Annotated in this window: 52 protein-coding genes (2 of these 52 cut by a window edge); 51 read left to right on the top strand and 1 reads right to left on the bottom strand. The window is 62.0% G+C overall.

What is annotated here, in order from left to right:
- The 29 genes in view from ACFPN2_RS30300 to ACFPN2_RS30160 are tightly spaced (at most 56 nt apart) and all read left to right on the top strand, a layout consistent with a single transcriptional unit that may run on beyond the window.
- Positions 1-756, top strand: partial view of a Wzz/FepE/Etk N-terminal domain-containing protein gene (locus ACFPN2_RS30300; protein WP_380603696.1) — the 3' portion only. 72 nt of this gene lie to the left of the window's left edge; only the last 756 of its 828 coding nucleotides appear in the window; its start codon lies beyond the left edge, outside the window; the stop codon is at positions 754-756.
- Between the two features lie 34 nt (positions 757-790).
- A complete protein-coding gene (locus ACFPN2_RS30295; RefSeq protein WP_380603694.1) occupies positions 791-2,569 on the top strand; it encodes an ABC transporter ATP-binding protein in 1,779 nt (592 codons plus the stop codon).
- Between the two features lie 18 nt (positions 2,570-2,587).
- Complete coding sequence (gene pseB / locus ACFPN2_RS30290) at positions 2,588-3,592, top strand: UDP-N-acetylglucosamine 4,6-dehydratase (inverting) (RefSeq protein WP_380603692.1); 1,005 nt, start codon at positions 2,588-2,590, stop codon at positions 3,590-3,592.
- Positions 3,593-3,608: 16 nt separating this feature from the next.
- Positions 3,609-4,523, top strand: a complete 915-nt coding sequence (locus ACFPN2_RS30285; protein WP_380603690.1) for an SDR family oxidoreductase — start codon at positions 3,609-3,611, stop codon at positions 4,521-4,523.
- On the top strand, positions 4,520-5,692 hold the full coding sequence (gene pseC, locus ACFPN2_RS30280) for a UDP-4-amino-4,6-dideoxy-N-acetyl-beta-L-altrosamine transaminase (RefSeq protein WP_380603688.1): 1,173 nt from the start codon (positions 4,520-4,522) through the stop codon (positions 5,690-5,692). Before ACFPN2_RS30285 ends, pseC begins: the two co-directional genes overlap by 4 nt.
- The gene (locus tag ACFPN2_RS30275) at positions 5,689-6,555 is read left to right on the top strand and encodes an aldo/keto reductase (protein WP_380603686.1); all 867 of its coding nucleotides are present in this window, start codon (positions 5,689-5,691) and stop codon (positions 6,553-6,555) included. Before pseC ends, ACFPN2_RS30275 begins: the two co-directional genes overlap by 4 nt.
- Positions 6,552-8,582, top strand: coding sequence for an aminotransferase class III-fold pyridoxal phosphate-dependent enzyme (locus tag ACFPN2_RS30270; protein ID WP_380603684.1), 2,031 nt, complete (start codon positions 6,552-6,554; stop codon positions 8,580-8,582). Before ACFPN2_RS30275 ends, ACFPN2_RS30270 begins: the two co-directional genes overlap by 4 nt.
- A 7-nt stretch (positions 8,583-8,589) precedes the next feature.
- A complete protein-coding gene (gene pseG / locus ACFPN2_RS30265; RefSeq protein WP_380603682.1) occupies positions 8,590-10,119 on the top strand; it encodes a UDP-2,4-diacetamido-2,4,6-trideoxy-beta-L-altropyranose hydrolase in 1,530 nt (509 codons plus the stop codon).
- Positions 10,116-11,051, top strand: a complete 936-nt coding sequence (locus tag ACFPN2_RS30260) for an ATP-grasp domain-containing protein (RefSeq protein WP_380603680.1) — start codon at positions 10,116-10,118, stop codon at positions 11,049-11,051. The genes pseG and ACFPN2_RS30260 overlap by 4 nt, the downstream gene beginning before the upstream one ends.
- Before the next feature lie 6 nt (positions 11,052-11,057).
- On the top strand, positions 11,058-12,095 hold the full coding sequence (locus tag ACFPN2_RS30255; protein ID WP_380603678.1) for an N-acetylneuraminate synthase family protein: 1,038 nt from the start codon (positions 11,058-11,060) through the stop codon (positions 12,093-12,095).
- On the top strand, positions 12,092-12,970 hold the full coding sequence (locus tag ACFPN2_RS30250) for an NAD-dependent epimerase/dehydratase family protein (protein ID WP_380603677.1): 879 nt from the start codon (positions 12,092-12,094) through the stop codon (positions 12,968-12,970). The genes ACFPN2_RS30255 and ACFPN2_RS30250 overlap by 4 nt, the downstream gene beginning before the upstream one ends.
- On the top strand, positions 12,960-13,742 hold the full coding sequence (locus ACFPN2_RS30245; protein ID WP_380603675.1) for an inositol monophosphatase family protein: 783 nt from the start codon (positions 12,960-12,962) through the stop codon (positions 13,740-13,742). Before ACFPN2_RS30250 ends, ACFPN2_RS30245 begins: the two co-directional genes overlap by 11 nt.
- Positions 13,739-14,458: a PIG-L deacetylase family protein gene (locus ACFPN2_RS30240; RefSeq protein ID WP_380603673.1), complete on the top strand. Its 720-nt coding sequence runs from the start codon at positions 13,739-13,741 to the stop codon at positions 14,456-14,458. The genes ACFPN2_RS30245 and ACFPN2_RS30240 overlap by 4 nt, the downstream gene beginning before the upstream one ends.
- Before the next feature lie 29 nt (positions 14,459-14,487).
- Positions 14,488-15,399 carry a class I SAM-dependent methyltransferase gene (locus ACFPN2_RS30235; RefSeq protein ID WP_380603671.1) on the top strand — a complete coding sequence of 304 codons (912 nt, stop codon included), beginning with the start codon at positions 14,488-14,490 and terminating at the stop codon, positions 15,397-15,399.
- 56 nt (positions 15,400-15,455) lie between these two features.
- Positions 15,456-17,216 carry an HAD-IIIC family phosphatase gene (locus ACFPN2_RS30230; RefSeq protein WP_380603670.1) on the top strand — a complete coding sequence of 587 codons (1,761 nt, stop codon included), beginning with the start codon at positions 15,456-15,458 and terminating at the stop codon, positions 17,214-17,216.
- Positions 17,217-17,226: 10 nt separating this feature from the next.
- On the top strand, positions 17,227-17,457 hold the full coding sequence (locus ACFPN2_RS30225; RefSeq protein ID WP_380603669.1) for an acyl carrier protein: 231 nt from the start codon (positions 17,227-17,229) through the stop codon (positions 17,455-17,457).
- A gap of 13 nt (positions 17,458-17,470) precedes the next feature.
- Complete coding sequence (locus ACFPN2_RS30220; RefSeq protein ID WP_380603668.1) at positions 17,471-18,034, top strand: GNAT family N-acetyltransferase; 564 nt, start codon at positions 17,471-17,473, stop codon at positions 18,032-18,034.
- A 50-nt stretch (positions 18,035-18,084) separates the two neighbouring features.
- Positions 18,085-19,674, top strand: coding sequence for a polysaccharide biosynthesis PFTS motif protein (locus ACFPN2_RS30215; RefSeq protein ID WP_380603666.1), 1,590 nt, complete (start codon positions 18,085-18,087; stop codon positions 19,672-19,674).
- A gap of 7 nt (positions 19,675-19,681) precedes the next feature.
- Positions 19,682-20,665 carry a phosphoglycerate dehydrogenase gene (locus tag ACFPN2_RS30210; protein ID WP_380603664.1) on the top strand — a complete coding sequence of 328 codons (984 nt, stop codon included), beginning with the start codon at positions 19,682-19,684 and terminating at the stop codon, positions 20,663-20,665.
- A gap of 12 nt (positions 20,666-20,677) precedes the next feature.
- Positions 20,678-21,571 (top strand): NAD-dependent epimerase/dehydratase family protein, encoded by an 894-nt coding sequence (locus tag ACFPN2_RS30205; protein ID WP_380603662.1) that lies wholly within the window; start codon positions 20,678-20,680, stop codon positions 21,569-21,571.
- The gene (locus ACFPN2_RS30200) at positions 21,568-22,404 is read left to right on the top strand and encodes an FkbM family methyltransferase (RefSeq protein ID WP_380603660.1); all 837 of its coding nucleotides are present in this window, start codon (positions 21,568-21,570) and stop codon (positions 22,402-22,404) included. Before ACFPN2_RS30205 ends, ACFPN2_RS30200 begins: the two co-directional genes overlap by 4 nt.
- The gene (locus ACFPN2_RS30195; RefSeq protein ID WP_380603658.1) at positions 22,404-23,066 is read left to right on the top strand and encodes an HAD family hydrolase; all 663 of its coding nucleotides are present in this window, start codon (positions 22,404-22,406) and stop codon (positions 23,064-23,066) included. Before ACFPN2_RS30200 ends, ACFPN2_RS30195 begins: the two co-directional genes overlap by 1 nt.
- Complete coding sequence (locus ACFPN2_RS30190) at positions 23,063-23,833, top strand: HpcH/HpaI aldolase family protein (RefSeq protein WP_380603656.1); 771 nt, start codon at positions 23,063-23,065, stop codon at positions 23,831-23,833. The genes ACFPN2_RS30195 and ACFPN2_RS30190 overlap by 4 nt, the downstream gene beginning before the upstream one ends.
- A 2-nt stretch (positions 23,834-23,835) precedes the next feature.
- The gene (locus ACFPN2_RS30185) at positions 23,836-24,753 is read left to right on the top strand and encodes a class I SAM-dependent methyltransferase (RefSeq protein WP_380603654.1); all 918 of its coding nucleotides are present in this window, start codon (positions 23,836-23,838) and stop codon (positions 24,751-24,753) included.
- A 10-nt stretch (positions 24,754-24,763) separates the two neighbouring features.
- The gene (locus ACFPN2_RS30180; protein WP_380603652.1) at positions 24,764-25,696 is read left to right on the top strand and encodes an NAD-dependent epimerase/dehydratase family protein; all 933 of its coding nucleotides are present in this window, start codon (positions 24,764-24,766) and stop codon (positions 25,694-25,696) included.
- A gap of 22 nt (positions 25,697-25,718) precedes the next feature.
- Positions 25,719-26,462, top strand: a complete 744-nt coding sequence (locus tag ACFPN2_RS30175) for a 3-deoxy-manno-octulosonate cytidylyltransferase (RefSeq protein WP_380603650.1) — start codon at positions 25,719-25,721, stop codon at positions 26,460-26,462.
- Positions 26,459-28,363: a TIGR04326 family surface carbohydrate biosynthesis protein gene (locus tag ACFPN2_RS30170; RefSeq protein ID WP_380603648.1), complete on the top strand. Its 1,905-nt coding sequence runs from the start codon at positions 26,459-26,461 to the stop codon at positions 28,361-28,363. Before ACFPN2_RS30175 ends, ACFPN2_RS30170 begins: the two co-directional genes overlap by 4 nt.
- Positions 28,356-29,207, top strand: a complete 852-nt coding sequence (locus tag ACFPN2_RS30165; RefSeq protein WP_380603646.1) for a formyl transferase — start codon at positions 28,356-28,358, stop codon at positions 29,205-29,207. The genes ACFPN2_RS30170 and ACFPN2_RS30165 overlap by 8 nt, the downstream gene beginning before the upstream one ends.
- A gap of 5 nt (positions 29,208-29,212) precedes the next feature.
- A complete protein-coding gene (locus tag ACFPN2_RS30160; protein ID WP_380603644.1) occupies positions 29,213-30,172 on the top strand; it encodes a polysaccharide deacetylase family protein in 960 nt (319 codons plus the stop codon).
- A gap of 3 nt (positions 30,173-30,175) precedes the next feature.
- On the opposite strand, the gene ACFPN2_RS30155 is transcribed toward ACFPN2_RS30160, so the two are convergent.
- Positions 30,176-31,369, bottom strand: coding sequence for an acyltransferase family protein (locus tag ACFPN2_RS30155; protein WP_380603642.1), 1,194 nt, complete (start codon positions 31,367-31,369; stop codon positions 30,176-30,178).
- Positions 31,370-31,438: 69 nt separating this feature from the next.
- On the opposite strand from ACFPN2_RS30155, the gene ACFPN2_RS30150 reads away from it, so the two are divergent.
- The 22 genes from ACFPN2_RS30150 to ACFPN2_RS30045 all read left to right on the top strand — a co-directional run.
- Complete coding sequence (locus ACFPN2_RS30150) at positions 31,439-32,341, top strand: glycosyltransferase (protein ID WP_380603640.1); 903 nt, start codon at positions 31,439-31,441, stop codon at positions 32,339-32,341.
- A 3-nt stretch (positions 32,342-32,344) separates the two neighbouring features.
- Complete coding sequence (locus ACFPN2_RS30145) at positions 32,345-33,754, top strand: hypothetical protein (RefSeq protein ID WP_380603638.1); 1,410 nt, start codon at positions 32,345-32,347, stop codon at positions 33,752-33,754.
- Positions 33,754-34,887, top strand: a complete 1,134-nt coding sequence (locus ACFPN2_RS30140; RefSeq protein WP_380603636.1) for a glycosyltransferase family 4 protein — start codon at positions 33,754-33,756, stop codon at positions 34,885-34,887. Before ACFPN2_RS30145 ends, ACFPN2_RS30140 begins: the two co-directional genes overlap by 1 nt.
- Before the next feature lie 27 nt (positions 34,888-34,914).
- The gene (locus ACFPN2_RS30135) at positions 34,915-36,111 is read left to right on the top strand and encodes a Gfo/Idh/MocA family protein (RefSeq protein ID WP_380603634.1); all 1,197 of its coding nucleotides are present in this window, start codon (positions 34,915-34,917) and stop codon (positions 36,109-36,111) included.
- Positions 36,083-38,218 carry a bi-domain-containing oxidoreductase gene (locus ACFPN2_RS30130; protein WP_380603632.1) on the top strand — a complete coding sequence of 712 codons (2,136 nt, stop codon included), beginning with the start codon at positions 36,083-36,085 and terminating at the stop codon, positions 38,216-38,218. Before ACFPN2_RS30135 ends, ACFPN2_RS30130 begins: the two co-directional genes overlap by 29 nt.
- On the top strand, positions 38,215-39,837 hold the full coding sequence (locus tag ACFPN2_RS30125) for a heparinase II/III family protein (RefSeq protein WP_380603630.1): 1,623 nt from the start codon (positions 38,215-38,217) through the stop codon (positions 39,835-39,837). Before ACFPN2_RS30130 ends, ACFPN2_RS30125 begins: the two co-directional genes overlap by 4 nt.
- 7 nt (positions 39,838-39,844) lie before the next feature.
- Positions 39,845-41,020: a glycosyltransferase family 4 protein gene (locus tag ACFPN2_RS30120; RefSeq protein WP_380603628.1), complete on the top strand. Its 1,176-nt coding sequence runs from the start codon at positions 39,845-39,847 to the stop codon at positions 41,018-41,020.
- Complete coding sequence (locus ACFPN2_RS30115) at positions 41,020-41,778, top strand: YdcF family protein (protein ID WP_380603627.1); 759 nt, start codon at positions 41,020-41,022, stop codon at positions 41,776-41,778. Before ACFPN2_RS30120 ends, ACFPN2_RS30115 begins: the two co-directional genes overlap by 1 nt.
- On the top strand, positions 41,775-42,743 hold the full coding sequence (locus tag ACFPN2_RS30110) for an NAD-dependent epimerase/dehydratase family protein (protein WP_380603625.1): 969 nt from the start codon (positions 41,775-41,777) through the stop codon (positions 42,741-42,743). Before ACFPN2_RS30115 ends, ACFPN2_RS30110 begins: the two co-directional genes overlap by 4 nt.
- Positions 42,733-43,767 carry an MraY family glycosyltransferase gene (locus ACFPN2_RS30105; protein ID WP_380603623.1) on the top strand — a complete coding sequence of 345 codons (1,035 nt, stop codon included), beginning with the start codon at positions 42,733-42,735 and terminating at the stop codon, positions 43,765-43,767. The genes ACFPN2_RS30110 and ACFPN2_RS30105 overlap by 11 nt, the downstream gene beginning before the upstream one ends.
- Before the next feature lie 205 nt (positions 43,768-43,972).
- Positions 43,973-45,982, top strand: a complete 2,010-nt coding sequence (locus tag ACFPN2_RS30100) for a polysaccharide biosynthesis protein (protein ID WP_380603621.1) — start codon at positions 43,973-43,975, stop codon at positions 45,980-45,982.
- Between the two features lie 51 nt (positions 45,983-46,033).
- Positions 46,034-46,915 (top strand): glucose-1-phosphate thymidylyltransferase RfbA, encoded by an 882-nt coding sequence (gene rfbA / locus ACFPN2_RS30095; protein ID WP_380603619.1) that lies wholly within the window; start codon positions 46,034-46,036, stop codon positions 46,913-46,915.
- Entirely contained in the window at positions 46,912-47,460 is a 549-nt protein-coding gene (rfbC, locus tag ACFPN2_RS30090; RefSeq protein ID WP_380603617.1) for a dTDP-4-dehydrorhamnose 3,5-epimerase, read from the top strand. The genes rfbA and rfbC overlap by 4 nt, the downstream gene beginning before the upstream one ends.
- Positions 47,457-48,323 (top strand): dTDP-4-dehydrorhamnose reductase, encoded by an 867-nt coding sequence (gene rfbD / locus ACFPN2_RS30085; protein ID WP_380603615.1) that lies wholly within the window; start codon positions 47,457-47,459, stop codon positions 48,321-48,323. The genes rfbC and rfbD overlap by 4 nt, the downstream gene beginning before the upstream one ends.
- Positions 48,320-49,399 carry a dTDP-glucose 4,6-dehydratase gene (gene rfbB, locus ACFPN2_RS30080; protein WP_380603613.1) on the top strand — a complete coding sequence of 360 codons (1,080 nt, stop codon included), beginning with the start codon at positions 48,320-48,322 and terminating at the stop codon, positions 49,397-49,399. The genes rfbD and rfbB overlap by 4 nt, the downstream gene beginning before the upstream one ends.
- A 270-nt stretch (positions 49,400-49,669) precedes the next feature.
- The gene (locus ACFPN2_RS30075) at positions 49,670-49,915 is read left to right on the top strand and encodes an antitoxin (RefSeq protein WP_380603611.1); all 246 of its coding nucleotides are present in this window, start codon (positions 49,670-49,672) and stop codon (positions 49,913-49,915) included.
- Positions 49,890-50,309 (top strand): TA system VapC family ribonuclease toxin, encoded by a 420-nt coding sequence (locus ACFPN2_RS30070; RefSeq protein ID WP_380603609.1) that lies wholly within the window; start codon positions 49,890-49,892, stop codon positions 50,307-50,309. Before ACFPN2_RS30075 ends, ACFPN2_RS30070 begins: the two co-directional genes overlap by 26 nt.
- 507 nt (positions 50,310-50,816) lie before the next feature.
- A complete protein-coding gene (locus tag ACFPN2_RS30065) occupies positions 50,817-52,151 on the top strand; it encodes a UDP-glucose dehydrogenase family protein (RefSeq protein ID WP_380603607.1) in 1,335 nt (444 codons plus the stop codon).
- A complete protein-coding gene (locus ACFPN2_RS30060) occupies positions 52,145-53,587 on the top strand; it encodes a mannose-1-phosphate guanylyltransferase/mannose-6-phosphate isomerase (RefSeq protein WP_380603605.1) in 1,443 nt (480 codons plus the stop codon). The genes ACFPN2_RS30065 and ACFPN2_RS30060 overlap by 7 nt, the downstream gene beginning before the upstream one ends.
- 51 nt (positions 53,588-53,638) lie before the next feature.
- Positions 53,639-55,006, top strand: a complete 1,368-nt coding sequence (locus tag ACFPN2_RS30055; RefSeq protein ID WP_380603603.1) for a phosphohexomutase domain-containing protein — start codon at positions 53,639-53,641, stop codon at positions 55,004-55,006.
- Between the two features lie 153 nt (positions 55,007-55,159).
- Positions 55,160-57,586, top strand: coding sequence for a PAS domain S-box protein (locus tag ACFPN2_RS30050; RefSeq protein WP_380603601.1), 2,427 nt, complete (start codon positions 55,160-55,162; stop codon positions 57,584-57,586).
- A protein-coding gene (locus tag ACFPN2_RS30045; protein WP_380603599.1) for a response regulator crosses the window boundary here: on the top strand, positions 57,583-57,671 show its 5' portion. The gene runs 358 nt beyond the window's last position; 89 of the gene's 447 nt are visible here — the first part of the coding sequence; its start codon is at positions 57,583-57,585; the stop codon falls past the right edge of the window. Before ACFPN2_RS30050 ends, ACFPN2_RS30045 begins: the two co-directional genes overlap by 4 nt.

The raw sequence follows: 57,671 nt of genomic DNA, 5'->3' as shown, positions 1-57,671 counted from the left end.
ATCGGCGTGGTGGCGGCGGTGTGCACCGGACTGGCGATCTACCTGGCCTTGACCGCCAAGGAAATCTATCGGGCCGAGGTGACGCTGGCGCCGGTCGCCGAATCGGGCAGCCCGGGCGGCGGCGGTCTGATGTCGCAGCTTGGCGGCCTGGCCAATCTGGCCGGCTTGAGTCTGGGCGGCGGACGAGGCAAGGAGGCGACGGCGCTGCTCAAGTCCTATCGTCTCGCCGAGGAATTCATTCAGCGCAAGGATTTGATCCCGGTGCTGTTCGAAGGCTCCAGCAAGGAGCCGCCGACGATGTGGCGCGCCGTGCGTCAGTTCCGCTCGGCCGTGCTGGATATCAAGGAAGAGGAGCTCGACGGTCTGATCACGCTGACGGTCGACTGGACCGACCCGAAGGTGGCGGCACAGTGGGCCAACGAGCTGGCGGCGCTGGCGAATGAGCTGCTGCGTAAACGCGCGATGGATGAGTCGACGCGTAACATCAACTATCTGAACGATCAGCTGAGCAAGACCAACGTGGTCGAGATCCGGCTGTCGCTCTACAAATTGATCGAAAGCGAGACCAAGCAGCTGATGCTGGCCAACGGCAAGATCGAATATGCCTTCACGGTGATCGATCCGGCGGTGGCGCCGGAGATTCGCATCAGCCCCAAGCGCACGCTCATGACGCTGGTCGGCTTCATGGTCGGCTGCGTGCTCGGTTGCGTGATCGCCTTCATTCATCGAGGGCTCAAGGCGCAGAAGCGCGCCTGAGTCGACCGATGTTCCACCCTTTGGATAGTTCACATTGAGCGCCGCGGCCGCCGATAAATTGTGGGGGCTGCTGAACCGGTCGCAGCGCCGTCGCGTCTGGCTGCTGCTCGGGCCGATGTTCGTCGGCATGGCGATGGAGGCGCTCAGCGTCGGCTTGATCGTGCCGCTCATCGCGCTGTTCACGCAGCCCGACTATGCGCATCGCTATCCGGCGTTGCAGCCGGTGCTGGCGGCGCTCGGCAATCCCGATCACGTCACGTTGGTGGTGGGATCGATGCTGGCGCTGATCGTCGTGTATGCGATCAAGGCTGCGTTCCTGGCTTTCTTGGCCTGGCAGCAGACCAGCTTCGCCTACGGCGTCCAGGCACAGCTGTCGCAGCGCTTGTTCACTGCCTACCTGCGGCGGCCCTATCCATTTCACCTGCAGCGCAATTCCGCCCAGTTACTGCGAAATCTGACCGCCGAGGTCAGTGCGCTGGTCAACAGCGCACTGATTCCCGGCATGTTGCTGATGGCCGAAGCGCTGGTACTGATCGGCTTGCTGACGCTGTTGCTGTTCGTCGAGCCGTTGGGGGCGACGCTGGTCATTCTGGCACTCGGCGCGGCGGCGGGCGGCTTTCACTGGTTGACGCGGCGACGAATCGCTCGCTGGGGCACGGCCCGGCAGCACCACGAAGGCCTGCGCATTCAACATTTGCAGCAAGGGCTGGGCGGCGTGAAGGATGTGAAGCTGCTGGGCTGCGAGCAGGAATTCTCCGAGCGTTATCGACCGCATAACTTCAAGAGCGCGCATGTCGCTCATTTGCAGGCGACGTTGCAGCAACTGCCGCGCCTTTGGCTCGAGCTGCTGGCGGTAAGCGGTCTGGCGTTGTTGGTGATCACCATGGTGGCCCGCGGTCGAGAGCTGGCTTCGGTATTGCCGACGTTGGCGCTGTTCGCGGCGGCGGCATTTCGTTTGATGCCTTCGGCGAATCGCGTCATCTCCGGCATTCAAGCGCTGCGCTACGGATTGCCGGCCATCGAAGTGCTACATACGGAACTGAGCGCCGTGACTCAGCCTGACGATGCGTCGGCGGCTGCCATCACCGGCGTCGAGCTGCCATTCCGACGCGACATACAACTCGAGGGCGTGACCTACACGTATCCGGGCGCTGCTCAGCCGGCGTTGCGCGAGCTTTCGGTCACGATCCACAGCGGCCAGATCGTCGGTTTCATCGGGGCGAGCGGCGCGGGCAAGAGCACCCTCGTGGATTTGATTCTCGGCCTGTTGTCGCCCGATGCGGGCAGCGTGCGCATCGACGGGCACGACATGCGAGGCAACCCGAGGAGCTGGCAGAACCAGATCGGCTATGTGCCTCAGACCATTTATCTCACTGACGATTCATTGTTACACAACGTTGCATTCGGTGTGCCTCGCACCGAGATCGACGAAGCAGCGGTGTGGCGTGCCTTGCGAGCGGCGCAAATGGAAGAGTTCGTGCGCAGCCTCCCGGAAGGGTTGCAGACATCGATGGGAGAGCGGGGCGTGCGGTTGTCCGGCGGACAGCGTCAGCGTATCGGCATCGCGCGTGCGTTGTATCGCGATCCCAAAGTTTTGTTCCTGGACGAGGCGACCAGCGCGCTCGATACCGCCACCGAGCGCGGCGTCATGCAAGCTGTGCTGGCGCTACGCGGCTCGAAAACAATCATCATCGTCGCGCACCGGATGTCCACCGTCGAAAGCTGTGACCGTCTGTATCGACTGGATCACGGGCGGGTCGTGGAGCAGGGCAGCCCGCAGGCGATGTTACAACTGACCACCAGCGCTCACTGAGCAATACTCGGGTAAGACATGCTAGCCAATTCTTCCATTCTGATTACCGGCGGCACCGGCTCGTTCGGCAACACGTTCGTGCCGATGACGCTCGAAAAATACAATCCGAAGCGCCTGGTGATCTATTCGCGCGACGAGATGAAACAATGGGAGATGGCGCAGCGCTATCAGAACGATCCGCGCGTTCGTTTCTTCATCGGTGACGTGCGCGACAAAGATCGTCTGGCCCGCGCGTTGGATGGCATCGACTACGTCGTGCACGCGGCGGCGACCAAGATCGTTCCGACCGCGGAGTACAACCCGTTCGAGTGCGTGAAGACCAACATCAACGGCGCGATGAACCTGATCGATGCCTGTATCGATCGCGGCATCAAGCGGGTGGTCGCGCTGTCGACCGACAAGGCCAGCAACCCCATCAATCTGTACGGCGCGACCAAGCTTGCGTCCGACAAATTGTTCGTGGCCGGCAACCCGTATGCAGGCGCGCACAACACGCGTTTCGCCGTGGTCCGCTATGGCAACGTCATGGGCTCGCGCGGCTCGGTGATTCCGTTCTTCATGTCGCTCGCGAACACGGGCACGCTGCCCATTACCGATCCGCGTATGACTCGCTTCATGATCACGCTCGAGCAGGGCGTCGAGCTGGTGTGGCATGCCTTCGAGGACATGCATGGCGGCGAGATCTATGTGAAGAAGATTCCTTCCATGACCATCCTCGACATCGCGCGTGCGGTGGCGCCGGAAGCCAAACATCAGATCATCGGCATCCGCCCCGGCGAGAAGATTCATGAGCAGATGATCGGCGCCGAAGATGCGCCGCATACCTTCCAGTACGAAGGGCATTACAAGATTCTGCCTGCGATTCACAACTGGTCTTCCGATCCTTCGCGTAATCGCGGCGGCGTGCGCGTGCCGGACAACTTCTCGTATTCCTCCGAGAGCAATGACGAGTGGATGCCGGTCGAGGCGCTGCGGCAGTGGATTGTGAAGAATCGCAGCAAGTACGGCGAGATCAGCAAGTAAGCCGCCCGGCCGCTGCATGCGCAGAAAGATTCTGATCACCGGCGGCGCCGGCCTGCTGGCGCTGAACTGGGCCCAGAGCGTTCGCGATCGTCACGATGTCGTGCTGGGGACGCATCGCCGGCAAGTGAACCTGGCCGGGGTCGAGAGCCGTCAGCTCGATCTCACGTCGGAAGACGCGGTGTTACGCGCGATCGACGACGTGCAGCCACAGTGGCTCGCTCACACGGCGGGCCTCACGAGCGTCGAAGCTTGTGAGAAAGATCCCGAGCTCGCGCGACAGTCGAATGTCGTCATGCCGATGAACATCGCGAAGGCCTGCGCGCGTCGCGGAGTGAAGCTGATCCACATCTCGACGGATCATTTGTTTTCGCTGGCAGCGCCGTTGCTCGATGAGTCTCATCCGGTATCGCCGATGAACACTTACGGCAAGACCAAGGCCGAGGCCGAAGTCCGCGTGCTCGAGGCGGATCCGCAAGCGTTGGTGGTCCGCACGAATTTCTATGCCTGGGGCCCGTCGTATCGGCAGTCCTTCAGCGACGCGATCCTCACAGCGTTGCAGGAGCGCCGTCCCTATACGCTGTTTCAGGATGTGTTCTACAACCCGATCCTGTGCGAGCCGCTGGCGTTGACCATTCATGATCTCGTCGAACGTCAGGCCAACGGAATATTTCATGTGGTCGCCGATGAACGCTTGTCGAAACACGACTTCGGCCTGCGCCTGGCGCAACACTTTGAGCTCGATGCCGCGCCCTTGCGTGCTGGCCGACTCGCCGAGCAGACCAGCCTGGTGCGTCGTCCCCTGGAAATGAGCTTGTCGAACCAGAAGGCTCGCCAATTGCTTGGACGGCCACTCGGCAGCGTCGACGAACAGATTGAACGACTGAAGAAACAGCGCGAACTGAAACTCGCGCGCGAGGTGCAGGCTTTATGATTCCGTACGGTCGCCATCACATCGACGAAGATGACATTCAGGCGGTCGCCGAGCTGTTGCGCAAAGGATCGTTGTCGCAAGGCCCGACCATCGATTCATTCGAGCGTGCGATCGCGGAATATGTCGGCGCCCGGTATGCAGTCGCCGTGTCCAGCGCGACGGCGGGCTTGCATATCGCAGCCGTGGCCGCCGGCGTCGGGCCGAAGACCCGGCTGGTCACTTCGCCGATCACCTTCGTCGCCAGCTCGAACTGTGCGTTGTACTCGGGGGGCGCACCGGCCTTCGTCGACATCGATCCCGACACGATCAACATGTCGCCGTCCGAGTTGCGCAAGACATTGCGTTCGATTGCGGGAATCCGGGCCATCGTGCCCGTGCACTACGCAGGACTCGCGTGCGACATGGTTGCGATCAAAGCAGCCGCGGACGAGGCGGGCGCGGTCATCATCGAAGACGCGGCCCATGCGTTGGGATCGCGGTATCGCGATGGCGGACTCGTTGGTAATTGCGCGCATTCGCTGATGACGGTGTTCTCGTTCCACCCGGTCAAGGCCATCGCCGCGGGCGAGGGTGGCTTGATCACGACCAACGACGAAGCGATTTACCGCCGGCTGCTTCGCCTGCGCAGCCACGGCATCAACAAGCTCGACGACCCGTGGCAGATCCCGGAACAGGCCGAGCACAATGGCGTGACCAATCCGTGGTACTACGAGATGCAGGAGATCGGCTTCCATTACCGCATCTCCGATATTCAATGCGCGCTGGCGCTGTCGCAGTTCAGCAAGCTGGATCGCTTCATCGCGCGTCGCCGCCAACTGGCGGAAACCTACGATCGCGCTTTCGCCGAAATGAAGTATTTGCGGCCGGCGCAGCGTGAAGGGCGCGATCGCAGCGGGTTGCATCTGTACGCGGTGAGAATCGACTTCGCCGCGGCGGGCATCGACCGAGGCAGCTTCATGCGCGAGCTGCGAAAGCGCGATATCGGCACTCAGGTGCATTACATCCCGGTGCCGGCGCAGCCGTTGTATCGGAAGATGGGATTCAAGCCTGAGGATTACCCGCATTCGCTGCATTACTACCAGCAGGCGCTCAGTATTCCGCTGTTCTACGATCTGACCGACGAGCAGCAGAACAAGGTGATTACTGCGTTCAAGGACCTGCTCGCGTGAAGCTGGCGCTGGGCACGGTCCAGTTCGGGTTGGCTTACGGCGTCGCCAATCAGCAGGGTCAGGTGCGGCCCGAAGAGGCGCAGCAGATCTTGCGCCTGGCGTCCGCCAGCGGCGTCGACACGCTCGACACCGCCGTTGCCTACGGCAACAGCGAGCAATGTCTCGGCGACATCGGTGTGACGGGTTGGAGGGTTGTTTCCAAACTTCCGGCGGTGCCGGACGACTGTGTCGATGTGACGCGATGGGTGCGAGAGACACTCGGCGCATCGCTGCGCAGACTGCGCACCGATCGCTTGTACGCGCTGCTGTTGCATCGGCCTCAGCAGCTGTTGGCTGATAGGATCGGGCCGGCCCTGTTCGCTGCGCTTCGGCAGCTGAAAGCGGAGGGCCTCGTCACAAAGATCGGCGTATCTGTTTACGGCCCCGAGGAGTTGACGGAACTCTGCGGCCGCTTCGAGCTCGATCTGGTGCAGGCGCCTTTCAACATCGTCGATCGACGCCTGCTCGACTCGGGCTGGCTGAGTCGTCTATCGCGGGCCGGAGTCGAAGTGCACGTCCGTTCCGTGTTCCTGCAAGGGCTGTTGCTGATGGAGGCGAATCGTCCGCCGCGTTTCGATCGGTGGCGCGACTTATGGACTCGCTGGCACGCGTGGCTGGCCGACACACGGCTTACGGCGGTGGAGGCTTGCATGCGCTACGCGCTTTCGCACGAAGACATCGCGCACGTCGTGGTGGGTGTCGATAGCGCCGCTCAGCTGCAGCAGATCCTTGCCGCCAGTCGCGGGACGTTGCCTGAGATTCCAGCGGCGCTTGCTTGTGACGATCCCGATCTCATCAATCCTTCGCGCTGGTCCACCGCATGAAGACCGTTGCCGTCGTACAAGCCCGCATGGGCTCGACTCGCTTTCCCGACAAAGTCATGCGCCGGATTCGCGGCGTGCCCATGATCGAGCTGTTGCTGGCGCGACTGAAGCTGGCCACGCGCATCGACGAGATCGTGATCGCGACTTCCGTCGATCCACGCAATCAAGTGCTCGAAGATCATGTCCGCCAGCTCGGACATGAAGTCTACCGGGGCAGCGAAGATGACGTGCTGGATCGTTTCTATCAGGCCGTGAAAGCGCACCGGCCCGATCTGGTGGTGCGCATCACCGGCGATTGTCCGCTGGTCGATCCGCAGCTGGTGGATCAGGTGATCGAGGCGGCGATCGAGTCCGGCTGCGATTACGCGTCCAACGTCGAGCCGGCAACTTACCCAGACGGTCTGGATATCGAAGTATTTTCGTTCGCGGCACTGGAAACTGCGTGGCGCGATGCGAAGCAGACCGTCGAGCGCGAGCATGTCACGCCCTACATCCGGAAGTCCGAACGTTTCCGTCGTCACAATGTGGCGAACGAGCAGGACTATTCCGAGCGGCGCTGGACGGTGGACGAGCCCGAGGATTTCGCGGTGATCCGGGCAGTGTTCGACCACTTCTCGCCGCGTCTGGATTTCAGCTGGCGCGACGTGATCGCGCTGGAGCAGGCCTCGCCGCGACTGTTCGAGGCCAACCGTCACCTGATTCGCAATGCTGGAGCCACGATGAGCAAAGGTCAGAAGTTATGGCAGCGGGCCAAGCGCGTCATTCCCGGCGGCAACATGCTGCTGTCCAAGCGCGCCGAAATGTTTCTTCCCGAGCAGTGGCCCGCTTACTTCAGCCGCACGCAGGGCTGCAAGGTCTGGGACCTGGACGGCAAGGAATATACCGATATGTCCATCATGGGCGTCGGTACCAACACGCTCGGCTACAGCCATCCGGAAGTCGACGCGGCGGTCCGCGCTACCATCGACGCCGGCAACATGTCGACCTTGAACTGTCCCGAAGAAGTGTATCTGGCGGAGAAACTGGTCGAGCTGCATCCCTGGGCCGATATGGCGCGCCTGGCGCGTTCGGGCGGCGAGGCGAACGCCATCGCGGTACGTATCGCGCGAGCCGCGGCGGGACGTTACAAAGTCGCAATTTGCGGCTATCACGGCTGGCACGATTGGTACCTCGCCGCCAATTTGGGCGATGAAAAGAATCTCGCCGGCCATCTGCTGCCGGGTCTCGAGCCGAAGGGCGTGCCCGATCCGCTGCGCGGCTCGGTGCTGCCGTTCAACTACAACAATTACGCCGAGCTCGAAGCGCTGGTGAGTCAGCACGACATCGGCGTGATCAAGATGGAAGTGTCGCGCAACATGGGGCCGGAAAATAATTTCCTGCACAAGGTGCGTGAGCTCGCCACCAAGCGCAACATCGTGTTGATCTTCGATGAGTGCACGTCCGGATTCCGTCAGAGCTTCGGTGGCTTGCACAAGATTTACGGCGTCGAGCCGGACATGGCGATGTTCGGCAAGGCCCTGGGCAATGGCTACGCCATCACCGCGACCATCGGTCGTCGCGAGATCATGGAAGCGGCTCAGAATACATTCATCAGCAGCACGTTCTGGACCGAGCGCATCGGTCCGAGCGCGGCGCTGCGTACCTTGCAAGTGATGGAGCGGGTCCGCTCATGGGAGACCATCACGCAAACCGGCAATGACATTGCCGCAAAGTGGCGCGCCCTGGCCGGCAAGCACGGGCTCGAGATCAATGTAACCGGGCTGCCCGCGCTCATCGGTTTCTCGTTCAAGAGCGCGAATGCATTGAAGTACAAGACGCTGCTCACGCAGGAGATGCTGGCTAAGGGCTATCTGGCGAGCACGAACGTGTATGTGTGCACCGAGCACACGCCTGAAGTCATCGCCGGCTACTTCGACGCGCTGGATCCGGTCTTTGCATTGATCAAACAATGCGAGGATGGCGCCCGTGACGTCGACTCGTTACTGCGTGGGCCGGTTTGCCACGCAGGCTTCCGTCGGCTGAATTGATCGGCTCATGACTGTTATAGCGATTCGCACCGAGGCATCGCGGACCATCGGCGTCGGGCACGCAATGCGTTGCCTGACGCTTGCCGCCGCCTTGCGCGAGCGCGGGGCGCAAGTGCATTTCATCTGCCGCGAGTACGACGGCAACTGCAACGAGATCATCGAAGCGCGTGGCTTCGCTGTGCATCGGTTGCCAGCCACTGGCAACGCGGCCGTCGCATGGAGCGGACCGGATTGGCCGGAGGAGGCGGCGCAGACTCGCGCGGCTATCGACGCTCTCGGCGCTCTCGGCGTGCAGCCTGCCTGGCTGATCGTGGACCACTACGCCATCGATGAGAAAGTAGAGCGGGAATTGCGTTCGGGCGTCGGGCGCATCATGGCAATCGACGATCTTGCCAATCGCAACCATGACTGCGATCTGCTGCTCGATCAGAACCTGGTGCCGCGGATGGAGCGGCGCTATGAGGAGTTGGTCACTTCGGATTGCGTGCAGTTGCTGGGGCCGCGTTATTGCCTGCTTCAGCCCCTGTATGTTGAGCTGCGCAACCAGACGCGTCCGCGGGTCGGTGCGATCCGTCGCGTGTTTGCATTTTTCAGCGGTGCGGACGTCGACAATCTGACTCAGCTCGCGATCGGCGCATTCCTGCGTCATAGCCGCAGCGACGTCGAGCTCGATGTCGTCATTACTTCGGCACATCCGCGAGCCGACTCGATACGCGCGCAAGTCGCCGACCATCCGAATATTCATTTGCATGTCGATCTTCCTACGCTCGCGCCGCTGCTGGCAAAGGCCGATCTGGCCATCGGTGCCGGCGGCACCACCAGTTGGGAGCGGGCCTGTCTCGGCGTGCCGAGTCTCATGATCACCATGGCGGATAATCAGCGTCCCATCGCGGAAGCGCTGAATGAGCGTGGTATCGCGCGCTGGCTGGGCCATAAAGACCAGATCACTGAAGCATCGCTCGCTGCGGCGCTGGATGCAGTTCTGCGTCAGGAGCTGGACGGCAGCTGGTCGGAACTGTGCTACGCCACTGTCGATGGCGGCGGGGCTGCACGAGTCTGCAACGCCATGCTCATCTCGGCTTCAACACGCTTGCGTGCACGGCCCGCGGGTGCGCAGGACGAAGCGCTGCTGCTGGAATGGGCGAACGACCCGCTCACTCGTCGCAATGCTTTCTCTTCGGATCCAATTGCGCCCCAGTCACACCGTGAATGGTTTCGTGCACGCCTGAGCAGGCCCCACTCGTGCCTGATATTTGTGGTGGAGACGGAAGCGGGTGTGCCGGTCGGCCAGGTCCGGTTCGATCGGGAGCACGACTATTGGGAGATTGACTATGGTGTGGCAGCGGAATTGCGCGGACGCGGCCTGGCGCGCCCCATGATGGAGGTCGCACTGGATGCCTTGCGCGCCACGACTGCGGGCGCTCAGGTGCAAGGTCGAGTGAAGCAGGCGAACGTTCCGTCGCAGCGCGTGTTCGAGCGTCTGGGCTTTAGCTCGCAAGTAGATGAGCGCGGCTTCGTGTATCGGAGGAAAGCGTGAAGACGTTGTTGTTCACCGGCGGCGGGGGCGCGGGATCCGAAGCGCTCAACCGCTTGTTTGGCTCGACGTATCGGGTGCACTTTGCCGATGCGGATATCGAAGCTCGTCCGGCGACAGTCGCCTCCACGCAGTGGCATTCCATACCGATGGCGGCGGCACCTTCTTTCATTCCGCGCTTGCAAGAGTTGTGTCGCGAGTTGCGTGTCGACGTTCTGGTACCAGGGGTCGATGAAGAATTGCCGCGCGTCGCGCGCGAGCGGGGCGGCTTCGATTGCGACGTCCTGCTGCCTCCCGTCGAGTTCATCGAAACGCATCTGGACAAACTAGCATCGAACAGTGCCTTGCGTGCCGCGGATCTGCCCGCACCGCTGACGGAGCAAATCGGGCAGCGTAGCAAGATAAAGTTTCCTTGCATCGCCAAGCCGCGCAGCGGCCGTGGCTCGCGAGGAGTCGCGATCGTGCGCTCCGAAGAGGAGCTGAGCGCGCATATCGTCATCAGTCGTCGACCGGCCGAAGATTTCATTCTGCAGGAGCTGCTGGAAGGGCAGGAGTACACCGTCATGATGTCCGCGGATCGCAATGGAATATTGCGCGCGGTCGTGCCAGTGCGCGTAGGTGTCAAACGCGGGATCACCTTGCGGGCGCAGACCGACAACGATGCGGCGGTCGTCGCGGCTTGCCGTGCTATCCATGACTCGGCGCCCGTGCCGGGTTGTTACAACATCCAATTGATCAAGGACGCGAACGGTGCGGTGAAACCGTTCGAAATCAATCCCCGCATTTCCACGACCGCTTGTCTGGCGCTGGCCGCCGGCGTGGACTTCGTGGCTGCCTACCTCAGTGCCGAAGCCGCGCCGGCATCGCTCGCGCAGTTTCGCGATGACATCGGATTGAAGCGCTCCTGGCACAACGAATTCGTTTATCAGAGGTGAACCAACGTGCGTAACTTCGAGATTGCGCCCGGGCGCATGGTCGGCCCCGGTCAGCCTTGTTTCGTGATCGCCGAGATCGGATCCAATCACAACCACGACATGGCCCTGGCGCGTCAGCTCATCGACGTCGCCGTCGACGCCGGCGTGGATGCCGTGAAGTTCCAAACATTCCGCGCCCGCAGCCATTACTCGCGGCGGGCTCCCGGCTTCAACTACCTGAATCACACCAATACCTTCGATCTGATCCAGGGGCTGGAACTGGATCGCTCCTGGCATCGGCCCTTGCAGGAATACGCGAACTCGCGCGGCGTGGTGTTTCTTTCCTCGCCCTGCGATATCGAGGCGATCGACGAGCTGCACGCGCTGGATGTGCCGGTGATGAAGGTGGCGTCGTTCGATCTCACCGACCTCAACTTGATTCGACACATGGCACGCACCGGTCGCGCCGTCATCCTGTCGACAGGGCTCGCGGATTGGATGGACATTCAACGTGCCGTCGACGCTTGCCGCGAGGTCGGTAACGACAAGGTCGTGGTCCTGCAATGCACGTCGCTGTATCCGGCGCCGGCGCGGTTGAGCAACTTGCGCGCGATCGAAACCATCCGCAACGCGTTCGACGTGCTCACCGGATATTCGGACCACACCGAGGGCGATCATGTTTGTCTGGCGTCGGTGGCGCTGGGCGCCTGTGTGATTGAGAAGCACATCACCCTGGATCGCACGCTGCCGGGACCGGATCACGCGTTCGCCATCGAGCCCGGGCCGCTCAAGCTGATGATGCAGCGGCTGCGCGATGTCGAATCCGCCTTCGGTAACGGTGCCAAGTACGGGCCCCGCCCGGAAGAGCGTGAGATGTTCGAGAAGGGCCGTCGCAGCCTGCATGCAGCTCGCCGCATTACTAAGGGTCAGATCATTACCGCCGAGATGATCACGGCGAAGCGGCCGGGGCTCGGTATCGCGCCTCACATGCTCGATATCGTGATCGGACGTCCGGCGCGTGTGGATATCGACGAGGATCAGTGGATCACGTGGGACATGGTGTGACGCGTGTTCTGCTGACCGGTGCCTCCGGCTACTTGGGCGAACACGTTCTGGCGGTCCACGCAGCGCGTGGACTGTCGTGCGTGCCCACGAGCCGAAGCGGTCGTGTCGGAGTTGCGTGCGATCTGACCGATGGCGCGTCGGTGCGAGCGCTCCTCGGCGAAGTCAGACCGACGGCGATCGTCCATTGCGCAGCTCAGGTGCCGAAGTCCGCTGGTGCTTACGACGATGCTGACGCCGCACGGGACAGCATCGCGATGATTGCAGCCTTGGCAGAGCACGCTTCGTGTCGGATCGTACTGGTGTCCTCCATGACGGTGTATGGACCGCAAACGCCGATGCCCGCGCAGGAAGATATCGCAGCTGAGCCCGAAGGTGCCTATGCACGCGGTAAATCGGCAGCTGAAAAAATATTGTGGAACAGGCGTCGTGCAGGCGATGTGGCGTTACGACTGCCAGGACTCTTCGGCGTCCCGCGTCGATCAGGCGTGCTCTATAACGCGGCCCGTCGGCTGCTCGTCGAAGGCAGCTTCGAATTGAATGCACAACCGGGATTCTGGTCGGCAATGGCAGTGCAGGACGCGGCGGAGTACGTTGTGAGAGCGGCCGTTGACGAATCGAATCCGCCCCCGCAGGCGGTCAACGTCGGCTACGAAGGCGAGTTCCGATTGACCGACGCCATCGCTCGAGTGGCGGCCCTTTGTAACATTGCGTGGCAGACGCCATCGGTCGTGTTCCCGGCGTTCGCCGCCGACCTGCGTCGCTTGAACGCGCGTTACGGCATGGTCAGTGCAACCTTGACGCAGCGACTTGCGGAGCTCGTTGCGGAGGTGAGGCGCGATATCGAGGGCGCCGCCGGAGGCAACCGTGCTGTCTGATCTGGTGAAGGTGACCCACGACGTCGGGGCGAGAATCCTGCAGTGTCGCGCCGAAGGCAATCTCGCTGGCGACTGGCAGGGGACTCAGTTCAAGGCCGTTGCCGATACGATTGCAGATGAATGTATGCGCGCGGGTCTGCTTCGGATCGCCGATATTCCCGTCGTGAGCGAAGAAGACCTGGCGTCGCAAAGCCTGGAACGTCCGAAGCGTTATTGGTTGATCGATCCCATCGACGGCACCGCGAGCTTCGTGCACGGGTTTTCTGGATTCGTGTGCCAGGCCGCCCTGATCGAGGACGGGCAGGCGGTGCTGGCCGCTGTGCATGCGCCGGCGCTCGAGAACACATACGCCGCGCAGCGGGGCAAAGGTGCGACGCTGAATGGCAGACCCATTACCACGCGCAAAGCGGATCGCGACGACGTGATTCTTGTCGATAACTATCCCGAGCCGCGCGGCTTGGCGGCGCGAGTGTTTCGCGACCTGCCATGCTCGAAATATCTCGAGAGTGGCAGCATCGGATTGAAGATCTGCCTGGTCGCCCAAGGTGCCGCGGATCTGTTCGCGAAGGATGTGCCGCTGCGTGACTGGGACGTGGCCGCACCTCAACTGATTCTTTCCGAGGCAGGCGGTGTCTTGCGTCGATTCGATGGCGAGGCGTTCGTGTTGGCGGGGCCCTTCGAGAAGTTGGGCTTGATCGCCGCCGCATCGCCGGCGTTGCAGGCCCGCGTCAGCGAAGTAGTGGCCCTCGATAGAGCGCAAACAAAAGCATGAAACAAACGCCCCAAGCGAAAGCCGCACCGGTGCTGGTGGTTGCCGCGCATCCCGATGACGAAGTATTGGGCTGCGGCGGGACGATGGCGCTCATGGCTGCCGCGGGACATCCGGTGCATGTGCTGATGCTCGCGGATGGCGAATCATCTCGTGTGGCCAAGGTGGAGCGCGGAGCGGTGGCGGGGCAGATGGAGGCACGCAATTCTGCCGCCGACGCGGCATGCGCCATCCTCGGCTGTGCTTCGGTGGAAGTGCTGAGCCTTCCCGATAATCGGCTCGACGGCGTCGAGCTGCTCGACATCGTCAAGCTGATCGAGCAGGCGGTGCGCAAGCACTCGGCCCGCATCGTGTTCACACACCACGCCGGTGACGTCAACATCGATCATCGCATCGTGCACGATGCCGTCATCGCAGCCTGCCGTCCACAGCCTGGATATCCGGTCGATGAGTTGCTGTTTTTTGAGGTACCGTCCTCAACCGAATGGCGTCCGCCCGGCTCGGGCCTCGAATTCAATCCGTCCTGGTTCGTCGATATCTCGACGACGCTGGATCGTAAGCTCGCCGCACTCGACGCGTACCGCAGCGAGATGCGACCGTTTCCGCATGCACGGTCCATCGAGGCTGTGCAGGCGCTGGCCCGTTGGCGAGGCGCGACTGTCGGCGCCACCGCCGCCGAGGCATTCATGCTCGGCCGCAAGATCGTTCGCACGAAGTAAGTCACAAGCAATCGCGACCAGAGGTTTCTATGCCTATCGATTCCGAGCTCGCAGACGGTCTCATTGCTGAGATCAAACGCGGTAATCCTCTCCACGGACGCGTCGTAGATCAGGCGCTCGCGGCGTTGAAGGAGCATGAGCTCATCGCTTTTCAGCGATACATTGCCTACTGCTTGGATCGGGACGTGTCGCTTGCGGCGCTTGCCAAGGCCTACAATCTCATCGTCACGGATACTTACAAGGAAGAAATCTACTTTCGACGGCATGGCAGATATCGTCATTCGACCTATGCCGCCGTGGCCGATGCCGTGTATCAGAATCCCGAGTACATGCGGGGTTACATGCATGGTTTGGCAGTGACGGAATTTCTTTGGGAAAATCACGCGGCGATGCGCCGCTTTTTCGAGCGCTGCCTCGCAGCGGCGCGCGGCGGAGACAGCTACCTCGAGGTGGGGCCCGGTCACGGATTCTTTTTCGCGCTGGCGGCGAAGTCGCGCAAATGGAAGCTGCATCACGGGGTCGACATCAGTCCCACGAGTCTGGAGATGACACGCTCGTTCCTGCAGAGCGGCTTGCACGGCAAGGTCGGCGACTACGATTTATTCGAGAGCGATTTTCTTCAGTACGATTTCCGTTTGAGTTACGACGCTTTCGTCATGGGTGAAGTTCTCGAGCACGTCGAAGCGCCGGAGGCCTTCCTGCGCAGGATCTTCGAAGTGACCAGCCGCGATCCCTTCGTATTCCTGACGACGTGTATCAATGCGCCCTCCATCGATCACATCTACAATTTCGAGACCATCGAAAACCTCGAAGGAATGTTCCACCGGGCCGGCTTCGCGATCGCGGATCGGATTCTGTTGCCCTATCCCGGCAAAACGGTCGAGGAGAGTATCGATGAGAAATTATCCATCAGCGTGGCGTATCGCTTGAGCAAGCCGTAAGCCGCGCTGCCAACCGTACGTTCTCACATCCGAACCTCAAAGCGACCAGCAACGCCATGATCTTTCCGAGCCTCGCGCTGATTGAAGAGGAGCGAAGCCGACCCGTCGAAGGGCTGCGGCCGTTTTCCTGCGCCGTGTTGAGTAACGTCACGATCGATCTACTCGAGCCATATCTGGCCTATGCCGCGCGTCGCGAGGGAATCGATCTCACGGTCGTCAAGGGTGACTTCGACAACATTCTCCAGGAGGCGATGGGAGGCGGTAGCGGCGCGGTCAGCGAAGGTGTCCACGCCATCGTCGTTGCGCTGTGGTTGCCGGCATTTTCCAAGACCTTGGGATTTGAATTCGCGCAAGCTTCGCCAGCAATGGTGGCGGATGAGATTGCACGGGTCGGCGACTACTGTGCCGTCACTATTCGGGCGCTCCGCGAGCGCAGCGCCGTGCCGATTCTCTGGATGTCGTTCGAGCGCCCGGCCTGGCCCGCGTATGGCATCGCGGACGCCACGATGCCCGTTAGCCACTCTCGGTCGATCGAGGAGTTGAACGCATCTGTGGCCGAGAAGCTGCGAGAAGCGGGCAACGCCTATCTGCTCGATTTAGCGGCCTGCCAGCAACGAATCGGAGCGAACAATTTTTACGATTGGCGATATTGGCATCTTACGAGCGCGCCGTTCACTCGCGAAGCGCTCGGCGAGATGGCGTTGCGGACCCTCGGATATCTGCGGGCGCTGACCGGCAGGACGAAGAAGTGCCTGGTGATCGACTGCGACAATACCCTATGGGGCGGCATCGTCGGTGAGGATGGGCTCGACGGTATCAAGCTGGGCGATGCGTCGCACGGTTCAGCCTATCGAGATTTTCAGCGCGAGATCGTGAATCTTTATCATCGTGGCGTCGTGCTCGCGGTATGTAGCAAGAACAACCTTGCCGACGTAACCGAAGTCTTCCAGAAACATCCCGGCATGCTGCTGCGTGAGGAGCACATCGCGGTCATGCGCGTGAATTGGGAGGACAAGGCGGCAAACATTCGTGCCATTGCGGCCGAGCTCAATTTGGGTCTCGATGCCATGGTGTTTGTCGATGACAGCGAGTTCGAGGCGAATCTGGTGCGTTCCATGTTGCCCGAGGTCGAGGTGCTGCTGGTGTCGCCCAAGCAGCCGGCACGGAACTGGCAGATTCTTGCCGAGTGCGGCCTGTTCGACTCTCTGCAGCTGTCGGAAGAGGATCGACAGCGCGGCCAGATGTATCGTGCCGAAGCCAAGCGCAAGGAGCTGATGGCCGCTACCGTGGATCTCAGCGAGTACCTTCGCTCGCTGCAGATGCGCATCGAGGCTCGTGCGACGCAGGGCGATGAGCTGGAGCGTGCTGCCCAGCTCACTCAGCGTACCAACCAATTCAATCTCACGACCGTGCGCTTGACGCGCGACGAGCTGGAAGAGCGGCTGGCATCGGGCGAATACATCCTGCGCTCGCTGCGGCTGACGGATCGCTTCGGCGACTACGGTACGATAGGGTTCGCGCTGATCCGGACCGGAGAAACGGCGGTTATCGAACTCTTCCTGATGAGTTGCCGCGCCTTGGGACGTGGCGTGGAGACTGCGTTTCTCAGCACCTGCGTCGCCGAGGCGCGCAAGGCAGGAGCGCGGACGGTGATTGGACGCTACGTGCCGTCGAAGAAGAACGGGCAGGTCGCCGGGTTCTTCAGCGCACATGGCTTTGTGCCGGACCAGGAAGACGGCGGCGTGAAGACGTTTCGTTTCGATCTTGGGACGGGCGATATCAAGATTCCGGAGCATTTTTCCGGACTGGAACATTGAGGAGTCGAGGATGGAACAACGAATCAAAGCGGTCATGGCCCGGATCATGGGCGTCTCCCCCGAGAGCATCGGCGACGATGCCTCGCCCGCGAACGTCGCCAGATGGGATTCGCTTCGCCACATGAAACTGATGCTGGCCCTCGAGGAGGAGTTCAACGTCGAGTTGTCCGAAGAGCAGATCGTCGGTATGACCGACTATGCTCAGATTGCCAAGACGCTGAAGGGCGCGAGCGCTTCCTGAAGGAACCAGTAGCATGTACAACCCTTACGTCGTCGGCAAGCGCATCTATCTTCGTCATCCGACCGCGGCGGATGTCGAGGGGCGCTGGCATGAATGGCTGAGCGACGAGGAAACCACCAGATGGCTCGGGGTCCAGTATTGGCCCAACTGCGTCGAAAATCAGCGTGAGTACTATGCCAAGGAAGTCCGGTCGCGCGGCCGGCTGGTACTGGCCATCGTGGATATCGAGTCCGACCGGCACATCGGCATCGTCAGCCTGAGCGGCATCGATTGGGTGCACGGTTTTGCGGATATCGCGATCATCATCGGCGAAAAGGAATTCCGGACAGGCGCTTACACCATCGAAGCGATCTCCCTGATGCTCAGGACCGCGTTTCTGCGCCTGAACCTGCGCATCGTGAAAGGCGGATACGTAGCCTCTAACGAAGCGACGCAGGCGATCATGGCGGTGTTCCGCTTTCGAGAGGTCGGCCGCTTCAAGAAGCTCTATTGGTCCAACGGTGCCTATGCGGATGGCGTCGTTTGTATGCTCGAGCGCGACGATTGGATGAGGCGCAACGGCCTGAATGCAAAATGATGTTCATCCAGAACGTTTTCCGACGCCGGGCGCGGCGTCGGCTGCGGCGCATGATGCGCGGTTACCGCTACTTGAAGGAGCACGGGCAGCTCGCACGCGTTCCTGAGCTGAACCGCGCGCTCACGAATACGCCTCTTTCTATTCAGCGAAACGTGACTGCGAAGATTATCTTCGGCGCCGGTCTGCCGCAGGTCGAGCTGATCGTGCGGCAGTTTCTATTGACCCGCATCGCCGGAGTCGCGCTCAATCGGGCGCTGCTGCTTTCCCTGGGGCAACCCGGCTCGCGCGTCGTTCATCCGCTGCCCCCGGAATGGCGACGAGTATTGACGGCGCATGGTTTCGTGCTGGCTCCTGTCCTCAGCGCGCTGACCTGGCAGGGTTGGATAGCGCTGTACTTTTTCGCCGGTGTGGTCCGGTTTCTCAAAGGATTGCTCGATACCGTAGCGGGCTCGAAGGCTCCCAACTACAGAGAGCTGGGACGATATGCGTACTTCGATACATTGAGCGAGATCGCGTTGCCCAAGCCCTGCCGGGACGGTCGAAGTCACGACATTATCACCTGGTATGCGCGATCGTCGCTCCGCCCTCAGGCTCTCGATAGCCTATGTCACGGTGTCAAAGGAGCAGCGGACCGCGCCGTAGATGGACTATCGGTTCGCTCGATTCCCTCGGTCATCCCTCCGTTGATCGGCGGGCGGGCACTGGGCCGTTATCTCTGGTGGGGGCTGCGAGCAGTCACGCTGGCTGCGTTCGATGTATTTCGCGGACGATGGTGGCATGCGGCGTTGCTGGGAGAGGCGTCTTACGCAGCCGCTGTGCGTGCGAACGACGGGGTTGCGCTGGCTTCTGTCTATCTGTTCCACAACTCGGGATGGATCTTTCGCCCGCTGTGGACTTACGAAGCTGAGAAGTGCGGGGCTCGCGTCGATTTTTATTTCTATTCGACCAACTGTGAGCCGTTCAAACGTCCCACGGGCTATCCGGACATCGGCTACGGCTGGGAAGCCATGAACTGGCCACGTTACTTGGTTTGGGGGCCGGGCCAGGCCGAGTTCGTCCGTCGTGCTGTCGGGCCAGAGGCGAACGTGACCATAGTCGGTCCTATCTGGTTCAACACCAGCGCGATCGAGCTGCCGCCGCTGCCATCGAACAGCGTCGCCGTGTTTGACGTCCAGCCGGTACGCGACAGTTACTACCGGACGCTGGTGCCCCAGGAATCATTCCATGTGCCGGCAGTGGCAAACCGCTTCCTGCAGGACATCCATGCGACGGTCGTGGCTTGCGGAGGGGTAATGGTGTTCAAGCGCAAACGGAATATCGGAAGCCGGGCGCATCCCGGGTATCGACACTATGTGCGGTCCATGGATGCTCTGACGAACCTCGTCATCATCGATCCCGAAACCGCGGCCCCGCGCTTGATAGAGTCGTGCGCGGTCACGATCTCCATGCCTTTCACTTCCACGGCGCTGATCGCTCGCGACGCGGGCAAGCCCAGCTGCTACTACGATTCGAGTGGCATCGTGCAGGCCGACGATCGCGCGGCGCACGGCATTCCCATCATCCATGGACGTGCGGAGCTAGAATCGTGGCTGCGACAGCAATTCGCCATGTCTGCACCCGTTGTGCGCTCAGCAGAGTGATATTCCCATGCCCAAAGCTCTCATCACCACCGTTCCTTTCGGCGATCGCAATCGCCTGCCGCTCGAGCTGCTGGAAGCCGCCGGCATCGAGTACGTCATCAATCCGTTGGGCCGCAAGCTCAAGGAAGCGGAGCTGGCCGACATGGTCACGGACTTCGACGTGCTGATCGCCGGCACCGAGCCGATCACCGATCTGGTCATGTCGCGCGGCTCGCGGTTGAAGCTGATCTCACGCGTCGGCATCGGACTGGACAGCGTGGATCTGCTCGCCGCCGAGAAGCGGGGCATCGCTGTTTCATATACACCGGACGCGCCGGCGCCGGCGGTGGCGGAGCTGACGATCGGTTTGATGCTCGCGCTGTTGCGCTACATTCACGTGGCCAACCTGCAATTACACAACGGTCATTGGCAGCGCCACTTCGGTCGGCGCATTGCCGAGGTGACGATCGGTATCATCGGCACCGGTCGAATCGGTGCTCGCGTACTGCGTCGAATCGCGGCGTTCGGCACGCCGCGCGTGCTGGTGAATGACATCAATCCCGATACCAAGCTGGTGCCGGAATTGAAGCTCGAATGGGTCGGCAAGGACGAGATTTACAAGCACGCCGATGTCATCAGCCTGCACGTACCGTTGACCGCGCAGACCAAGAACATGATCCGTCGCGAGCAATTGCTGACGATGAAAAAGGATGCGCTGCTGATCAACGCGGCGCGTGGCGGCATCATCAACGAGCGCGATCTCGCGGAGGTGTTGCGCGAAGGTCATTTGGGCGGCGCGGCCATCGATGTATTCGATCACGAGCCGTATTCGGGTGACCTCGCCGGCATCGAGCGCTGTCTGCTCACGGCGCACATGGGATCGATGTCCGTCGACTGCCGTACGCGCATGGAGATCGAGGCGACGGAGGAAGCGGTTCGCTTTCTCACCACCGGCAAGCTGGAAGGCACGGTGCCGCAGAGCGAATACGAAGTCCAGCGCCAGGGCCTGTAAGTGGAGTCATCAGTGGATCAGCGTAACACCGCGTGCGTGATCGGCGGCTCGGGCTTTCTGGGCTCGCACGTGGCCGATCAGCTCAGCGACGCCGGCTACGACGTCGTGATTTTCGATCGCTCGCCATCGCCCTGGTTGCGCTCCGAGCAGCGCATGGTGATCGGCGACCTGCTCGATCTGGATGCAATCACGGCAGTCACAGCCGGCGCGCAGTGTGTATATAACTTCGCAGCGTTGGCCGATCTGAACGCCGCACGCACCCGACCGCTACAGACCGTGCAGGTCAACGTGCTGGGCGCGGTGAACGTCATGGAGGCGTGTCGTATCAACGGCGTGAAACGCATGGTCTACGCGAGCACCGTGTACGTCTACAGCAGGGACGGCGGCTTCTATCGCTGTAGCAAACAAGCGGCAGAGCATTACGTCGAAGAGTATCAGCGCGCGTACGGGCTCGATTACACGATCCTGCGCTATGGCTCTTTGTATGGCCCGCGTGCGGACGAGAGCAACGGTTTGTTACGAATCGTCAGCCGCGCGCTCGAAAGCGGCGTGCTGAAGTATGAAGGCAGCCCGGACGCGCTGCGTGAATACATCCACGTTGAAGATGCGGCACGCGCCAGCGTGGCGGCATTGGGGGATGAGTTCCGCAACGAAAGCGTGGTGCTCACCGGTCAGGAGCCGATGCGCGTGCGCGATCTGTTGGAGATGCTGGCCGAGATTCTCGGCTTCGACGGCGTGCAATTCGTTTCGGGCGAGCAGCCGGGTCATTACGTTCGCACGCCCTATGCCTATCAGCCCAAGCTGGGACGCAAATATGTGCCGCCCATGCACGTCGATCTGGGCCAGGGCCTGCTGCAGTTAATCAACGACATCCAGAGTCGCCGCGCGGCGCGAGATAACAAATGAAACAACTGCTGAAGAAAGTGCTCGAGGGCTCGCTGCGCTCGATGAACCGGTCGAGCGTCGGCACCCGGGTCAATCAGATCGTCGCCAACTCGATGATGTCGAACACCCGCACCGTGCAGCACGGCGGAGTGAAGCTGTCGTTCGTGGTGCCGAACTTCGTCAACACCTGGCGCATCGATTCTTTCTCTTCCAAGGAGCCGGAGACGCTGGAATGGATCGATAGCTTTCCCGAAGGTTCGGTGGTGTGGGATATCGGCGCCAACGTCGGCCTGTATTCCTGTTACGCCGCCAAGCGTCGGCGCTGCCGCGTGTTCGCTTTCGAGCCGTCCGTGTTCAACCTCGAGTTGCTGGCTCGAAATGTTTGGATCAATGGCCTGAGCGATCTCGTGACGTTGGTGCCGCTGCCGCTCTCGGACTCGCTGTCCAACAGCACGCTGAACATGACGTCCACGGATTGGGGCGGGGCGATGTCGACGTTCGACAAGTCCTACACCCACGACGGTTCGGCGTTGCGCAAGGTATTCGAGTTCCGCACCCTGGGCGTATCGATGGACGACGCGGTCGCGCATCTGGGCATTCCCGCGCCGGACTACATCAAGATGGATGTGGATGGCATCGAACATCTCATTCTCAAAGGTGGCCCGACGACGCTACGAGCGGCGCGCGGCGCGCTGGTGGAGATCAACGAGGAATTCGAGAAACAGGCGCGGGATTCGGACCAGTATCTGCGCGCCGCCGGCCTGGAGCTGAAGGAGAAGCGCCACGCCGACAGCTTCGAGAACACCGTGTTCCGCAATTGTTATAACCAGATCTGGCAGCGTGGCGCGGCGTGATGACTGACGGATCGCGATCGACGCTTCAGTTACTGCGCACGGCGAAGCTCGTGTTCTGGGATTTCGACGGCGTCATCAAGGACTCGGTGAGCGTGAAGACCCAGGCGTTCGAGCGCCTGTTCCTGCCCTATGGTCGCGAGGTCGCGAGCAAAGTTCGCGAGCATCATGAAGCCAACGGCGGCATGTCCCGCTTCGATAAGATGCCGGTGTATCTGCAATGGGCGGGCCAGGAGGTCACCGAGGCATCGGTCCAAAAATTCTGCGACCGCTTCTCTGAGCTCGCGTTGCAGGCGGTCATCGATGCGCCGTGGGTGTCCGGTGTGCACGCTTATATAGAGCGACATCATCGTGAGCAGCCGTTCGTCCTGGTCACGGCGACGCCTCAGGCGGAGATCGAAACCATCCTGACCGCGACGGGCATCGCGCAATGCTTTCGGGAAGTTCACGGTTCGCCGACCACCAAGACGGCAGCGATCGCGGACACCTTGGCGCGCTGGCAACTCGATCCCGGCGCGACCGTCTTCGTTGGCGACGCCAGCGCCGATCTGGCGGCTGCCAAGACGAACCAAGTAACATTTGTACTTCGGCGCACCCCGCTCAATGAGCGGCTGCGCGACGGCTTTGCCGGTCCTTCCTTTGACGATCTCGAAGCAGGCTCATGAACAGATTGAATGCCATTCGCCGCATTCGCGAGCAACTGCGCTCCGGCGGCCATTCCATCGGCAGCTGGATGCAGATTCCGCATCCTTCCATCGCTGAAATCCTCGGCCAGGCGGGCTATGACTGGGTGGCCTTCGATCTGGAGCACGGCGCCATCGCCGTGAGCCAGCTGCCCGATCTATGCCGTGCGCTGGAGCTCGGCGACACCTTGCCGATGGTGCGATTGGCACAAGGACATCCGAAAGATTGCAAGCAGGCCCTGGATGCCGGCGCGGGTGGAGTGATCGTGCCGATGGTGGAGACGGCCAAGCAGCTGGAACTGATTCGCGATGCCTGTCGTTGGCCGCCCGCCGGTCGTCGCGGCGTCGGGTTCTCGCGGGCCAATCTGTTCGGCAAGCACTTCGAGGCGTATCGCGAAGAGGCACAGGCGCCGCTGCTCATCGCCATGATCGAGCACCATCGGGCCATCGACGATCTGGAGTCGATCCTGCAAGTGGAGGGGCTGGACGCCATTCTGGTCGGGCCCTATGACCTGTCTGCTTCCATGAATCTGACCGCGCAGTTCACCCATCCCGACTTTGTCGCCGCGCTGGCGCGAATCAATTCGCTGGCACGGCAGTACAAGGTTGCTTGCGGCATTCACGTGGTCGCGGCGTCGCCGGAGCAACTGCGCGAGCGGCTGCAGGAAGGCTATCGTTTCATCGCGTACAGCATCGATGCGGTGTTCTTGCAATCGGTCGTCACGCGACCGACGGTTCCGGGAGCTTGACGATGGCCTTGCCGCAAACCTGTCCGCTGTGTGCCGCGACGGCCGAGAAACAAATCGTCGTGACGGCCCATGTGTACGGTGACAAGAGCCGTCAGCGTGCGTTCTTCCACTGCCTCGCCTGCGATGTTCGCTATCAGCATCCCGGCCTGACCGCCGACGAGGAGGCGCGCTTCTACGCCGCCGAATTCGAGGGCTTCATGGCGGGCCGGGCCGGCGTGCAGGGCGGCTGGCAGAAGATCGAGGATCATCATCGCGCCAACGAGCCGACGCGGCTCCGGCGTATGAAATACATTCAGCCGCATCTCGGCGCTCGCTCGAAGGTGCTCGAAGTCGGCTGCTCGTCCGGCTTCATGCTGTTTCCGTTGATCGAGGCGGGGCATCAGTGCACCGGTGTCGAGCCGTCCGGCGCGTTCAGCGAGTATCTGCGCAGCCGGGGCGTGGAGGTTCATTCAGACATGCGGCAGTTGCCCGCCGAGGTGCGCCAGGCCAACTTCGATGTGGTGATGCACTTCTTCGTGCTGGAACACATCGCCGACCCGCAGGCCTTCCTCGAATCGCAGCTCGCTCTGCTCAAGCCGGGCGGCAAGCTGATCTTCGAGATTCCCAATGTCGCCGACCCGTTGCATACGGTGTACGACATTCCGGCCTTCGAACGTTTCTACTGGTCGATCGCGCATCCCTGGTACTTCAGCGACGCCTCGCTACGCCATGTGCTGGACCGGGTCGGCCGGCCGTATCAAGTTCTGCTGGATCAACGGTACGACCTGTCGAATCACATGGTGTGGGCGCGGGATGGCCGGCCGGGCGGCATGGGGCGCTTCACCTCGCAGCTCGGCGCCGAGCTGGAAGAAAGTTATAAGCAAGGGCTGGTGCGTGCCGGCAAGTGCGACACGCTGATCGGCATCATCACCAACTCCTGAAGTGGCAGCGATGGAAAAGATCTTGATCACCGGCGTGGCCGGCTTCATCGGCTCGCACGTGGCGCGGCGCTTCCAGCGGGAAGGCTATCGCGTCGTCGGCGTCGACGATCTGTCGGGCGGCGAGCTGGCCAATGTTCCCGAAGGCATCGAGTTCATTCGCGGCGATTTGACGCTCGCCAGCACCATGGCGTCATTGCCGTCCGACTGCCGGCGCATCCTGCATCTGGCGGGACAATCTTCCGGCGAGATCAGCTTCGACGAGCCGGTGGTGGATCTGAACAAGAACACCGTGTCGACACTGAACCTGATTCGCTACGGCATCGAGCATCGAGTCGAGCGGCTGGTGTATGCGAGCTCGATGTCGATCTACGGCAGTGTGCCGTCGGTTCCCATCGAGGAGAGCCGGCCGGGAGCGCCGTTATCGTGCTATGGCGTGGGCAAGCTCGCGGCCGAGAATTATCTGAAGGTGTACGCGTCGCGACTGCCGTTCGTCGCCATGCGAATGTTCAACGTGTATGGCCCGGGGCAGAACTTGAAGAATCTGCGTCAGGGCATGGTGAGTATCTATCTGGCTCAGGCATTGACCGGCACCGGCAGCATCGAAGTGAAGGGCAGCACCGAGCGCTTCCGCGATTTCATTTATATCGACGACGTCGTCGAAGCGTGGTGGCGTGCGGCCACTCGCGACGCCGCGCTGGGTCAGACATTCAACATCGGCACCGGCATCAAGACCACGGTCGGCGACCTGTTACAGCACATCTGCGCACTCACTCCGGGGAGCAGTTTCTTCGTGCGCGGCTCCACCCCTGGCGATCAAAGCGGCATCTACGCCGATGTCACGAAGTTGCGCGAGGTGCTCGGCATCTCGTCCAGCACGCCGCTCGACATCGGCCTGCGTCATTTCGTCGACTGGGCGCGACAGGCGTCCCGGCCCGGCCAATAAACTCTCGAAAAGGAAGAGTGTCATGAAAATTCTGGCTCTGATTCCCGCCCGCATGGGCAGCAGTCGTTTTCCCGGCAAGCCGATGGCGCCGCTGCTCGGCAAGCCGATGATCGGCCACGTGGTGGAGCGCGTGTCTCGTAACAAGTTGCTGACGACCACCGCGGTCGCGACCTGCGACGATGAGATCGCCAACTACGTGCGGAGCATCGGCGGCCGTGCCGTCATGACGGGCAGCCATCATGAGCGCGCGTCGGATCGTTGTGCCGAAGCGTTGCACGCGATCGAGAAAGAAGATGGTGTGACTTACGACATCGTGGTGATGGTCCAGGGCGATGAGCCCATGACGCATCCGGACATGATCACCGAAGCGGTGCAGCCGATGATCGACGATGCGTCGCTGCAGATCACCAATCTGCTCGGCAAGATCACCACGCTGACCGAGTTCGAGGATCGGAATTGCATCAAGGTGGTGTGCGATCTGCAGAGCAATGCGTTGTGTTTTTCGCGCGAGCCGATTCCCACCCGCAGTAAGTCGCCGAACATTCCGATGGTGAAGCAGGTGTGCGTGATTCCGTTCCGCCGCGACTTCCTGATCGAGTACACCAAGATGGCGCCGACGCCGCTCGAGATTGCCGAGTCGGTGGACATGATGCGCGTGTTGGAACACGGGCTGAAGATTCGCATGGTGCCGACCGCTCACTCGACCATGGCGGTGGATACGCCGGAAGACCTGGCACGCGTCGAGAAGCTGATGCGGGCACTGTGAGACAAGGAGAAGAGAGCTGTGCGCCGGTCGGGCAGGTACCGCGCGTTACGCTGAGGGTATGGGATGCGCAAGAAACACCGCCCGCATCGGACGACATCACGGTACTTTGGTGCGGCTTTCGCGATGGCCGCGATGCTCGTGTCCTTTCGATGCCGCAGCATGTCGAGGAGCAGTCAGATGCGTTGCGTGCTCGCTATCTGGCGTGGCTGCACGATCTCGGCGAGGCTCAGATCCAAGGCCGCAGGCTGGTCGATCACCTGGAGTTGCGGCCTGGGCTTAGTTTCTGGTGGATGACCGCGGTCGCGCAAAAGTACAACGCCTGGGGTGAGTCGCCGGTACACAATGCGATCAAGCTGTTCGCTCTCGAGCAAATCATCGATACGGCACAGGCGAGTGCGGTTGAGCTCGTTTCCACCGACGAGCCGCTTGCTGCCTGCCTGGAGGCGTTCTGCGCGCGGACTGGAATTTCCTTTCGGCGACGCTCATACGAGCCGGCTGCCAGAACCGCGAGTGAGCCCCGGCTCCGGCGTATGCCGTTGCCGCTACGCGCGCTGTTGCTTGCCGTGCGCTATGTAAGTCAGCGTCTGACGATCCGGCGGAGCCGGTCTCGAACTGCTGCGACCGGTGACATTTCGTTCTTCGACATCCTGGTGCACGTCGACGGCAAGGCGCTCTCGACCGGTCCTTTCGCTTCCAATTATTGGACTCGGCTGGTCAACCTGCTGCGCGAATCGAAGGTTCCGACCCGCTGGTTTCATGTGTTTTTCCGGCATGAGGCGATTTCTTCGATTGCCCAGGCCACGGCGCTCATCGAGCGCTTCAATGGCGAGGGCAGGGGAATTCAGCATCACGCTCTGATCGATGAAGCGATGAGTCCCAGCAGAGCGTGGCGCGCACTTTGCGACTACGTGCAGCTGGTGCGCACGCATGCCAGGCTGACCGATATCGGATCGCACTTTCAGCCACGCGATTCGCGAATGAATTTCTGGCCATTGTTTCGTCGGGAGTGGGATGAGTCTTTGCGCGGGCCTTCGGCGATGCACAGCTGTCTCGCGCTCGGATTGTTCGAGGGGGCGCTGTCCGGTGTGCCTCGACAGCGCATTGGGGTCTACATTCTCGAGAATCAGCCGTGGGAGTTTGCACTGATTCATGCATGGAAGAGCGCTGGCCACGGCGAGCTCGTGGGCGTGGCGCATACGACAGTGCGATATTGGGATTTGCGCTATTTCTACGATTCACGCAGTTATCGCCGGCAACCCAATTCATTGCCCATGCCGGCTCGGGTCGCAGTCAACGGGCCGGTTGCCCGCCAGATGTATGTTCGAGGCGGCTATCCTGAGAATGAATTGGTCGATGTGGAAGCGTTGCGCTACCTGCATTTGCTGCCCCGGCCAGCGGCCGAAGGTCCGATCGACAGGGCGGCGCGGCCCCCGGTGGTATTGATTTGCGGCGACTTTCATCTGGCGACGAGTCACAAGCTGCTATCCTGGATGGAGCGGGCAGCACCGTCACTGCCGCCAGACACACAGTACCTTTTCAAAGCACATCCTGCGTACGCGGTAGACACATCGGCATATCGCAGTCTCGATCTGCAGCAGACAAATGCTCCACTGGGAGAAGTGCTGCCGAACGTGGATGTGGTGTTTGCCAGTTGCATCACTTCCGCCGCTGTGGATTCGCTCTATCTGGCGGTGCCTGTGATTCAGCTTCTCGATGGCCGGTCGTTCAACATGAGCCCGCTGCGAGGCTTGCGTGGCAGTGCTTATGTTGCGAGCCCGTCCGAGCTGGCGACGGCTCTGAAGAGCGCATTGGATAGCGAGAGATATCGCGCCGATACGCCGTACTTCTTTCTCGATGAACAGTTGCCACGATGGCGAAAGCTTCTGCAATTACATGAGTGAGTTCGAGCCGCATCGTCGGTTGCGCGGCGTACTGCTGACGCGCCGTTCCGCTTTCCAGATCTACTGCGCCAACCGGTTGTGGGAGCGTGGTGCCATCGACATGGTGATCTTCGAGGAAGGTCAGTCGCATGTCGAAGAGCGCGCCCTCTCTGGAGATCTGGCGAAAAAGCTGCGGGGCTCGCTGCGCCTGCTGGTACGGCCGTTGGCCGTATTTCACAAGGCACACAGCCTGCTCAATCGTCGCAAGTATTTCGGTTTCCAACAGCTGCACGATGAGCGTGTGCTCGAGAGCGGCTACTCGGCGGTCGCGCCCGGACTGGCGACGCTCACCGTGCCCAGCGTCAATTCAGATCAAGTGCTCGAGACTCTGCGGCGTCATGACCCGCAGATTGTCTTCGTATTCGGCACGGCGTTGATTGGCGATGCGGTGATGGATTGCGTGTCGGCACCGTTCGTGAACATGCACTGGGGATGGAGCCCCAACTACCGCGGTGAAGGCATCGTGACGGCCCTTGCTCACGAGGGGGCTGGGGCTTTGGGCGTTACCGTTCATGCGCTGGACGCGGGTATCGACAGCGGCGCCATCCTGTATCGCGCCCGTCCACAAGTGGAGGCAGGGGATAACTTCTATGCCATTGGCCTCAGGCTCAGCCGGCTCGGCACGGAGTGTTTCGCGGAATGCGCACAACGGCTGCGGGCAGGCCAGGCGCTGACAGGCGTGCCGCAGGAGCGTGGCGTGGGCGCTTTTCGCGGTTCCAAATATATGCGCGAACACCCAGAGATTTACCTGAAGGCCTGGAGAAATCTGCTGCGTGCGTCGGGCGAGACGCGCGGAGGGACGTGACCGAAATGCGGTTTCTGAAAAGCGGATTGAAAAAGGCCGTCGGTGGCGCCGTGCGTCGTTTGCCTGCGCTGCGACGGAGCATGACGCAGGGCTTGAACGTCTTCTTGTTCCATGACGTGACCGATGAGCCCAGTCCCTTCAATGCGCAGTATGCGTTAGCTGTTTCGCGCGCGACATTCCGGCGCCAGGCTGCATGGATCCGCGACAATTTCGAGGTCATCCATCCAGCTCGGCTGTTCGATCAGAGCGTGCTGCCTCCGCGCGCCGCACTGATAACGTTCGATGACGGCTTTCTCGGCACGTTCGAGAACGGGCTCGAGATCCTGCGCGACATGCAATTGCCCTCCGTGGTGTTCGTCAACATGCGAGCGGTATTGGAGCAGACGCCGATTCTCTCCGTGGTCGCGTGCTATCTGAACCAGCATGTGCCTGAGTTCGCGGGGTTCGCGGACTCGGTAGGGTTGCGCAGACCGTACCACCTGACGCTTACCCCCAAGTTGTTGGCAGAATTCGAACAACGCAGCGGCGCGCTCGACCGTGCAGCGGTGCTCGATTACCAGGGGCAGTTCGCGGACTTGCAGACCATGCGTAAATGGAGCGATGCGCGATGGGTGCTGTACGGTAGTCATCTTTTCGATCACTGGAATGTACGGGCGCTGGACAGCGTGGAATTCCAGCATCATTACCAATCGAACGAGCGGGCGCTGGCGCAGTTCGACAACCGCGCCAATTTGTTCGCATTCCCGAACGGGCAACCCGTGAGTTGCTTCTCCGACAGCGATGTGGAGCAACTGCGCCAGCTTGGAGCAGGCAGGGTGTTTTCGGCGCGAGGTGGAGTGAATAGAGACTCCACGCAATACCTGCTCAGCCGGTGCGGTCTCGGCGAGCAAGATGCGGACGAGGACGGTATCTGGTTCCGAATGGGACGTGCAGCAGCTGAGGACGCGTTCAATCGTCGCCGGTAGGTTTCACCGGGACTCGGATTTGCCGCGCTGGTCGAAGCTACTCGAGATCGCCTGAGCAGCCAGCGCACGCGACAGCTTGCGCCCCATGTCCATGTACCGAAGCTCGATGTAACGATAGGAAAGCTCTGACGCGACCCCGGCGATCGCGATGCTGACCGAGGCAAGCAGTGCGCTGAGCGCGACTGGATGCGTCCCCGGCACTGGGCCCGGCCAGTATTCGAAAAGCACCGTAGCCGTGACATACAGCACGATGAAGTGCCATAGATAGAAGCTGTAGCTGATGCGGCCCAGCCAGCGTATGGCGCTGGAATGAAACAGGCGGGCACCGAAACCACGGCTGTTCCAGGTGCAAAAGGGCAGCAGCAGAGTGCCAGCCGCGAGCGTTTCGAAGACGATGGCCAGCGTAGCACTGCCGCCCAGCATCGGCACCGCCGTGCGAGCTCCAATCAGCACGACCACCACTGCCGCGAAGTACGACGTGGCGTGCGAGCCGATCCGGTCGAGCACACGCTGCGTCGCCAGCCCGGGCAACAGCAGTCCGAGATAGAATTTGTATGCGTGCGGCAGGATCAGTTCGCAAAACTGCACGTACAGTCGATTGCCCGGAGCGAGTGCCCGCAGCTCGTCCGCGAGAAACGCAAGCACGATCAACGCGAGCAGCATTCCAAGGTTGGTGAGCAGTCCGCCGCGGCGAGCCACGCGATGAAGCAATGGAAAGATGACGGCGATGCCCATCTCGACCATCAGGGTCCAGCCCACGGGATTCAGTGAGACGTTGATGAGCAGGAAGTTCTGTAGCGCGCGGTACCAGCTCAGAGGCTCCTGGTAGTAGCGGTTGAACCATTCGGTGGCCCCCGGATGCGGTGCTGGCCCATGCACGAGCAGATACAGGCAGATCGCGGCCGTTACGACCACGATCATCGGGTAGATACGGAATACACGCAGTATCAGAAATTGCCGCCAGCGCGCCGCGAACGAACCGGAGTAGCGATCCAGCGCCAGGCCCAGCACCACGCCGCTGAGCACGAAGAACAGTGTCACGGCTGCGAAACCGTTGAAGACTACTTTCGCCCCCGACATCGCGGTCGAACCGAGCGGGTCCAGCACAAAAAACGAGTGCATCAGCGCCACGGTCAGAGCGGCGAACCCCCGAATGGGCTCGAACTCCGCGATGAATTGGCTCTTTGTGGATTTCATGCTGTGGCTTTACTCTACCGCCCGGGCGCGGCCCCCGGGGGGGCGCATAGTCGCACGAAAGCCGTTTAATTGCCGTTCATTGAGATTGCCCGCATTTTGACCAAGGAAATCTACCCACTGTCGGTCGTGATCGCGACGCTGGGCGGCGACTCTCTGCCGAATACGCTGGCGACGCTCAATTCGGGCTCGGCGATTCCCGCGGAAATCCTGATCTGCATTCCCGAGCGGGAAGCCGGCCGCGTCACGGCCTTGCAACGGGACAACGTCCGTGTAGTGGTAACGCCGTGTCGGGGGCAGGTGGCTCAGCGCGCCTTCGGCTTCGGTCAGACCGGGCAGCCGCTGGTACTGCAAATGGACGACGACATCCTGATCGAGCCGGCACATCTGCGCGCGTTGATCGAATCGCTCCAACGTCTGGGGCGCGGCAACGTCGTGGCCCCCATCTATAGGGATCTCGGCACCCGCTGCCTGCACACTTATATGAGAGGCTGGAGCGGGCGCGTGCAGGATGTCTATGCGGCGGTCATTTGCGGCGCCAAGTGGGGCATGCGACGCATGGGAACCGTGTCGCCGGCGGGTGTGAGTTATGGCGTGGACGAGAAGCTGTGCAGTGAGCCGGCGGTGCAGACCGAATGGCTGCCGGGAGGCTGCGTATTGAGTTTTCGCGAGGATCTGGTGACGGAGGCGTTCTTTCCCTTCCCAGGAAAGGCGTACTGCGAGGACCTGATTCATTCGATCCTGCGCCGGCATCGTGGGCTGAAGCTGTGGGTGTTACCTCAACTGTATTGTCAGACCGCCGCGCCGCCGCCGCAGGTGCTGACCTGGAAAGAAATGCGCAACGATTTGCGAGCGAGGCGGCACGTCGTGCAGCTCGCGGGCGGCAGTCAAATGCGCCTGGCACTCTGGTTCGCGGCGGACGCCTTGCGTCGCGGCCTCCGAACATTGCTGCCCCGACGCCGGCAGCCGGGCTGACCCATGGAAGCAACCGTCGCAAAACATCGAGAGCACACGTTGATCGGCAAGGTCTACGTGTGGTCCATCATTTTCGAGCCGCTGTTGTTCTTCCTGCTGGCTTCCAACAGCAGCACCGGCATCACGCCCAATCCTGGTCGCATCCTGCAGTTCCTGGTGTGGGCCGGGTTGTTGACCAGCTGGACGGTGTCCCGCGACCGGCTGCGCGTTCCCAATCCCACCGCGCCGATGTACGCGAACTACAGCATGTACTTCCTTCTCACGGTGATCGCGGGCGGGATCGGCATCGCGATGGGGTCGTTCGATCTGCACGACCGCTACAGCGCGGAGAATGCCAGTTCGGCGATCGCGGCGTTCATTCGCAGCCCCGCGGTCCGACCGCTGTTCGAATATTTCATCACGATCTATTACTTCGTTTATTTCGTGATCCTGCCGCGCTATCTGTTGAACAGCGACGCAGCGATTCGTTACTTCTTCCGCAATTTCACGCTGGTGTTCGTGATCGGCCTGATCCTGGGCACCCTGGATCTCGCGGCGGCGGGCGTGGGCATGGGCTTCATTCCGCGACATCTGGCCGACGGCGTGATGGTCGGCTTTCGATTCCATGGACTGGCCGGCGAGCCGCGCGACGCGTTCGTCTATCTCATGTTCGGTCTGGCCATGATGACGCTGCGGGAATACTGGGCGCGCGGCCGCTCGCTCGGCCAGCTCTGGACCATCTGCATCCTCTTCGCGGTGCTGATGACTCAATCGGCGTCGGGTCTGTTCGGCCTGCTGTTCGCGGGCATTCTGATCATCGCCTTCAGCATCCGTACGCTTTCGCCGCGTACGCTCGCGCTTGCCGGCGTGCTCGTCATCCTGCTCATCGCGGCAGTGATCGGCGGTGTGTATTTCAGCCCTCGCATCCAGACGTATTTGAAGGCGTTCAACGTGCTGTTCGACCGCTTGAATCGCGGCGGCCCGCCGCCGGCCGTCATGATCGGCCAGATGAGCAACATCTATCCGATGTGGGACCTGTGGCAGAAGCTCCGAGAGGGCAATTTCATCCAGCTGCTGCTCGGCTCCGGCCTCGGCTCCTCGTCGGTGACCACCAACAACCTCGGTGGCTTCCGCGAGCTGGCCAACCCTCATACGCAGATCGTGCGCGTGCTGTATGAGTCCGGCGTGATTGGTTTGTATTTCTTCGTCATGAGCTTCGCCGCGCCGGTGCGCAAGCTCACCGAGCACCTGACGCCCGATGTGCGTCGGCGTTTCCTGTTCCTCATCCTGATGCTGGTGGGCGTGTTCTTGAGCCACCGCTCCTCGGTGCCGTTCATCTATCTGGGCGTGTTCATTGTGGTGATGCAGAGGAAGAACGCCCAGATCATGGAACAGCGCGTAACCGTGCCGAACGGGGCCGTGAGCGTCGCCTGATGATTCTGGGTATCGACGCTTCGAACATCCGCGCCGGCGGCGGAGTCACCCACCTGTCGGAGGTGTTACGCGCCGCCACGCCGGATCGCTACGGTTTCAAGCAGGTGGCGCTGTGGAGCGGACGAAGCACGCTCGACAAGATCGAGGATCGGCCCTGGCTGCTGAAGCTGAGCGATCCCTTGCTCGACGGCAGCCTGCCGCAGCGGATCTACTGGCAACGTTTCAAGCTGCGGCCGACCGCGCAAGCGGCGGGATGCGACGTGCTGTTCGTCCCCGGCGGCTCGGATGCCAGCGGCTTCCGGCCCATGGTGACTATGAACCAGAATCTGCTGCCGTTCGAATGGCACGAGCTGCTGCGCTATGGCTGGTCGGCGATGACCGTCAAGTTCGCGCTGTTGCGCTTCACTCAAGCGGCAACGTTTCGTCGTGCCGACGGGTTGATCTATCTCTCCGGCTACGCGCGCGACGTGGTGGGGCGCTTCATCCGGGGGCGCCGGCCTTTGGAAACGACGATCGCTCACGGCATCCATCCTCGTTTCTTCATGGCGCCGCGACCGGTGCGTCGGATCGAGGATTGCGATGCCAGCCAGCCGATGCGGATTTTGTATGTCTCCATCGTCGATGTTTACAAGCATCAGTGGCATGTGGCGGAGGCCGTGGCGCAATTGCGGGCAGCGGGTCTTCCAGTAGCGCTCGATCTGGTCGGCCCGGCCGGTTTCGCGACGCCTCGTTTGCAGGCGACGCTGAAAAAAGTCGATCCCAGCGGGCAGTCGATCCGTTATCTCGGGGCGATTCCGTACGAACAGTTGCATCAGATGTACACCTCGACCGACATCGCCGTGTTCGCGTCCAGCTGCGAGACCTTTGGACAGATTCTGACCGAGGCGATGGCGGCGGGCTTGCCGGTGGCATGCTCCCGGCGCGCGGCCATGCCGGAGTTGCTGGGCGATGCCGGCGAGTATTTCGATCCGGAGCAGCCGGCCGAGATCGCGGCGGCTTTGCGGCGACTGATTGACTCCCCGGCACTCAGGGCTAAGATGGCCGCCGCCCACGCACGGGCGCAGTCGTTTTCTTGGGAGAAGTGCGCGGAGGAGACTTTCCAGTTCCTGGCGCACGCCAGCCGGGTCAGATGAAAAGTGTCAGTATCGCGAGAACGTTTCGTGCTCGCACAGAATAACGAAAAGCGCGGCGGTCTCCGGCAACAACTGAGCAAGACGCTTCGTTATTTGCGCATCTACGGGCTGGGCCGGACCTGGTTCAAGGTCGCGGGCCGGATGCGCACGCCGCTGGTCTTGCGGTCCCTGCGGCCGGGCCGGGTCGCGGGACGCGACATCGCGATGATCGGCTGCGGTCAGTTCGCCTTCGCCACCATCGGATATTTCATCCGCCGCCGTTTCGGCAACCGGTTTGCCGAATGTTTCGATCCCGCCACGCCTGCCGCCACTTCCTTTGCGAAGTTCTACGGCATCCCGCAACCGTCCGCGACCGCGGAGGCCGCTATCCACGCGGATGCGGTTCGCATCGTCTACATCGCTTCCAACCATGCCAGTCACACGCCGTATGCCGTCGAGGCATTGGCGGCGGGCAAGACGGTGTATGTGGAGAAGCCGGTCGCCGTTTCCTTAGAGCAAATGTGCCGTTTGGCGGCCGCGGCCCGAAGCACGACAGGCAAACTGTACGCAGGCTACAATCGCCCGTTTTCCGGCGCGATCGGCCAATTGCGGCCGCATTGTCAGGGCCAGCAGGGCCCGTTGACGTTGTCGTGTTTCATCTCCGGTCACGTGCTCGGGCCCGATCATTGGTACCGGCGTGCGGAAGAGGGGACGCGGATCTGCGGCAACGTGGGTCACTGGCTCGACCTGGCCGTGCACATGCTGAGCTGGAACACACTGCCGGACCGCTGGACGGTGATGCTGGCCTGGAGCAATGAGAACGCGCGCGACGATGACGTGTCGATTTCATTGACGAGCGAGCGCGGCGATCTGGTGAACATCGTACTGACCGCGCGCAACGAGCCGTTCGAAGGGATCAACGAGACCATCAATGTGCAGTGGGGCGAGACGATCGCGAAGATCGACGATTTCCGGCGCATGGAAGTGTGGCAAGGCTCGCGTAATCGCGTGCATCGCTTCTGGCCGAAGGATGTCGGTCACGGCGCGGCCATTCTGCAGCCGTTCAAGCCCGGCCGCCCCTGGCGCGAAGTCGAGCTCTCGACCTTGTTGATGTTGCATATCACGGCAATGGTCAAGGCGGCGCAGCGACACAGCGAATTTTCTTTCAGCGCAGCCAGTGCCCAGCTCGAGGCCGCGATAATTTCTGGAACCTCAAATGCGTCAGATTCTGCAATCGCTGGCTAACGGCCGCACTGAAGTGGCCGAAGTGCCGGCGCCGCGGGCGCCCCGCAACGGCGTGTCGATTCGTACCACCCGCTCGCTGATCTCGGCCGGCACCGAGCGCATGCTGGTGGATTTCGGCCGCTCCGGCTGGCTGGAAAAAGCCCGTCAGCAACCGGACCGGGTGCGTCAGGTGCTGCAGAAGGCGCGCACCGATGGTTTGTTACAGACCATCGATGCCGTGCGTAGCAAGCTCGATCAGCCGCTGCCGCTGGGCTACTGCAATGTCGGTGTGGTCGTCGAAGCAGGCGCCGAAGCCAATGGCTTCTCGGTGGGCGATCGTGTCGTTTCCAACGGTGCGCATGCCGAGGTGGTCGCGGTGCCTCGCAATCTGTGCGCGCGAATTCCTCCAAACGTCAGCGACGATGCGGCTGCCTTCACCGTGCTCGGCGCGATTGCCTTACAGGGCATTCGCCTCGCTGCTCCGACCTTGGGCGAGCGCTTCGTCGTGACCGGGTTGGGGTTGATCGGTTTGATGGCCGTGCAACTGTTGCGTGCGAATGGCTGCAAAGTGCTCGGCATCGATCCGGATCCCGCCAAGGCGGCGCTGGCTCGCGAGTTCGGTGCCGATGTGGTCGCTTTGGACAAGGGTGAAGATCCGTTGGCGGTCGCTGCGGCGTTCTCATCGGGGCAGGGCGTGGACGGCGTCATCATCACCGCCGCGACCAGCAGTAACGAGCCCGTGTCGCAAGGCGCGAAGATGTGCCGCCAGCGGGGCCGCATCATCCTGGTCGGCGTCGCCGGGCTGGACCTGGACCGCGCCGATTTCTATACCAAGGAACTGTCGTTCCAGGTGTCCTGCTCGTACGGGCCCGGTCGTTACGATCCTCAGTACGAAGAGGCCGGTCAGGATTATCCATTCGGCTTCGTGCGCTGGACCGAGCAACGCAATTTCGAGGCGGTGCTGGACATGATGGCGGCCGGCAGCCTGAATGTGACATCGCTGATCACTCATCGGTTCGCATTCGACCAGGCACCCGCGGCGTATGAGTTGTTGGCAGCCGGCGGGCAGCCGTACCTGGGCATTCTGCTCGAATATGCGGAGCGTCCGGAACAGGAGCTGCGAGTCCGCACCGTGCAGTTGAATGCGTCGGGTGCCGCCACATCGGCACCACGGGTCGCGTTCATTGGCGCGGGCAACTACGCCGGACGCGTATTGATTCCCGCGTTCAAAGAAACATCCGCACGCATGCAAGGAATCTCCAGCGGCAAGGGTGTGACCGCTGCGCATTTCGGGCGCAAGTACGGTTTTGCTTCGATCACCACGGACAGCGAGACGTTGCTGTCGTCCCCCGATGTGGATGCGGTCGTCATCGCCACTCGACACGACAGTCACGCGCACTTCGTTTGCAAGGCACTGCAGGCGGGCAAGCACGTGTTTGTCGAAAAGCCGCTCGCCATTGCTCAGGAGCAGCTGACGCAGATCGCGAACGCATGGGAAGCCGCGGGCTCCGGCGGTACGCGACCGCAGGTGATGGTTGGATTCAACCGCCGCTTCGCGCCCCAAGTACAACGAATGAAGTCGTTGCTCGGCGGCGTTCGCGAGCCCAAAAGTGTAATGATCACGGTCAATGCGGGAGCGATTCCGCGCAACCATTGGACGCAGGATCCCGCTGTCGGCGGCGGGCGCGTCATCGGCGAAGGCTGTCACTTCATCGATCTGGCGCGCTTCCTGGTCGCTCAGCCCATCGTCGAGTCGAGCGTGCGCTCGATGGGGGGCAACGGTCTGCCGGTCGAGGACGACAACGTGGCGATCACGCTCGGGTTCGCCGATGGCTCCTGGGCGACCATTCAGTATCTGGCCAACGGCCACCGCGCTTTTCCGAAGGAGCGCATCGAAGTGTTCTGCGCCGGTCGCATTTTGCAGCTCGATAACTTTCGACGGCTGCGCGGCGAGGGCTGGAGCGGCTTCAGCGGCATGAACCTGTGGCGTCAGGACAAGGGTCAGCAGCAATGCGCGGCAGCCTTCGTGCGCGCCTTGGAGAGCGGTGCCCCCGCGCCGATTCCGTTCGAAGAGCTCCTGGAAGTCAGCCGCGTCAGCATCGAGTTGGGCGAGGCGGCGCGCCATTGAGTCGACTCGGGCTGTACTTTCACACGCTGCGACACCTGCGCCCCATCCAGGTCACGTCGCGCATCTGGTTGCGGTTGTATCGACCTGCCGTGGATCTTCGACCGGCGCCCGGATTGCGTCGTGTTTCGACGCCGCTGCGTGCTCCCATTCCGACGCAGCCTTCGCTGCTGGGGCCGACGACGTTTCGTTTGCTCAACGAGCAGCGCGAGTGTGCCAACGCTCAGGATTGGCACCCTGCCGGCGTCGAGAAGCTCTGGATCTATAACCTCCATTACTTCGACGATCTGAATGCGTCGCAGGCCGATGCGCGTCGCGCGTGGCATGTAGCGTTGCTGGAGCGATGGGTCAAAGAAGTTGCGCCAGGGCAGGGCGATGCCTGGGAGCCTTATCCCGTCTCACGCCGCCTCGTGAACTGGCTGAAATGGGCCTTGCGAGGCAATGAGCCGACGCGCGCCGTGCTCGACAGTCTCGCGGCTCAGACTCGCTGGCTGACGCAGCGGCTCGAATATCACTTGCTCGGCAATCATCTGTTCGCCAACGCCAAGGCATTGGTGTTCGCCGGTCTGTATTTCTCGGGCAGCGAGGCGGAGTCGTGGCGAGCGCAGGGGATGCGGATCGTCGAGCAGGAGCTTGCAGAACAGGTTCTCGGCGATGGCGGTCATTTCGAGCTGAGCCCCATGTATCACGCGGCCATGCTCGAGGACGTGCTCGATCTGATCAACGTGCAGCAGTCGTATGCGCGGCGCGTGCCGCCGAGCTGGCACGACGCCGTCGCGCGAATGTTACGCTGGGCGCAGACGATGAATCACCCCGACGGGCAGCTATCGTTCTTCAATGACAGCGCGCTGGGGATCGCGCCGGATCTTGCGACATTGCAAAGCTATGCCAGCTCGTTGGGCCTGCCGAGGGTGGAGCGTCGGGTCGATGCGTTGGTGAGGTTACAGAACAGCGGATATATACAAGCAGCCGCCGGTCCTGCGTATCTATTGTGTGACTGCGGAGCGGTGGGGCCGACCTATCTGCCCGGTCACGCGCATGCCGATACATTGAGCTTCGAGCTGAGCTTGCATGGGCAGCGGTGGTTTGTGAATTCCGGCACCTCCCAATATGGCTTGAGTCCGGAGCGTCAGCGCCAGCGCGGCACGGCGGCTCACAACACTGTCGCGGTCGACGAGCAGGACTCGAGCGAAGTCTGGGCGGGCTTTCGGGTCGCGCGCCGTGCCAAAGTCACTATCAACGAAGTCGCACGGCACCCGGACGAGATCGTCATTGACGCGAGTCACGACGGCTATCGTCGGCTTCCGGGCGCCAACCAGCATCGTCGTCGCTGGTCGTTACGTCCCGAGGGCTTGCGGATCGAAGATCGGATCGGCGGCTCGTTCGCATCGGCGGAGGCGTTTTTTCATTTGCATCCAGATGTGCGGGCCACGCGCGACGATGGGGGCCAGATCCAGTTGATCGGCCCGGGCGATACAGCGGCGCAATTGAGTTTCGAAGGTGCGGCCGCGATCTCGATCGACGCCGGCACCTGGCACCCTGGCTTCGGCGAATCGCGGGCCAACGTCTGTATTCGCGTGCGCTTCACAGGCGAGCGCCTGCTCAGCGACCTGCGGTGGTAAGGACTCCATGAGACTGCTGTTACTCAGCTTCTATTATCAGCCGGATTTGAGTGCGGGCTCGTTTCGAGCCACCGCGCTGGTGAAGGCCTTGCGGGAGCAGATGCCCGCGGGATCGCACATCGATGTGATCACCACCATGCCGAACCGGTATCAAAGCTTCAGCCAGCAGGCCGCCGAGGTCGAGAGCGAGCCGGGGCTGGAGGTTCGACGGATTGCGATCCCCGCCCACAGCAGCGACATGCTCGGTCAGTCGCGCTCGTTCATGACGTTCGCCCGCGAGGTGCGCAAGGTCGTGAAACATCGTGACTACGATCTGGTGTGCGCGACTTCGTCTCGCCTGATGACCGCTTGGCTGAGTGCATCGATTGCACGACGCAAGCGTATTCCGCTCTATCTGGACATCCGAGATCTGTTCGTCGATACGATTTATGACGTGCTGTCCGGGCCGGCGGCGTGGCCGATCAAACAAGTGTTCTCCCGCGTGGAGTCTTGGACCATGCGTCGCGCCAATCGTATCAACGCCGTATCGCGCGGCTTCGAAGGTTACTTTCGCGAACGCTATCCGCAGGTGCCGATGGCGTTCTTCACCAACGGCATCGACGATGAATTTCTCAATGTGCCGGCGGCGCCCCCAACGACGAAAACCGATGGCCGCGCGGTGGTGCTGTACGCGGGCAATCTGGGCGAAGGGCAGGGGTTGCATCACATCCTGCCGGGCATGGCGCGTGCGCTGAGCGACCGCGTGCGCTTCGTCGTCATCGGCGATGGCGGGCGGCGGCGCGATCTGGAAACAGCGGTTGCGGGCCTGTCGAACGTCGAGCTCCGCAAGCCGGTCCAGCGTGCCGATCTGATCGGCGCGTATCAGGCGGCCGATGTGCTGTTCCTGCATCTGGGCGACTATGCGGCGTTCGAGAAAGTGCTGCCTTCGAAGCTGTTCGAATACGCCGCGCTCGGCAAGCCGGTGCTGGCGGGCGTCGCTGGATATGCGGCGCAATTCGTGCGCGAGGAAATCACGAACTCGGCCGTGTTCGCCCCGTGCGACGTCGAAGCCGGCGTCGCGGCGTTCAGCTCGTTACAATTGCGGGACGAGCCGCGGCCGGAATTCATCGCCAAGCATTCACGTAGCAACATTGCGCGTGCCATGGCTCGTGACATCCTGGCGCTGGTCTCCCCTGGACGTTGATGTACGCTTTCAAGAAATTCATCGGTGCGTTGGCCGGTCCGCTGGTCATGGCGCTGCTCCTGTTGCTGTTGGCCGCGATGCTCCGCGCGTTTGGACGTCGTCGGGCTTCGCTGTGGTGCGTGATCGTCGCGGGCGCCGTTGCCTATCTTGGATCGGCGCCATTCGTGGGCAATGCGCTATTGGGAGCGCTCGAACAACAATATGAATCGCTGCCTTCGGAGCAGCTGCCGCAGGTGGGTTATATCGTCGTGCTCGGCAGCGGTTATTCGCCGCGCGACGGGGTACCCATCACGGGGGCGCTCGATCCAGACGGATTAACTCGAATTGTCGAAGGCATTCGACTCAGCAAGACTCTGCCCTCGGCACGGTTGATCGTTTCGGGCGGTGCACCGGAAGGGGTGGCACGGTCGGCGAGGGGATACGCCATTCTCGCCCGCGACCTCGGCGTGCCAGAGACATCCTTGCAAGTGCTCGATACGCCGCTCGATACGGCGCAAGAAGCTCAGGCCATCGCCGGCATGCTGAAAACTGAAAAATTCGTCCTGGTAACCTCCGCGTATCACATGCCGCGTGCCATGCGTCTGATGCGAGATGTCGGCGCGCAGGCTATTCCAGCGCCGACCGGGCAACGGGCGGCCAGCAACGACGGCTTTGGCTGGGTTTCGCTCATCCCCTCGGCGGCGGGACTACGCAAGACGGAGCAGGCACTTCATGAATATCTCGGGCTCGCGCTGGCGGCGATGACGGCGGGTCGATGATCAAACGTGTCCTCGTGACCGGGGCCACTGGCTTCGTCGGCGGCACTTTGTGCGGCCAATTGGCAGAGGCCGGCTTTACTGTGCGGGCGGCGCTGCGTACCGAAAAGAACACTCCGAAAGCAGTCAGTGAGCGTGTGGTCGTCGGCGATATCGGCTCGCGGACCGATTGGCAAAGCGCGCTCGAAGGGGTCGATTTCGTGGTGCATGCGGCCGCGCGAGCGCACGTACTGAATGACAGCCCGGCGAACGCGAATCTGTATATGGAGAGCAATGCCCACGGCACCGTTCGGCTGGCGGATGCCGCCGCCGCCGCGGGCGTGCAACGGCTCGTTTTTCTGAGCAGCGTCAAAGTGAACGGCGAGGACAGCGGCGACGGGGTGTATCGACCCGATGATCGGCCGCAGCCTCTGGATGCGTATGGTCGTTCGAAAGCGAAAGCGGAAGAGGGGTTGCGGGAGGTGTGCGCTCGGACCCGCCTGCAAGGGGCAATCATTCGCTCACCGCTCGTTTATGGTCCCGGTGTGCGCGCGAATTTTCTGCGCTTATTACAATGGGTGGATAAGCGGCGGCCGTTGCCAATCGGCTCGGTCCGTAACCGACGCAGCATGGTGAGCGTGTGGAACCTGTCCCACCTGCTCACGCATGCCCTGAGTCATCCGGCAGCCGCCGATGGAGTGTGGATGGTTTCCGATGGTCAAGATGTGTCGACGCCGGAGTTGGTTCGCCGCCTCGCCGATGCGATGGGACGACGTATGACATTGTTGCCCGTGCCCGTGGCCCTGCTACGAATCGCCGGCACGCTCCTGGGCAAGGGCGCCGAAGTAAAACGATTGTGCGGCTCGTTAGCGGTCGACGCCTCGGCAACGCGCAATCAGCTGGGCTGGACGCCAGCCCTCTCGCTCGAGGAAGGGTTGCAACGGACCGTGCAGTGGTATCTGGCGGAGCAGGGCGTGCATGCGGGCTGAGCTGTGGTGGTCGATCGTGGCGCTCGCCGGACTCGTTTCTTATGCACTCACCGGTTGGACCCGTACCGCGGCGCTGAAGCGGGGGGTGCTCGACATTCCCAATGAACGCAGCTCGCACGTGGTACCGACACCGCGCGGTGGCGGCGTCGCGATTGTCATCGCCATGACCGCGGGGCTGGTGGCGCTAGCCGTTCTAAAAGTTATCGGCATCGATCTGTTGCTCGCGTTGGGGGGCGGTGGCATCGCCATCGCCATCGTGGGTTATCTCGATGACCGCCACCGGTTATCGGCGAGGGTCCGGCTGGCCGTTCATTTCGCCGCCGCGCTCTGGGCATTGGCCTGGCTCGGAGGTTTACCGCCATTGCGCTTTGGCGAGCTGACGTTCAGCTTTGGCTGGGTAGGCTACGTCCTCGGTGCGCTAGGCATTGTCTGGACGCTGAATTTGTTCAATTTCATGGACGGAATCGATGGTATCGCGGCGTCGGAGGCAATATTTATCGTGAGCGCGGGCGCGGGTCTCGGCATGCTGACGAACGTATCGGGGGAAGCGCTGGCGCCCGCAATGCTCATGGCTGCCGCTTGCGGTGGCTTTCTATTGTGGAACTGGCCGCCAGCGAGAATTTTCATGGGCGATGCAGGCAGCGGTTATCTCGGTTATGCCGTCGTGGTCCTTGCCTTGAGCGCGGCCCGGCACAGCGAGGTGGCGCTGCTCGTGTGGACGATCCTCGGAGGATTGTTCTTCGTGGATGCGACGGTGACGCTGGCCCGCCGCCTGGCGCGGGGCGAGCGGCCTTATGAAGCGCACCGTAGTCATGCTTATCAGTGGCTGTCGCGTCGCTGGGAAAGCCACAAGCGGGTGACCTTGTTTTGCATTGGACTCAATCTGCTGTGGCTGTTGCCGTGCGCCTGGTATGCGGCGCTCCGGCCGGCCCTGGCGGGCTGGATGGTGTTGGTGGCGCTGGTTCCGATGATTTTGGGTGCGCTGTGGGCGGGCGCCGGTCGTCGTGAGCAACGCGCGGGATGAAGTCCGTCGTCGAACTGTCTCTGATCGGAGTCAGTGCAAATAGTGACGAGTTCTGGGAGAATTCGCCGCCACTCAGTAACTTCGGCGTACTTCTCGAATTTTTTCCTTATCAGGACGCGAAGAAAAAGGCATGGCCGACGGAAATGCGGCTCGCGGTCGACTTTTACCCAATGCGGACCAGCAGTAGTCACCAAGGAGTGAATTCGTGACCGAATCCATGCCCAAGTGGATTGAGCGCCTAGTCAACCACTTGGCTCACTTGCCGCGCTCGAGCAAGCGTCTGCTGATGTTGTGTGCCGATACGCTCGGCATTCCGCTGGTGCTGTGGACTGCGATCACGTTGCGCCTCGGCACGGTCAATCACGACGGCGGCGGCACCGAGTGGATTTACGGCGCGGCGCTGTTGACCTGCGTGCCGATCTTCGCGCGCATGGGGCTGTATCGCGCGGTCATTCGATATCTCGGCCCTCGGGCGATCTTCGCGGTTGTGACCGGCGTCACAACCTCAGTGATCCTGCTGTCGGTGCTGGCGTTTTTCTGGCCGAACCGCGCCATTCCGATTTCCGCCTTGCCGATTTATTGGTCGTTCGCGTTGATCTATGTCGGCGGCAGCCGGTTCATCATTCGCGGTCTGCTGAATTTCCGCTGGTCCAATGGCACTCAGCGGGTCGTGATCTACGGCGCCGGGGGCGCCGGCGTGCAGCTGGCCACCGGCCTGGTCCGCAGCGGTCGTTATCACCCGATCGCATTCATCGACGACAGCACCTCGCTTCAAGGCAGCACCATCAACGGCCTCGAAGTGTTCTCACCGCGCTCGTTGCCGGACCTGGTCAGCAATGAGGGCGTGGCGGCAGTGCTGCTCGCGCTGCCTTCGCAATCCCGGCGTCGTCGCCAGGAAATCCTGAAAGCCATCGAGCCACTGTCGCTGCTGGTGCAGACGGTGCCGGACTACGGCGACATTCTCTCGGGCAATGCTCGTGTCGAAGACGTGCGCGACGTTGATGCCGGCGATCTGCTCGGTCGAGACGCCGTACCGCCCAATGCGCGCCTGCTCGATGCCTGTATCGCGAGCAAAGTGGTGATGGTCACCGGTGCGGGCGGATCGATCGGCTCGGAGCTGTGCCGTCAGATCGTGCGCCTGCAGCCGACACAGCTGCTGCTCTTCGAAATGTCCGAGCTCGCGCTCTACAACATCGAGCGTGAACTCAAGGCGCTGATTGCCTCCGAAGGCCTGACCGTGGACGTCGTGGCGCTGCTCGGCGATGCGCATCACAAGCATCGCGTGAAGGAAATCCTGCAGATCTACGGCGTGCAGACCATCTATCACGCCGCCGCGTACAAGCATGTGCCCATCGTCGAGCAGAACGTCGTCGAAGGCATCTACAACAACATCTTCAGCACCTGGAACGCAGCCGAAGCAGCGCTGGAAGCGCGCGTGGAAACGTTCGTGCTGATCTCCACCGACAAGGCGGTCAATCCCACCAATGTGATGGGTGCGACCAAGCGGTTCGCGGAGATCGTGTTGCAAGGCTTGCAGATGCGCAGCACCCACACCCGGTTCTGCATGGTGCGCTTCGGAAACGTGCTGGAATCCTCCGGCTCGGTCGTGCCGCTGTTTCGCGAGCAGATCCGTCGCGGCGGACCGGTTACGGTTACGCATAAGGACGTCATTCGCTATTTCATGACCATTCCCGAAGCCGCGCAGCTGGTGCTGCAGGCGGGCTCGATGGGCAAGGGTGGCGACGTGTTCGTGCTGGACATGGGCAAGCCGGTGCGCATCGCCGACCTGGCCAAGCGCATGATCAGCCTGATGGGTCTGACGGTGCGCGACGATGAGAATCCGGATGGCGATATCGAGATCGTCTACACCGGTCTGCGCCCGGCGGAGAAATTGTTCGAAGAGCTGCTCATCGGCACCAACGTGACCGGCACCGAGCACTCGATGATCATGCGTGCCATGGAGCATTCGCTGCCCTGGCATCAGGTGCAGCAGGTGCTCGACGACATGTCGCTCGCCTTGAGCCGTTTCGATTGCGACAAGGCGCGCCAGCTGCTGATGCAGACGGTCGCGGAATACAAGCCGACCGGCGATATCCAGGATCTGGTCTGGAGTCGCAAGGTGGCCCTCACGCACGCCGAGCTGAAGAACGTCACCGCGCTACAAACACGGCGTCTGCGCGTCAGCACGCCGCCGCACGGACCGACCAGTCATTGAACTGACTTTTTCCTCTGAGATGATGTCCTTCGCTTCGAACCTCTTCGGTCCATGCGTAAAGGCATCATCCTGGCCGGCGGCGCCGGCACCCGCCTGTATCCGCTGACGCTGGTCACCAGCAAGCAGCTGCTCCCCATCTACGACAAGCCGATGATCTATTACCCGCTCAGCGTGCTGATGCTGGCGGGGATTCGCGAGCATTTGATCATCTCCACGCCGCAGGACCTGCCGCGCTTCCGTCAGTTGCTCGGCACCGGCGAGCAGTGGGGCATGACGTTCGACTATGCCGAACAGGCGCGGCCGGGCGGGATCGCCGAAGCCATCCGGATTGCCGGGCAGCGCTATGGGAATGAATCGTTCGCGCTGGTGCTCGGCGACAACATCTTCTATGGCCACGGCATGACCCAGCTCCTGCGCGACGCCGCCGCGAAGCGCAGCGGTGCGAGTGTGTTCGCGTATCACGTTCAAGATCCCGAGCGATATGGAGTGGTGGAGTTCGATGCGAGCGGCCACGCGCTCGGCATCGAGGAAAAGCCGGCCAAGCCGCGCTCCAACTACGCGGTGACGGGCCTGTATTTCTACGACGAGCGCGCGTTCGAATTCGCGCAGCGGCTCGTACCTTCAGCGCGCGGCGAACTGGAAATCACCGATCTCAACAATGAATACCTGCGCCGGGGCGAGCTGCAGGTCCAGGTCATGGGGCGCGGTTACGCATGGCTCGACACGGGCACTCACGAATCGCTGATCGCGGCGGCCACTTTCATCGAAGCCATCGAGACACGCCAGGCGTTGAAGGTCGCCTGTCCCGAAGAGATCGCTTATCGACGCGGCTTCATCGGTGCCGAGCAAGTTCGCGAGCTGGCGCGCCCGCTTGGGAATACTCAGTACGGCAAATATCTGCTGCGCATGCTGGAAGAACGAGTCATCGAATGATTTTCAAGCGGACCTGCATGCCCGAGGTCGTGCTGATCGAGCCCCAGGTGTTCGGCGACTCGCGCGGCTTCTTCATGGAAACCTGGGAAGCGAGGAAATTCGCCGAGGCGGGCATTCCCGCACATTTCGTCCAGGACAACCACAGCCGATCCAGTCGATGGGTGCTGCGCGGCCTGCATTATCAGTTGCAGCAGACGCAGGGCAAACTGGTCCGTGTAGGAGAAGGCGAGGTCTTCGACGTCGCGGTGGACCTGCGTAGATCCTCGCCGACGTTCGGGCAGTGGGCGGGCGAATATCTAAGCGCCGAAAACCGGCGCATGCTGTGGATTCCGCCGGGCTTCGCGCACGGCTTCCTCGTGCTGAGCGAGCGCGTGGATTTCATATATAAGTGCACGGACTATTACGATCCAGCCAGCGAGCGGACGCTGCTCTGGAACGACCCGGAGCTCGGCATCGAATGGCCGATTCCGGCGGGTGTGGAAGCGATCGTCTCAGAGAAGGATCGTCACGGGCTGCCCTGGCGGAGCATCGAGACCCTGCCATGAAAACTCTGATCGTCGGCGCGGCAGGCCAGTTGGGCCGCGCGCTGCTCAGAAACATTCCCGCCGGCGTCGACGCGACGGCTTTGGATCGCATGCAGCTGGATATTTCGCGGCGGGAGGCGGTCGAGGAGGCGATCCGTTCGCATCGACCTCAGGTCCTGATCAATGCCTCCGCTTACACCGCTGTGGATCTGGCGGAGTCCGAGCCACAGAAGGCGTATGCCATCAATGCAGATGCAGTCGATGGTCTTGCCGGTGCATGCGCATCTCACGCCGTTCGTTTCATTCATGTCTCCACCGATTTCGTGTTCGACGGCGCGGCGGGGCGGCCATATCGTCCTGACGATGCCACTCAGCCGCTCAGCGTCTACGGCGCGAGCAAACTGGCCGGTGAGCAGAAGATCGCAGCTCATGCAGGACTGGATTGGACATTTGTGCGAACCGCCTGGGTGTATGCGAGCCGCGGGCGCAACTTTGTCGCGACCATGTTGCGATTGTTTAACGAGCGGCCCGTGGTCCGGGTCGTGGCCGATCAAATCGGTGCGCCGACGAGCGCTTGGTCGTTGAGCGAGTGTGTGTGGCGGGCGGCGACCTCCGACAAGTTGCGCGGCATCGCGCACTTCACCGACGCGGGCGTGGCCAGTTGGTATGACTTCGCCGTCGCGATCTACGAAGAGGCCAGAGAGCTCGGCTTGGTGACTCAATCCGTGGATGTGCAGCCCATTCAGACCCAGGACTACCCGACGCCGGCCCACCGACCGAGCTACAGTGTGCTCGACGTGACGGCGACCATCGCCGCGCTCGGGCTGACGCCGGTGCATTGGCGCACTCACCTTCGGCAAGTATTGAGAGAACTGCGCGCGTGAAACATCTGCTGGTTACCGGCGGCGCCGGTTTTATCGGCGCAAACTTCGTTCATCACTGGCTGCGCGGCCACGCTTCCGGACGACTGGTGGTGATCGATGCGCTGACCTACGCGGGCAATCGCGCCAATCTGTCGGAGATCGCCGGCCATTCCGCCTTTCGTTTCGTGCAGGGAAACATCGCCGATGCCGCGCTGCTGGCGCGATTGTTCGAAGAGGAGCAGATCGACTGCGTCGTGCACTTCGCGGCGGAATCGCATGTCGATCGCTCGATCGCCGGCCCGGACGATTTCATTCGAACCAATGTGGTGGGAACTCACGAGCTGTTGAAAGCTGCGCGTGCGGCCTGGTGTCGCGATGGAAAGTGGCGCGCTGATGTGCGCTTTCATCATGTCTCCACGGACGAGGTTTTCGGTTCGCTGAACACGGACACGTCCGCGTTCACCGAAGCGACGCCGTACTCGCCCAACTCGCCGTACTCGGCGAGCAAGGCGGCTTCCGATCATCTGGTCCGCGCCTACCATCGCACCTACGGTTTGCCGGTTACAACCAGCAACTGCTCGAACAACTACGGGCCGTTTCATTTCCCCGAAAAGTTGATTCCGCTGATGCTGGTCAACGCGCTCGATGGCAAGCCGCTGCCGGTGTATGGGCGAGGGGAGAATGTGCGCGATTGGTTGTATGTGGAAGACCATTGCCGCGCGATCGAGGTCATTCTGGAACGTGGGGCGGTAGGCGAGACCTACAACGTCGGTGGTCGTAACGAGTGGCGCAACATCGATATCGTCCGGCACTTGTGCGAGCTGTTGGAACGACGGTTCGCGGCGGATCCGACCCTGGCGCGTCGCTTTCCCAAGTGCCCCGCGGCCTCGGGCCAGCGCATCGACAGCTTGATCGCATTCGTGGCCGATCGTCCCGGTCACGACTGGCGCTATGCCATCGACGCCAGCAAGATCGAACGACAGCTCGGCTTCAAACCGCAGGAAACGTTTGAGAGCGGCATCGCAAGAACCGTGGACTGGTATCTGAGCCACGAGCCATGGTGGCGCGATGTGCTGAGCGGCGCGTATCGCCGCTAGCACGCCGGTGGCGGCCGCGATGAGCGGATATCTGGCGAAAAGCCCGCTAATCGAGCCGTTTTCGCCACCCTGAGCGTCGCATGATGCGAACCAGGGCGAGGGAATGCCCGCAGTCCGGTGCCTCCCACCCGCCGGACGATCCTCAGGGAAGCTGCCGTACCTGAGCTAACCCGGGGAGCACAGGACGTGCTCCCCGGCCTTCTTTTGCTCGGAAATTACGGACAAGGCTCGCGGAATTTCAGTCGGTGGCTGCCGCTACCATGCCCGGCAATGCGCACCACGCTGGACATCGACGACACTGTTCTGGCAACCGCGAAGCAGCTTGCCCGCGCGCGGGGTCACACGATCGGAATGGTGATTTCGGAGCTGGCCCAGCGGGCGCTGGAAAGTAACCGGCAGGCGCGCCGGGCGTACAGGCAGTTTCCGGTACTCGATGTGCCCGCGGATGCGGCGGCGCTGAGAGTCGAGTGTGTCGAGGCCATCGTCGCCAATGAAGGGTTACCTCCTCGACGTTAATGTTCTCATCGCCCTGGCCTGGCCGAATCACACCGAGCACGACCGCGTGCAGGAATGGTTCGCCAAGGAGCGGGCGAGCGGCTGGGCGACCTGCCTGGTCACACAGCTGGCATTCATTCGTGTGTCATCCAACGCCGCTATCCCGCACCACGTCTCGCCCTCGGTGGCGCAACGCTATCTGAGCGAGATCACGGCGCTGCCGGATCATTCGTTCTGGCCGGAACCGCTGGACGGCTACGCGCACCTGGCGTTCGGGCGCACGATGGCGAACACGACGACGCATCTGTCGGTGACCGAGGGCTATCTCGCGACGCTGGCGCTGATCCATAGCGGACGGCTGGCGACGCTGGACAGGCAGCTCACCCGGGTGTTCGACAATGTGGTGTTGGTCTGAGGGTCGAATGGCGCCGCGAGCCGCTGTGGGCGGCGACTCGCGGCGACCGAGTCGAGAGTGCATACCAATGTAGCCCAGCCTCCCTGGCCAAGACCGCATGGGCACGCGTTCGTCATCCTGTTCTTGTTGACGACCACTTTCCCTGTGACTGTCGTTTCTCGAGCCGTGGGAGCAGCGCGATGGCGACTTGCAGGAAGAGTTGCGGGTCCACTGATTCCGTAGCAGTCACGAGTCGGTTGCCGACATCCTGTCGGTGTCCGACCGCTGCGTGCCTCCGTGCACGCCCCGCGCTTCCTTTGGACAGCTATTGCCGTCCGTGGCAAAGCTGCTGTTCCTAATAGATAAAGCGACAAAGCTCCGGTTTCTCCCTCGCAAGCAGCTGAAAATTTTTCAAGTTATGGCGAATGATGTCAGGGCGTCACCGTGGGCCGACGCCTTTACCGCACTGGCCGGGTCCGTTAAGCTCGCGGATCATTTTTCCTTTTAAGTCCAGCGAGTTATCCCCTCATGCGTTTGACTATTTTCGGCTCCGGCTATGTGGGCCTGGTGACCGGTGCCTGCCTGGCCGAGGTCGGTAACAACGTGCTGTGCGTCGATGTCGACGAGCGTAAGGTGGAGATGCTCAAGCGCGGCGAATCGCCGATTTATGAGCCCGGCCTGGACGAGCTGTTGAGAAAGAACCTCGAGGCCGGCCGCTTGAAATTCACCACGGACGCCGTCGAGGGCGTCAAGCACGGCCTGTTTCAGTTCATCGCGGTCGGCACGCCGCCCGATGAGGACGGCTCGGCCGACCTGAAGTACGTGCTGGCGGTCGCCGAGACGATCGGCAAAAACATCAACGAGTATCGGGTGGTGGTTACCAAGTCCACGGTGCCAGTGGGCACGGCGGACAAGGTAAAGGCCAAGATTGCCACGACGCTGCAAGCCCGCGGCGCGCAGGCCGAGTACGACGTGGTCTCCAACCCCGAGTTCCTGAAAGAAGGCGCGGCGATCAACGATTTCATGAAGCCGGACCGCATCGTGGTGGGCACCGACAATCCGCGCACCGCCGAGCTGCTCAAGGCCCTTTACGATCCCTTCACGCGTAACCGTGAGCGCATGATCGTGATGGACGTGCGCTCCTCGGAGCTGACCAAGTACGCTGCCAACGCCATGCTTGCGACCAAGATCAGCTTCATGAACGAGCTCGCCAACCTGGCCGAGCGCATGGGCGCGGATATCGAACGGGTGCGACAGGGCATCGGCTCGGATCCGCGCATTGGTTATCACTTCATTTATCCCGGCATGGGCTATGGTGGCTCCTGTTTTCCGAAAGACGTTCAGGCCCTTTCGCGCAGCGCCGCCGATCATAAGTTCAATGCGGAGCTGCTCAATGCCGTCGAAGCGGTGAACAAGCGCCAGAAAGCGGTGCTGTTCGAGAAAATGCGCACGGTGTTCAACGGCGACCTGGCCGGAAAGACGATTGCTTTGTGGGGCCTGGCGTTCAAACCTAATACGGACGACATGCGTGAGGCGCCCAGCCGCGCGCTGTTGGAATCGTTGTGGTCCGCCGGCGCGAAAGTGCGGGCCTACGACCCGGTGGCGCACGAAGAAGTCCATCGAATTTACGGCGACCGCCCGGATCTGCAGCTGGTGAAATCGGCCAACGAGGCATTGCAAGGCGCGGACGCGCTGGCGATCGCCACCGAATGGCAGGAGTTCCGCAGCCCCGATTTCGACCTGATCGCCTCGCAGCTCGGCAAGAAAGTGATTTTCGACGGCCGTAACCTGTATGACCCGGCCTTTGTGAAACGTTTTGGTTTGAAGTACTACGCCATTGGGCGGGGTGACAGCGTATGTTGATTCCCGTGATTCTTTCCGGCGGCTCGGGCACGCGCCTGTGGCCGTTGTCGCGCGAGCTGTATCCGAAGCAGCTGCTGCCCCTGGTCGGCAAGGGAACCATGCTGCAGGAGACGCTGGCGCGAGTCACCGGAGTCGAAGGGCTCGGCGCGCCGGTCGTGGTGTGCAACGAGAACCATCGCTTCCTGGTCGCCGAGCAGATCCTCGAGGCGGGCATCAAGTCGCGAGCCATCGTGCTTGAGCCGGTGGGCCGTAACACCGCGCCCGCGGTGGCGGTCGCTGCCATGGCGGCGGTTGCCGATTTGCCCCAAAACAAAGGCGCCGGCAGCGAAAACGATCCGTTGCTGCTCATTCTTCCCGCCGATCATGTGATCCGCGACGTGACCGCATTCCGTGCGGCGCTGGAAATCGGCCGCAAGGCGGCCTCCGAAGGCAAGCTCGTCACTTTCGGCGTGGTGCCGAACAAGCCCGAAACCGGCTATGGCTATATCAAGCGGGTGAACGGCCCGGGTCCGGCCTATGCCATCGATCGTTTCGTCGAGAAGCCGGATCTGGCCACGGCCAAGGCTTACGTCGAATCGAAGGAATATTTCTGGAACAGCGGCATGTTCCTGTTCCGTGCCTCGACCGTGCTCGGCGAGCTGCGCGAGCTGGCACCGAAGATTTATGAAGCGTGCGCGCAGGCGGTCACCGGCGCGAAACGCGATCTGGATTTCACGCGTCTGCCCACCAAGGAATTCAGCGCCTGTCCGAGCGATTCGTTCGACTATGCGGTGATGGAGAAGACCAAGCACGGCGTTGTCGTGCCGCTCGATGCGGGCTGGAGCGATGTCGGTTCGTGGTCGGCGCTGCACGAAGCCATTCCGGCCGACAGCGACGGCAACGTCGCGCTTGGCGACGTGCTCACCGCGGACTCGCGCGGTAACTATCTGCATTCGACCAGCCGCCTGGTCGCGGCGGTGGGCTTGCAGGATCACGTCGTGGTCGAGACCAAGGACGCGGTGCTGGTCGCGCCGAAGAACCGGGTGCAGGACGTGAAGGAGCTGGTCAATCAGCTGAAGAAACAGGGCCGCTACGAAACTTCCTTGCATCGGGAAGTGTTTCGGCCGTGGGGCAGCTACGACAGCATCGACAACGGCCAGCGCTTCCAGGTGAAGCGACTCATGGTGAAGCCGGGTGCGACCTTGTCGTTGCAGCTGCATCACCATCGCGCCGAACACTGGATCGTGGTGTCGGGCACGGCGCGGATCACACGGGGCGAGGAGATTTTCCTGTTGGAGGAAAATCAATCGACGTACATCCCGCTGGGCGTCAAGCACCGTATCGAGAACCCGGGCAAGATTCCGCTGCACATCATCGAAGTGCAGTCGGGCGGTTATCTGGGCGAGGACGACATCGTGCGCTTCGAGGATCGCTACGGACGGGAAGGCGAGAAGTAGTCGCCCCGCTGCTAACAACGGTTTGCTTTTGCTGATAAGGAACGAGTGCGCATGTCCATCAACCCCATCGTCGGCTTCAAGGCCTATGACTATCGTGGCCGGATTCCGAACGAGCTCAACCCCGAGGTGGCGTATCGCATCGGGCGGGCGTATGCGGAGTTTCTGAAACCCAAGCGGGTGATCGTCGGGCGGGATATCCGTAAGTCGAGCGAGGAGCTGTGCGCGGCACTCACCAAAGGCCTGCTCGATTCGGGCGTGGATGTTTATGACATCGGCCTGTGCGGCACGGAGGTCGTGTACTTCGCGACCTTCAGTGAAGGCATGGACGGCGGCATCATGGTGACCGCGAGCCACAACCCGCCGGACTACAACGGCATGAAGTTCGTGCGCGAGCAGTCGCGACCCATCAGCGGCGACACGGGGTTGAAGGATATCCAGCGCATCGCCGAGTCGAACCAGTATGCGACACCGGCCAAGCCGGGCACTCGCCACGCGCTCGATGTGAGCAAGAAATACATCGACCACCTGCTGTCGTACCTGGATAAGTCCAAGCTCAAGCCGCTCAAGATCGTGGTCAACGCCGGCAACGGCGGCGCCGGCCTGATCGTCGATCAGCTCGAGCCGCACCTGCCGTTCAAGTTCATCAAGATCAATCATCAGCCCGACGGCAGCTTCCCGAACGGGGTGCCGAACCCGATGCTGGAACAGAACCGCGTCGCCACCATCGAGGCCATCAAACAGCACAAGGCCGATTGCGGCGTGGCCTGGGACGGCGACTACGATCGTTGTTTCCTGTTCGACGAGACCGGCAGCTTCATCGAGGGTTATTACATCGTCGGCCTGCTGGCCTCGGTGTTCCTCAAGCAGGAGCCGGCCGCCCGCATCGTGCACGATCCGCGTCTGACCTGGGCGACCACCGATATGGTCGCATCGCTCGGCGGCAAGGCCGTGATGTCCAAGTCGGGTCATGCGTTCATGAAGGACGTGATGCGCCAGGCCGACGCCGTCTATGGCGGCGAGATGAGCGCGCATCATTACTTCCGTCGCTTCGGTTATTGCGACACCGGCCAGATTCCCTGGCTGCTGGTGGCGCAGATCCTGTGCGAGACGGGCAAGAGCCTGTCGCAGCTGGTTGGCGAGCGCATCGCGCAGTTTCCCGCCAGCGGCGAGATCAATCGCAAAGTGGCCGACGCCAAGGCCACCATCGCCCGCGTGCAGCAGCACTATCAGCCCGGGTCCAAGTCCATCGATTTCACCGACGGTCTTTCCATCGAATTCGACGACTGGCGTTTTAACCTGCGCTCGTCCAACACCGAGCCGTTGATTCGCTTGAACGTGGAGAGCCGCGGCAACGAGGCGCTGATGAAGTCGCGCACTGCAGAGCTGCTGCAGATGATTGGCGGCGAAGAGGCGCATTAATCGCACGCCCGTGTCCGGGCGATATCACCGATAATCCGCGAAGTCGCACTGCCCCTTGATTCAGTGGGGGACGTGCGACTTCGAGCAATCTAACGGCAACGGTCGCGCCAGGGAGTATCGGCGGTGGCAGGGCAGGGTTCGCGCGAAGCATCGGTGATTGAAACCTCGGTTGAGGCGGCCGGACCGCTGCTCGATCTGCAGCGGGTCTTCGATCTCTCTCAGGACCTGATGTGCGTCACCGACGCGCAGACCCGTTTCCTGCGCCTGAGCGCATCGTCCGCTCGCATCCTCGGCTATCGGCCCGAGGAGCTGCACGGCCGCAAATTTCTGGATCTGGTTCATCCCAACGATCTGCAGGCCACGCTGCTGGCGCACGAATCGGTCGTGCGAGGCGCACAGGTCGTCGAGTTCGAGAATCGCTATGTTCGCAAGGATGGCTCGCCGGTCGAGCTGAGCTGGACGTCCTCGTGGATCGCGGGCGCCGATGGCACGGGCGCGACGTATTCCGTTGCGCGCGATATCACCAATCGCAAACGTGCCGAACGACTGCGTGAGTCGCAACGTGAAGTCCTGCAACTGATCGTCGGCGGCTTTCCGCTCTCGGATGTTTTGCGCCGGATCTGCACCATCATGGAAGCGTTCGACGCCGACGCCAAATGCGCCGTGACCGTGCTCGATGCAACGGCTGAACGCGTGCGCGCCGCGCTCAGTCCGAGCTTGCCGTCGCGTTTCCTCTCCGTGGTCCAGGATACATTGCTCGGCATGCCGCACGGTGCGTGCGCCGACACGTTACGCAGCGGACAAACGGCAGTCTGCGCCGACATGTCGAACGATCCGGAGTGGCGCGAGCTGGCCGCATTGGGCACGGAGCATGGTTTGCGAGCTTGCTGGTTCACGCCGGTGTTCGGGGCGCGCGGACGCTTGATCGCTGTCATAGCTGTTTACTACCCGCACCCGTACGCGCCGACGGATCGCGAGCTGGTGCTGGTGCAGGCGGCGGTGAGTCTGGTGGCGCTGGCGATCGCGCATTCGAACGCGCAGACGCAGTTGAGGGAGAGCCTCACTCGCGTCGAGCTGGCGCAGAGCATTGCACGGTTGGGATATTGGGAGCGCGATTTGTCGAGCGACCGGCTCAACGTCTACGGCGAGACCAATGCGATCCTGGGCATCCCCTTGGAACGCTCGGTGAGCTTGCAGACGTTCCTCGGTGTGGTGCTCGAAGAAGATCGGCCGGCGCTCATTGCCGCGTACGGTGAAGCGAATCGTGGCGACACCTCCAGTAGCGGAATGCAGTTTCGCGTGCGACATGCCGACGGCTCGGTGCGTCATGTGCATGCCGAGCGCCGCGCGGTTCGCGATGAGACCGGGCGTGCCACTCACATCATCGGCACGATGCAGGACGTGACCGAGCGCAACGAGGCGGATCTGGAACGACAGCAATATCTCACTCAGCTGTCGTCGCTTGCGGACGCGGCCCGCAAAGTGAATTCCGTGCTCACGGTGGATGAGCTGCTGCAAGTGATTACAGACATCGCGCGCGACCTGGTGGGCGCGCATGTCGCGGTCGGTGTTCTGAAGAGTGCCGACGGACGCACGGTCGAAAGCTGCAAAACCTCGCATTCACAAAAATACACATCGGTGGCGCCAGATGAGCTGCTGGAGGGGGCGGAGGGGAGTCCACCAGCGGTGCGCATCGAGCTGGCCGCGGCCTCCGGGCGCCCGATCGGTGCGCTGTGCGTGGCGGACAAGCAAGGCGGCGATTTCGCCGCCAACGACGAGCGAGTGCTCTGCCAGCTCGCCGATCTGGCCGCGGTCGGCCTGGAAAACGCACGTCTGTACGCTGAGCTCGAAGAACGAGTGAGAAAACGGACAGTAGAGCTACAGGAGTCCAATAAAGAACTGGAGGCTTTCAGCTATTCGGTGTCGCATGACCTCCGGGGACCGTTACGCGCCATAGCGGGGTTTACCGGCTTGCTGCGCGACCGGCATTACGAGACGATCGATGCGGACGGTCGCCGCTACATCGATCGCGTACTGGCTGGTACGCAAAGAATGTCGAACTTGATCGATGACTTGCTGGAGCTGGGCCGGGTCACGCGGGTGGAATTCAGGCGGCGGCAGGTGGATCTGTCGGAGTACGCGCGCGTGATCGTGGCACGGCTGCGGGAAGCGAGCCCCGAGCGGGCCGCCGCGATCGTCATCGAGCCGCAGCTCATCGTGGCGGGGGACCCGGGGCTGCTGGAGAGTGCGCTGGAGAATCTGCTGGACAATGCCTGGAAGTTCACTGCCGGCAGGCCGGTGACCCAGATACGCTTCGGCGCGGTAACGAATGCGGACGTAGACGAAAACCAGAGGACGTTCTTCGTGCAGGACAATGGCGTCGGGTTCGATCCGCGATACGCGGCGAACCTCTTCGGTGTCTTCCAACGTTTACATGCGGCCGGGGAGTTTCCCGGCACGGGGGTGGGCCTCGCCACGGTCCAGCGTATCGTGCAACGGCATGGCGGGCGCATCTGGGCGGAGGCGGCCGTGGATCGCGGGGCGACGATTTACTTCAGCATTGCCAAGGGGCAGCAATGAGCGAGCGCTACATCCTGCTGGTCGAGGACAATCCGGACGACGAGGAACTGACGCTGCTCAGCCTGCGCAAGAACAACCTGGCGCA

The organism is Steroidobacter flavus (assembly GCF_042651805.1).
In the GTDB taxonomy this organism is placed as follows: domain Bacteria; phylum Pseudomonadota; class Gammaproteobacteria; order Steroidobacterales; family Steroidobacteraceae; genus Steroidobacter; species Steroidobacter flavus.
This window is presented reverse-complemented; position numbering and strand designations above follow the sequence as displayed.

Coding starts and splice junctions, on each gene's coding strand:
- pseB (WP_380603692.1), top strand. CDS start 2,588: ATGCTAGCCAATTCTTCCATTCTGATTACCGGCGGCACCGGCTCGTTC.
- ACFPN2_RS30285 (WP_380603690.1), top strand. CDS start 3,609: ATGCGCAGAAAGATTCTGATCACCGGCGGCGCCGGCCTGCTGGCGCTG.
- pseC (WP_380603688.1), top strand. CDS start 4,520: ATGATTCCGTACGGTCGCCATCACATCGACGAAGATGACATTCAGGCG.
- ACFPN2_RS30270 (WP_380603684.1), top strand. CDS start 6,552: ATGAAGACCGTTGCCGTCGTACAAGCCCGCATGGGCTCGACTCGCTTT.
- pseG (WP_380603682.1), top strand. CDS start 8,590: ATGACTGTTATAGCGATTCGCACCGAGGCATCGCGGACCATCGGCGTC.
- ACFPN2_RS30240 (WP_380603673.1), top strand. CDS start 13,739: ATGAAACAAACGCCCCAAGCGAAAGCCGCACCGGTGCTGGTGGTTGCC.
- ACFPN2_RS30235 (WP_380603671.1), top strand. CDS start 14,488: ATGCCTATCGATTCCGAGCTCGCAGACGGTCTCATTGCTGAGATCAAA.
- ACFPN2_RS30230 (WP_380603670.1), top strand. CDS start 15,456: ATGATCTTTCCGAGCCTCGCGCTGATTGAAGAGGAGCGAAGCCGACCC.
- ACFPN2_RS30225 (WP_380603669.1), top strand. CDS start 17,227: ATGGAACAACGAATCAAAGCGGTCATGGCCCGGATCATGGGCGTCTCC.
- ACFPN2_RS30220 (WP_380603668.1), top strand. CDS start 17,471: ATGTACAACCCTTACGTCGTCGGCAAGCGCATCTATCTTCGTCATCCG.
- ACFPN2_RS30215 (WP_380603666.1), top strand. CDS start 18,085: ATGATGCGCGGTTACCGCTACTTGAAGGAGCACGGGCAGCTCGCACGC.
- ACFPN2_RS30210 (WP_380603664.1), top strand. CDS start 19,682: ATGCCCAAAGCTCTCATCACCACCGTTCCTTTCGGCGATCGCAATCGC.
- ACFPN2_RS30200 (WP_380603660.1), top strand. CDS start 21,568: ATGAAACAACTGCTGAAGAAAGTGCTCGAGGGCTCGCTGCGCTCGATG.
- ACFPN2_RS30195 (WP_380603658.1), top strand. CDS start 22,404: ATGACTGACGGATCGCGATCGACGCTTCAGTTACTGCGCACGGCGAAG.
- ACFPN2_RS30190 (WP_380603656.1), top strand. CDS start 23,063: ATGAACAGATTGAATGCCATTCGCCGCATTCGCGAGCAACTGCGCTCC.
- ACFPN2_RS30185 (WP_380603654.1), top strand. CDS start 23,836: ATGGCCTTGCCGCAAACCTGTCCGCTGTGTGCCGCGACGGCCGAGAAA.
- ACFPN2_RS30180 (WP_380603652.1), top strand. CDS start 24,764: ATGGAAAAGATCTTGATCACCGGCGTGGCCGGCTTCATCGGCTCGCAC.
- ACFPN2_RS30175 (WP_380603650.1), top strand. CDS start 25,719: ATGAAAATTCTGGCTCTGATTCCCGCCCGCATGGGCAGCAGTCGTTTT.
- ACFPN2_RS30165 (WP_380603646.1), top strand. CDS start 28,356: ATGAGTGAGTTCGAGCCGCATCGTCGGTTGCGCGGCGTACTGCTGACG.
- ACFPN2_RS30160 (WP_380603644.1), top strand. CDS start 29,213: ATGCGGTTTCTGAAAAGCGGATTGAAAAAGGCCGTCGGTGGCGCCGTG.
- ACFPN2_RS30155 (WP_380603642.1), bottom strand. CDS start 31,369: ATGAAATCCACAAAGAGCCAATTCATCGCGGAGTTCGAGCCCATTCGG.
- ACFPN2_RS30145 (WP_380603638.1), top strand. CDS start 32,345: ATGGAAGCAACCGTCGCAAAACATCGAGAGCACACGTTGATCGGCAAG.
- ACFPN2_RS30140 (WP_380603636.1), top strand. CDS start 33,754: ATGATTCTGGGTATCGACGCTTCGAACATCCGCGCCGGCGGCGGAGTC.
- ACFPN2_RS30130 (WP_380603632.1), top strand. CDS start 36,083: ATGCGTCAGATTCTGCAATCGCTGGCTAACGGCCGCACTGAAGTGGCC.
- ACFPN2_RS30120 (WP_380603628.1), top strand. CDS start 39,845: ATGAGACTGCTGTTACTCAGCTTCTATTATCAGCCGGATTTGAGTGCG.
- ACFPN2_RS30115 (WP_380603627.1), top strand. CDS start 41,020: ATGTACGCTTTCAAGAAATTCATCGGTGCGTTGGCCGGTCCGCTGGTC.
- ACFPN2_RS30110 (WP_380603625.1), top strand. CDS start 41,775: ATGATCAAACGTGTCCTCGTGACCGGGGCCACTGGCTTCGTCGGCGGC.
- ACFPN2_RS30105 (WP_380603623.1), top strand. CDS start 42,733: ATGCGGGCTGAGCTGTGGTGGTCGATCGTGGCGCTCGCCGGACTCGTT.
- rfbA (WP_380603619.1), top strand. CDS start 46,034: ATGCGTAAAGGCATCATCCTGGCCGGCGGCGCCGGCACCCGCCTGTAT.
- rfbC (WP_380603617.1), top strand. CDS start 46,912: ATGATTTTCAAGCGGACCTGCATGCCCGAGGTCGTGCTGATCGAGCCC.
- rfbD (WP_380603615.1), top strand. CDS start 47,457: ATGAAAACTCTGATCGTCGGCGCGGCAGGCCAGTTGGGCCGCGCGCTG.
- ACFPN2_RS30075 (WP_380603611.1), top strand. CDS start 49,670: ATGCGCACCACGCTGGACATCGACGACACTGTTCTGGCAACCGCGAAG.
- ACFPN2_RS30070 (WP_380603609.1), top strand. CDS start 49,890: ATGAAGGGTTACCTCCTCGACGTTAATGTTCTCATCGCCCTGGCCTGG.
- ACFPN2_RS30065 (WP_380603607.1), top strand. CDS start 50,817: ATGCGTTTGACTATTTTCGGCTCCGGCTATGTGGGCCTGGTGACCGGT.
- ACFPN2_RS30060 (WP_380603605.1), top strand. CDS start 52,145: ATGTTGATTCCCGTGATTCTTTCCGGCGGCTCGGGCACGCGCCTGTGG.
- ACFPN2_RS30055 (WP_380603603.1), top strand. CDS start 53,639: ATGTCCATCAACCCCATCGTCGGCTTCAAGGCCTATGACTATCGTGGC.